This is a genomic window from Rhodanobacter sp. FW106-PBR-R2A-1-15, from assembly GCF_058789735.1.
Genome location: NZ_JBYTEM010000001.1, coordinates 173,015 through 229,178, shown reverse-complemented (window position 1 = coordinate 229,178; position 56,164 = coordinate 173,015). Strand labels below are relative to the sequence as shown.

Annotated in this window: 50 protein-coding genes, 1 pseudogene and 1 riboswitch (1 of these 52 only partly in view); of the genes and pseudogenes, 31 read left to right on the top strand and 20 right to left on the bottom strand. The window is 69.2% G+C overall.

Annotated features, from left to right (window positions below):
- A protein-coding gene (thiC, locus tag AC3WTD_RS00930; protein WP_492612741.1) for a phosphomethylpyrimidine synthase ThiC crosses the window boundary here: on the bottom strand, positions 1 to 965 show its 5' portion. 838 nt of this gene lie to the left of the window's left edge; only the first 965 of its 1,803 coding nucleotides appear in the window; it begins with the start codon at positions 963 to 965; its stop codon lies beyond the left edge, outside the window.
- A 63-nt stretch (positions 966 to 1,028) separates the two neighbouring features.
- Positions 1,029 to 1,135: riboswitch (TPP riboswitch) on the bottom strand.
- A 96-nt stretch (positions 1,136 to 1,231) separates the two neighbouring features.
- Here thiC and AC3WTD_RS00925 point away from each other — a divergent pair.
- The 5 genes from AC3WTD_RS00925 (at position 1,232) to AC3WTD_RS00905 (ending at position 4,293) form a co-directional block, all read left to right on the top strand.
- Positions 1,232 to 1,810: an NnrU family protein gene (locus tag AC3WTD_RS00925; RefSeq protein WP_492612740.1), complete on the top strand. Its 579-nt coding sequence runs from the start codon at positions 1,232 to 1,234 to the stop codon at positions 1,808 to 1,810.
- A gap of 98 nt (positions 1,811 to 1,908) precedes the next feature.
- Positions 1,909 to 2,106, top strand: a complete 198-nt coding sequence (locus AC3WTD_RS00920; RefSeq protein WP_007508724.1) for a hypothetical protein — start codon at positions 1,909 to 1,911, stop codon at positions 2,104 to 2,106.
- Between the two features lie 69 nt (positions 2,107 to 2,175).
- Positions 2,176 to 3,237 carry an ATP-binding protein gene (locus AC3WTD_RS00915; RefSeq protein WP_492612739.1) on the top strand — a complete coding sequence of 354 codons (1,062 nt, stop codon included), beginning with the start codon at positions 2,176 to 2,178 and terminating at the stop codon, positions 3,235 to 3,237.
- A 2-nt stretch (positions 3,238 to 3,239) separates the two neighbouring features.
- Entirely contained in the window at positions 3,240 to 3,836 is a 597-nt protein-coding gene (locus AC3WTD_RS00910; protein ID WP_492612738.1) for a DUF938 domain-containing protein, read from the top strand.
- A 55-nt stretch (positions 3,837 to 3,891) separates the two neighbouring features.
- Positions 3,892 to 4,293, top strand: coding sequence for a YchJ family protein (locus AC3WTD_RS00905; RefSeq protein WP_492612737.1), 402 nt, complete (start codon positions 3,892 to 3,894; stop codon positions 4,291 to 4,293).
- 3 nt (positions 4,294 to 4,296) lie between these two features.
- Here AC3WTD_RS00905 and ligB read toward each other — a convergent pair whose 3' ends face one another.
- From ligB to AC3WTD_RS00890, 3 genes and pseudogenes are all read right to left on the bottom strand, one after another.
- Complete coding sequence (gene ligB, locus AC3WTD_RS00900) at positions 4,297 to 5,982, bottom strand: NAD-dependent DNA ligase LigB (RefSeq protein ID WP_492612736.1); 1,686 nt, start codon at positions 5,980 to 5,982, stop codon at positions 4,297 to 4,299.
- 97 nt (positions 5,983 to 6,079) lie between these two features.
- On the bottom strand, positions 6,080 to 6,859 hold the full coding sequence (locus tag AC3WTD_RS00895) for an NRDE family protein (protein ID WP_027493836.1): 780 nt from the start codon (positions 6,857 to 6,859) through the stop codon (positions 6,080 to 6,082).
- Positions 6,860 to 6,868: 9 nt separating this feature from the next.
- Positions 6,869 to 7,048, bottom strand: a pseudogene (locus AC3WTD_RS00890) (glutamate synthase small subunit); the annotation flags it as partial.
- Positions 7,049 to 7,646: 598 nt separating this feature from the next.
- Between AC3WTD_RS00890 and AC3WTD_RS00885 the strand changes: the two are divergent.
- A complete protein-coding gene (locus tag AC3WTD_RS00885; RefSeq protein WP_027493838.1) occupies positions 7,647 to 8,870 on the top strand; it encodes a murein hydrolase activator EnvC family protein in 1,224 nt (407 codons plus the stop codon).
- 131 nt (positions 8,871 to 9,001) lie between these two features.
- Positions 9,002 to 10,393 (top strand): S41 family peptidase, encoded by a 1,392-nt coding sequence (locus AC3WTD_RS00880; RefSeq protein ID WP_027493839.1) that lies wholly within the window; start codon positions 9,002 to 9,004, stop codon positions 10,391 to 10,393.
- Between the two features lie 81 nt (positions 10,394 to 10,474).
- Here the strand turns inward: AC3WTD_RS00880 and rpoH are convergent, their stop codons facing one another.
- The 6 genes from rpoH to AC3WTD_RS00850 form a co-directional block, all read right to left on the bottom strand.
- The gene (rpoH, locus tag AC3WTD_RS00875; protein WP_008433610.1) at positions 10,475 to 11,341 is read right to left on the bottom strand and encodes an RNA polymerase sigma factor RpoH; all 867 of its coding nucleotides are present in this window, start codon (positions 11,339 to 11,341) and stop codon (positions 10,475 to 10,477) included.
- 160 nt (positions 11,342 to 11,501) lie between these two features.
- Positions 11,502 to 12,224, bottom strand: coding sequence for a uracil-DNA glycosylase (ung, locus tag AC3WTD_RS00870; protein ID WP_027493840.1), 723 nt, complete (start codon positions 12,222 to 12,224; stop codon positions 11,502 to 11,504).
- Complete coding sequence (locus AC3WTD_RS00865; protein ID WP_492612735.1) at positions 12,221 to 13,063, bottom strand: response regulator; 843 nt, start codon at positions 13,061 to 13,063, stop codon at positions 12,221 to 12,223. Before AC3WTD_RS00865 ends, ung begins: the two co-directional genes overlap by 4 nt.
- A 139-nt stretch (positions 13,064 to 13,202) precedes the next feature.
- Complete coding sequence (gene ftsX, locus AC3WTD_RS00860) at positions 13,203 to 14,183, bottom strand: permease-like cell division protein FtsX (protein WP_027493842.1); 981 nt, start codon at positions 14,181 to 14,183, stop codon at positions 13,203 to 13,205.
- Positions 14,180 to 14,857 (bottom strand): cell division ATP-binding protein FtsE, encoded by a 678-nt coding sequence (ftsE, locus tag AC3WTD_RS00855; RefSeq protein ID WP_027493843.1) that lies wholly within the window; start codon positions 14,855 to 14,857, stop codon positions 14,180 to 14,182. The genes ftsX and ftsE overlap by 4 nt, the downstream gene beginning before the upstream one ends.
- A gap of 112 nt (positions 14,858 to 14,969) precedes the next feature.
- A complete protein-coding gene (locus AC3WTD_RS00850; protein ID WP_492612734.1) occupies positions 14,970 to 16,694 on the bottom strand; it encodes a DEAD/DEAH box helicase in 1,725 nt (574 codons plus the stop codon).
- A 383-nt stretch (positions 16,695 to 17,077) separates the two neighbouring features.
- Between AC3WTD_RS00850 and trxA the strand changes: the two genes are divergently transcribed.
- The 3 genes from trxA (at position 17,078) to AC3WTD_RS00835 (ending at position 20,947) form a co-directional block, all read left to right on the top strand.
- Positions 17,078 to 17,404 carry a thioredoxin TrxA gene (gene trxA / locus AC3WTD_RS00845; RefSeq protein ID WP_008438536.1) on the top strand — a complete coding sequence of 109 codons (327 nt, stop codon included), beginning with the start codon at positions 17,078 to 17,080 and terminating at the stop codon, positions 17,402 to 17,404.
- Positions 17,405 to 17,592: 188 nt separating this feature from the next.
- Positions 17,593 to 19,377 carry a transcription termination factor Rho gene (gene rho / locus AC3WTD_RS00840; RefSeq protein WP_492612733.1) on the top strand — a complete coding sequence of 595 codons (1,785 nt, stop codon included), beginning with the start codon at positions 17,593 to 17,595 and terminating at the stop codon, positions 19,375 to 19,377.
- A 202-nt stretch (positions 19,378 to 19,579) separates the two neighbouring features.
- Entirely contained in the window at positions 19,580 to 20,947 is a 1,368-nt protein-coding gene (locus AC3WTD_RS00835) for a glutamate--cysteine ligase (protein WP_492612732.1), read from the top strand.
- 239 nt (positions 20,948 to 21,186) lie between these two features.
- Here the strand turns inward: AC3WTD_RS00835 and pyrC are convergent, their stop codons facing one another.
- Both pyrC and hemB read right to left on the bottom strand, forming a co-directional pair.
- Positions 21,187 to 22,224 carry a dihydroorotase gene (pyrC, locus tag AC3WTD_RS00830; RefSeq protein WP_492612731.1) on the bottom strand — a complete coding sequence of 346 codons (1,038 nt, stop codon included), beginning with the start codon at positions 22,222 to 22,224 and terminating at the stop codon, positions 21,187 to 21,189.
- An 832-nt stretch (positions 22,225 to 23,056) separates the two neighbouring features.
- On the bottom strand, positions 23,057 to 24,049 hold the full coding sequence (gene hemB / locus AC3WTD_RS00825; RefSeq protein WP_492612730.1) for a porphobilinogen synthase: 993 nt from the start codon (positions 24,047 to 24,049) through the stop codon (positions 23,057 to 23,059).
- Between the two features lie 155 nt (positions 24,050 to 24,204).
- Between hemB and AC3WTD_RS00820 the strand changes: the two genes are divergently transcribed.
- The 5 genes from AC3WTD_RS00820 to AC3WTD_RS00800 all read left to right on the top strand — a co-directional run bounded on the left by AC3WTD_RS00820 (position 24,205) and on the right by AC3WTD_RS00800 (position 29,371).
- A complete protein-coding gene (locus AC3WTD_RS00820; RefSeq protein WP_492612729.1) occupies positions 24,205 to 25,839 on the top strand; it encodes a S53 family peptidase in 1,635 nt (544 codons plus the stop codon).
- Positions 25,840 to 25,950: 111 nt separating this feature from the next.
- Positions 25,951 to 26,961, top strand: coding sequence for a glucokinase (glk, locus tag AC3WTD_RS00815; RefSeq protein WP_027494078.1), 1,011 nt, complete (start codon positions 25,951 to 25,953; stop codon positions 26,959 to 26,961).
- A 41-nt stretch (positions 26,962 to 27,002) separates the two neighbouring features.
- Entirely contained in the window at positions 27,003 to 28,250 is a 1,248-nt protein-coding gene (locus AC3WTD_RS00810; protein WP_492612728.1) for a hypothetical protein, read from the top strand.
- 19 nt (positions 28,251 to 28,269) lie between these two features.
- On the top strand, positions 28,270 to 28,953 hold the full coding sequence (locus tag AC3WTD_RS00805; RefSeq protein ID WP_027494076.1) for an HAD family hydrolase: 684 nt from the start codon (positions 28,270 to 28,272) through the stop codon (positions 28,951 to 28,953).
- 97 nt (positions 28,954 to 29,050) lie between these two features.
- On the top strand, positions 29,051 to 29,371 hold the full coding sequence (locus AC3WTD_RS00800; RefSeq protein WP_027494075.1) for a hypothetical protein: 321 nt from the start codon (positions 29,051 to 29,053) through the stop codon (positions 29,369 to 29,371).
- Between the two features lie 7 nt (positions 29,372 to 29,378).
- Here the strand turns inward: AC3WTD_RS00800 and AC3WTD_RS00795 are convergent, their stop codons facing one another.
- From AC3WTD_RS00795 to secB, 3 genes are all read right to left on the bottom strand, one after another.
- Positions 29,379 to 32,396, bottom strand: a complete 3,018-nt coding sequence (locus AC3WTD_RS00795) for a DEAD/DEAH box helicase (protein WP_492612727.1) — start codon at positions 32,394 to 32,396, stop codon at positions 29,379 to 29,381.
- A 111-nt stretch (positions 32,397 to 32,507) separates the two neighbouring features.
- Positions 32,508 to 33,533, bottom strand: a complete 1,026-nt coding sequence (locus tag AC3WTD_RS00790) for an NAD(P)H-dependent glycerol-3-phosphate dehydrogenase (RefSeq protein ID WP_027494073.1) — start codon at positions 33,531 to 33,533, stop codon at positions 32,508 to 32,510.
- Between the two features lie 9 nt (positions 33,534 to 33,542).
- On the bottom strand, positions 33,543 to 34,046 hold the full coding sequence (secB, locus tag AC3WTD_RS00785) for a protein-export chaperone SecB (RefSeq protein ID WP_027494072.1): 504 nt from the start codon (positions 34,044 to 34,046) through the stop codon (positions 33,543 to 33,545).
- Positions 34,047 to 34,341: 295 nt separating this feature from the next.
- On the opposite strand from secB, the gene rpmB reads away from it, so the two are divergent.
- The gene (rpmB, locus tag AC3WTD_RS00780) at positions 34,342 to 34,578 is read left to right on the top strand and encodes a 50S ribosomal protein L28 (RefSeq protein WP_008438513.1); all 237 of its coding nucleotides are present in this window, start codon (positions 34,342 to 34,344) and stop codon (positions 34,576 to 34,578) included.
- Positions 34,579 to 34,589: 11 nt separating this feature from the next.
- The gene (rpmG, locus tag AC3WTD_RS00775; RefSeq protein ID WP_008438511.1) at positions 34,590 to 34,757 is read left to right on the top strand and encodes a 50S ribosomal protein L33; all 168 of its coding nucleotides are present in this window, start codon (positions 34,590 to 34,592) and stop codon (positions 34,755 to 34,757) included.
- Between the two features lie 296 nt (positions 34,758 to 35,053).
- On the opposite strand, the gene AC3WTD_RS00770 is transcribed toward rpmG, so the two are convergent.
- Entirely contained in the window at positions 35,054 to 36,247 is a 1,194-nt protein-coding gene (locus AC3WTD_RS00770; RefSeq protein WP_027494071.1) for a DesA family fatty acid desaturase, read from the bottom strand.
- Positions 36,248 to 36,421: 174 nt separating this feature from the next.
- Between AC3WTD_RS00770 and AC3WTD_RS00765 the strand changes: the two genes are divergently transcribed.
- From AC3WTD_RS00765 to AC3WTD_RS00740, 6 genes are all read left to right on the top strand, one after another.
- On the top strand, positions 36,422 to 37,186 hold the full coding sequence (locus AC3WTD_RS00765; RefSeq protein ID WP_492612726.1) for an ABC transporter ATP-binding protein: 765 nt from the start codon (positions 36,422 to 36,424) through the stop codon (positions 37,184 to 37,186).
- Positions 37,183 to 37,953, top strand: a complete 771-nt coding sequence (locus AC3WTD_RS00760) for an ABC transporter permease (protein ID WP_492612725.1) — start codon at positions 37,183 to 37,185, stop codon at positions 37,951 to 37,953. The genes AC3WTD_RS00765 and AC3WTD_RS00760 overlap by 4 nt, the downstream gene beginning before the upstream one ends.
- Positions 37,953 to 39,308, top strand: a complete 1,356-nt coding sequence (locus AC3WTD_RS00755) for a GldG family protein (protein ID WP_492612724.1) — start codon at positions 37,953 to 37,955, stop codon at positions 39,306 to 39,308. Before AC3WTD_RS00760 ends, AC3WTD_RS00755 begins: the two co-directional genes overlap by 1 nt.
- 3 nt (positions 39,309 to 39,311) lie before the next feature.
- Positions 39,312 to 39,803, top strand: coding sequence for a hypothetical protein (locus AC3WTD_RS00750; RefSeq protein WP_492612723.1), 492 nt, complete (start codon positions 39,312 to 39,314; stop codon positions 39,801 to 39,803).
- Positions 39,804 to 39,819: 16 nt separating this feature from the next.
- On the top strand, positions 39,820 to 40,647 hold the full coding sequence (gene mutM / locus AC3WTD_RS00745; RefSeq protein WP_492612722.1) for a bifunctional DNA-formamidopyrimidine glycosylase/DNA-(apurinic or apyrimidinic site) lyase: 828 nt from the start codon (positions 39,820 to 39,822) through the stop codon (positions 40,645 to 40,647).
- A gap of 250 nt (positions 40,648 to 40,897) precedes the next feature.
- Positions 40,898 to 41,497 carry a nitroreductase family protein gene (locus AC3WTD_RS00740; protein ID WP_027494065.1) on the top strand — a complete coding sequence of 200 codons (600 nt, stop codon included), beginning with the start codon at positions 40,898 to 40,900 and terminating at the stop codon, positions 41,495 to 41,497.
- 110 nt (positions 41,498 to 41,607) lie between these two features.
- Here AC3WTD_RS00740 and AC3WTD_RS00735 read toward each other — a convergent pair whose 3' ends face one another.
- From AC3WTD_RS00735 to AC3WTD_RS00725, 3 genes are all read right to left on the bottom strand, one after another.
- Positions 41,608 to 42,375, bottom strand: coding sequence for a hypothetical protein (locus AC3WTD_RS00735; RefSeq protein ID WP_492612721.1), 768 nt, complete (start codon positions 42,373 to 42,375; stop codon positions 41,608 to 41,610).
- Positions 42,376 to 42,397: 22 nt separating this feature from the next.
- Positions 42,398 to 43,030 carry a thymidine kinase gene (locus AC3WTD_RS00730; protein ID WP_492612720.1) on the bottom strand — a complete coding sequence of 211 codons (633 nt, stop codon included), beginning with the start codon at positions 43,028 to 43,030 and terminating at the stop codon, positions 42,398 to 42,400.
- 123 nt (positions 43,031 to 43,153) lie between these two features.
- Positions 43,154 to 44,464 (bottom strand): NAD(P)/FAD-dependent oxidoreductase, encoded by a 1,311-nt coding sequence (locus tag AC3WTD_RS00725; RefSeq protein WP_492612719.1) that lies wholly within the window; start codon positions 44,462 to 44,464, stop codon positions 43,154 to 43,156.
- A 103-nt stretch (positions 44,465 to 44,567) separates the two neighbouring features.
- Between AC3WTD_RS00725 and AC3WTD_RS00720 the strand changes: the two genes are divergently transcribed.
- Positions 44,568 to 46,550 (top strand): UvrD-helicase domain-containing protein, encoded by a 1,983-nt coding sequence (locus AC3WTD_RS00720; RefSeq protein ID WP_492612718.1) that lies wholly within the window; start codon positions 44,568 to 44,570, stop codon positions 46,548 to 46,550.
- Between the two features lie 132 nt (positions 46,551 to 46,682).
- Here the strand turns inward: AC3WTD_RS00720 and AC3WTD_RS00715 are convergent, their stop codons facing one another.
- The gene (locus AC3WTD_RS00715) at positions 46,683 to 47,714 is read right to left on the bottom strand and encodes an AI-2E family transporter (RefSeq protein WP_027494060.1); all 1,032 of its coding nucleotides are present in this window, start codon (positions 47,712 to 47,714) and stop codon (positions 46,683 to 46,685) included.
- A gap of 128 nt (positions 47,715 to 47,842) precedes the next feature.
- On the opposite strand from AC3WTD_RS00715, the gene AC3WTD_RS00710 reads away from it, so the two are divergent.
- From AC3WTD_RS00710 to AC3WTD_RS00680, 7 genes are all read left to right on the top strand, one after another.
- Positions 47,843 to 48,742: a 5'-nucleotidase, lipoprotein e(P4) family gene (locus AC3WTD_RS00710; protein ID WP_492612717.1), complete on the top strand. Its 900-nt coding sequence runs from the start codon at positions 47,843 to 47,845 to the stop codon at positions 48,740 to 48,742.
- Positions 48,743 to 49,037: 295 nt separating this feature from the next.
- The gene (locus tag AC3WTD_RS00705; protein ID WP_492612716.1) at positions 49,038 to 49,946 is read left to right on the top strand and encodes a hypothetical protein; all 909 of its coding nucleotides are present in this window, start codon (positions 49,038 to 49,040) and stop codon (positions 49,944 to 49,946) included.
- A 31-nt stretch (positions 49,947 to 49,977) separates the two neighbouring features.
- A complete protein-coding gene (gene plsB, locus AC3WTD_RS00700) occupies positions 49,978 to 52,644 on the top strand; it encodes a glycerol-3-phosphate 1-O-acyltransferase PlsB (protein WP_027494057.1) in 2,667 nt (888 codons plus the stop codon).
- Positions 52,645 to 52,675: 31 nt separating this feature from the next.
- Positions 52,676 to 54,031 carry a metal-dependent hydrolase family protein gene (locus AC3WTD_RS00695; RefSeq protein ID WP_492612715.1) on the top strand — a complete coding sequence of 452 codons (1,356 nt, stop codon included), beginning with the start codon at positions 52,676 to 52,678 and terminating at the stop codon, positions 54,029 to 54,031.
- A 116-nt stretch (positions 54,032 to 54,147) separates the two neighbouring features.
- Positions 54,148 to 54,915, top strand: coding sequence for a bifunctional demethylmenaquinone methyltransferase/2-methoxy-6-polyprenyl-1,4-benzoquinol methylase UbiE (gene ubiE, locus AC3WTD_RS00690; protein WP_027494055.1), 768 nt, complete (start codon positions 54,148 to 54,150; stop codon positions 54,913 to 54,915).
- 286 nt (positions 54,916 to 55,201) lie between these two features.
- The gene (locus AC3WTD_RS00685) at positions 55,202 to 55,468 is read left to right on the top strand and encodes a DUF2249 domain-containing protein (RefSeq protein ID WP_008438470.1); all 267 of its coding nucleotides are present in this window, start codon (positions 55,202 to 55,204) and stop codon (positions 55,466 to 55,468) included.
- A 7-nt stretch (positions 55,469 to 55,475) separates the two neighbouring features.
- Positions 55,476 to 56,090, top strand: coding sequence for an FmdE family protein (locus AC3WTD_RS00680; RefSeq protein ID WP_027494054.1), 615 nt, complete (start codon positions 55,476 to 55,478; stop codon positions 56,088 to 56,090).
- Positions 56,091 to 56,164 lie beyond the last annotated feature (74 nt).

The following is a 56,164-nucleotide window of genomic DNA, read 5'->3' as shown; positions in this document are numbered from 1 at the left end:
ACACGGTTGGCGGTCAGCGGCACGTACGCCAGCCGCACGCCAGCGTGGATGGTGACGTAGTCCACACCCTGCTCGGCCTGCTCGATCAGGGTGTCGCGGAACACTTCCCAGTTGAGCTTGAGCGGGTCGCCGCCGACCTTCTCCAGCGCCTGGTAGATCGGCACGGTGCCGATCGGCACCGGCGCATTGCGCATGATCCACGAGCGGATCGCGTGGATGTTGCGCCCGGTGGACAGGTCCATCACCGTGTCGGCGCCCCAGCGGATCGACCAGACCAGCTTCTCCACTTCCTCGGCGACGCCGGAACTCACCGCGGAATTGCCGATGTTCGCGTTGATCTTCACCAGGAAGTTGCGCCCGATCACCATCGGCTCCAGCTCAGGATGGTTGATGTTGGCCGGCAGGATGGCGCGACCGCGGGCGATTTCCTCGCGCACGAACTCGGCGCTGACGAAGTCCGGAATGGCGGCGCCGAAATCCTCGCCGTCGGCGCGCCGCGCAGCGGCATCGTCCAGCGCCCGCGCGCGGCCCAGGTTCTCGCGGAAGGCGGCGTAGACCATTTCTTCGGTGACGATGCCGGCGCGGGCGAATTCGAGCTGGGTGACCGCCTGCCCGGCGCGGCCGCGCTGCCGCAGTGGCCGCGCCGGGCAGGCCGGCGTGCCCACGTCGGCGTGCCCGCCCGACTCCGGCCCGATCGCCTCGAAGCCACGCGCGGCCAGCCAGGCCTCGCGCACCCGCGGCAGGCCACGGGCGAGGTCGATCGCGGCGGCGTCTTCGGTGTACGGACCGGAGGTGTCGTAGAGGTTGAGCGTGGGCTGGCGCGGATCGGTCAGCGCCACCTGGCGGAACGGCACGCGCAGCGCGGGGTGGCCGGACGGGGTCAGGTAGACCTTGCGCGAACCGCGGATCGGACCGGTAGTGACGTCGGCCGGTGCGGCCGGCGGATGGATGATGGTGGTTGGCATGGATCTCCTCCTGGTGGGTGGGGAGATCCGGGGCGACGATCAGTTTGGGCGCACGCCGACGGCGCGCTGGTGAATTCCCGTCCCTTCGCCGGCATGACCCGGATCAGGTTCAAAGGGTCCGGCTGCCGCCATCTCAGCCCTGCCTGCGCAGGACACCCCTCGGAACGCCGGCAAGATTAGCCCAGCCTCCGACGAGTTGTCCACGCCGGTCACGGAAGCTGCGCATTGCTACACTCGACGCACTCACGTGGTGCGGAGCGAACACGATGGCGATGCTGGTCCTGGGTCTGCTGATCTTCCTCGGCGTGCATTCGCTGCGCATCTTCGCCGACGGCTGGCGCAGTCGGCAGCTGGCGCGGCTGGGCGAAATACGCTGGAAAGGCCTGTACTCGCTGGTGTCGCTGGTCGGCTTCGTGCTGATCTGCTGGGGCTTCGTCCTGGCGCGACAGCAGCCGGTGCTGCTGTACGTGCCGCCGCGGTGGCTGCGCCACCTCAATGCGCTGTTCACCCTGGTCGCGTTCGTGCTGGTGGTCGCCGCCTATGTCCCGCGCAACCACTTCAAGGCAAGCTTCGGCCATCCGATGCTGCTGGGCGTGAAGACGTGGGCGTTCGGCCACCTGCTCGCCGCCGGCATGCTGCACGACGTGGTGCTGTTCGGCGCCTTCCTGCTGTGGTCGATCGTGCTGTTCGTCGCCTCGCGCCGGCGCGACCGCCGCGAGGGCACGGTGTATCCGTCCGGCACCATGCCGGGCACGACGCTCACCGTGGTGGTCGGCGTGGTGACCTGGGCGCTGTTCGCATTCTGGCTGCACGCGCTGCTGATCGGCGTGAAGCCGATGGTGTAGCCACGCCGGCGCACCGTAGCGGTGTGCCGAAAGCCATCTGCCCGGCCGGCTGCGGTTCGCGCTAGAGTCCGGCCATCCGTCCCCGCCGAGGTCGTGCCATGGCCGCCTTCCTGCTCTGGCTGTTGCTGCTGGTGTTCTGCTGGCCGCTCGCGCTGCTGGCGCTGGTGCTGTACCCGATCGTGTGGCTGCTGTTGCTGCCGCTGCGCCTGGTCGGCATCACGGTAAGCGCCGTGTTCGCCTTCCTCGGCGCCCTGTTGATGCTGCCTGCGCGCGTGCTGCGCGGCCGCCCGGTCTGACCCGCACGCAAACTTTACAATCCGTAAGAATAACTTTCCAATCGGCGCGAGTTACTTTACAGTGCCGGCATGGCCCGACCCAGCCGTTCGGCGGAAATCGACGCAACCCTGCTGCGCCTGGTGCAAGAACACCCGGACGATCTCGTCCGGATCGTCGCCGGAAAGCTCGGGCTCAGCCGCGCCGCCGTCGCCACGCGCGTACGCGCGCTGATCGGAGACGACTATCTTGCCAAGGTCGGCACGACACGTCCGACCTACCGTCCCGGAAACTCCAGGCGTGCGGGTTTCCGCCATGCGCTGCGTGGCTTGGCCGAGGACCGCGTGTGGTCGAACGACATCGCGCCCCTGCTGTCAGGCCTGCCCGCGAACATCTTCGATATCTGCCACCACGGCCTGACCGAGATGGTGAACAACGCGATCGACCACTCCGAAGGGAAACACCTCACGGTCCACGTCGACCGCAATGCCCACCGGGTCGCGATGATGGTCGCGGACGACGGCATCGGCATTTTCCGCAAGATCACCCGTGCGCTGGATCTTCCCGACGAACGACTGGCCCTGCTGGAACTTGCCAAGGGAAAGCTGACCACCGATCCACGGCGCCATTCCGGCGAAGGCGTGTTTTTCACTTCGCGCATGTTCGACCGCTTCCAGATCGCTTCCGGCGACCTGGTCTTCGACCATGATGGCGGGCAAGGCGACGACCTGTTGTTCGACACCGACATGCACCAGTTCCGCCATGGCACGACCGCGCTGATGGAGATCCGCACCGACACCAGCAGGACGGCCAAGGAGGTTTTCGACCAGTACTCCAGCGGGCCTGACGACTACACCTTCGCCAAGACGGTGGTACCGGTGAGACTGGCCCGGGTCGGTGACGAAAATTTGGTTTCGCGTTCGCAGGCCAAACGCCTGATGCAGCGGGTGGAGCGGTTCCGTACCGTGGTGCTGGACTTCGATGCGGTAACCAGCATCGGCCAGGCTTTTGCGGACGAGGTGTTCCGCGTCTTCGCGCACGATCATCCCGAAGTCGCGCTCGTTCCGGTCCATGCGGTGCCGGCAGTACGGCAGATGATCCGCCGCGCCGAAATCGCCCGCGATGAGGAAAGCGGCCAGTTGCCGCTGCGCTGAGCATGGCCGAAGAACCCTACTCGCCTTCCTGCGAGCGCAATCGCGACCCGATCCTCAGCGTGCTGCGCGAGTATTTCGCCGATCGCCGGCGGGTACTGGAGATCGGCAGCGGCACCGGCCAGCACGCGGTGCATTTCGCCGCGGCGCTGCCGCAATTGAACTGGCAAAGCTCCGACCGCGCGGAACACCTGCCCGGCATTCGCACCTGGCTGGACGAGGCGGTGCTGCCCAACACCCCGCCGCCGCTGGAGCTGGACGTCGGCGGCGCGTGGCCGCCCGGCCCGTTCGACGCGGTGTTCAGTGCCAACACCCTGCACATCATGGCGTGGCCCGAGGTGCAGCAGCTGTTCGCGCATTTGCCCGCGGTCACCGCTGGCGATGCCGTGCTGGCGATCTATGGCCCGTTCAACCGGCAGGGCCGCTACAGCAGCGCCAGCAACGCCGCGTTCGATGCATGGCTGAAGGCGCGCGACGCGCACATGGGTATCCGCGACGCCGAGGCGGTGGATGCGCTGGCCGCGGCGGCGGCCTTTGCGCTGGTTGACGACGTGGCGATGCCGGCCAACAACCGCTGCCGCGTGTGGCGCCGCCACGACTGAGCCTTTGCCTGCACGCACACCTGCACGCCGCCGCCGAACCGGGTACAAAGGCGGCATGAAGGCGATCGACACGCTGACCCCCTGCCCCTGCGGCAACCCGGCCGGTTACAGCCAATGCTGCGGGCCGCTGCACGACGGCGCCAGCGCCGCCAGCGCCGAACAACTGATGCGCTCGCGCTACAGCGCCTACGTGCTCAAGCGCGAGGACTACCTGCTGACCAGCTGGCACGTCGATACCCGCCCGGCCTCGCTGCGGCTGGCCGCGCAGCAGCCGCCCCCGACCTGGCTGGGGCTGGAGGTGCGCCGCCAGCAACGCGTCGACGACGACCATGCCATCGTCGAATTCATCGCCCGCTACCGGCTCGGCGGCGGCCGCGCGCAGCGCCAGCATGAGACCAGCCGCTTCGTGCGCGAGGGCGGCCACTGGTACTACCACGACGGCGAGCTGAAGAGCTGACGCTCAGAAACCCTGCACGCCGGCCGCCCGCAGTCGCGCGGCCAGCGCACGAACCTCGGGACAGGCGAAGAACGCCACCAGTTGGTTCGCGCGGCTGGCGCCGATGCCCTCCAGCGCCTGCCAGTCGTCCGCTCCGCGCGCGCTCAGCGCGGCCCAGTCGGGCAGCCCGGCCGCCACGTTGGACGGCACGCCCAGCGCCTGCAGCCAGCGCGTGAACGGACGCTGGCGCGCCGCGGCGAAGCTGCGCGCCAGCAGCGCCGCGCGGCTGGCGCCCAGGCCGGGCACGCCCGCCAGTTGTTCCGGCGTCAGACTCATCCAGTCCAGCAGGCCGTGCACCAGCCCGGCGTCGATCAGTGCCTGCCAGGTATCGGCACCGAGTCCCTCCAGTTGCAGGCCCTGCCGGCCGCCCAGCCACACCAGCCGCGCGCGGAACTGCGGCCCGCAGCCGGGCGTCGGCGACCAGCAGCTGAGCGCGTCGTGTACCGCCGGATCGGGCGACGTCACCGCAACGCGCTGCTGCGCGCGCCACGCCACCGACTGCAGGCGCGGAATGGTCAGCCCGGCCAGCGCCACCTCGACCTGATCGCCGGGGCGGATGTCGAGCTCGCGCCAGCGCTTCAACGAACCGATGCTGACCCGCTGCACGCGATGGTCGTCCAGCTGCACCGGCTCCAGTTCCAGCACCGGCGTGATGCGGCCGCTGCGGCCCACGGTGAAATCCACCGCGCGCACCTCGGCCAGCGCCGAGGCGACCGGATACTTCCACGCCACCGCCCAGTCCGGCGGCGCGGCCTGCCAGTCCGCGGCCGGCGGCCGATGGCCTTGGCGCAGCACCGTGCCGTCGGTGGCAAACGGCATGGCGTGGCGATACCAGCGCTCGCGCCAGCGCTGCACCTCGTCCAGCGTGGCCACCCGCTGCGTGTACGCCACGCTGTCGGCCAGCCCCATCGCCGCCAGCCCGGCCAGCCGCGCCGGCATGCCGGCCGGGCCGCTGGGCCAGTCCCACACGAACAGGCCGATCCGTGCGGCGCTGTCGGGGTCCAGCGCCTCGCGTGCCAGCGCGCCGGCCACCGCCGAGCGCGCGTTGGCGCCGCCGTCGTCGGCCTGCACATGGTCGGGCAGGCGCCAGACCAGCTCACCTTGCAGCACCGCCCGCGCAGGCGCGTTCGGCAGGTGTTGGGGGATTGCCCCGATGGCCTGTGCCCGCGCCGTCCAGTCCGAACCGTGCACGCCGTCGCCACGGCTGGTCACCTGGCGCAACTGGCCGTCCACATACAGCAGGGTGACCGCCACGCCGTCGGCCTTCGGCTGCACCCACAGGTCGCGGGCGCCGTGCGCGTGCATCCACACGCCGACCGCGTCGGCATCCGGCAGCTTGGTCAGGCCGGTCTGCGCCACCGGCGAACGTACCCGGCCGCCGGCGTCGGCGAGCTGCGCCAGCGCCGCCGATGCCTGCGCGGGGAAACAACGCTGCCAGCCGGCGAGACGCTGCATGGCCTGGTCGTAAACCGCATCGCTCACCGGCGATTGGCCTTCGACGCGGTACGCATGGTTCCAGCCGTCCAGCCGGTCATGCAGCGCGGCAAGCTCCTGCCGCGCCCGCGCCGTCGACCAGTCCGGGCAATCGGCCGCGTGCACGCGGCCGAGGCCCAGCACGATCATCGGCAGCAACAGGCAGCTCGTGCGCATGCGACGCTCCGTTCCGTGGATGGCGTCGGCGAAGCTAGCCGACGCGCCGCCCGACGGTCAGGCAGCGGGGCACGCGGCAGCACGTAGGCGCTTGGCGTCAGTCGGTGGCGGTCGGCGACGCGCCGAAGCGCAGCAAGGTCTGGCCGTGGTAGCGACCGTTCGGCCCGAAGCGGCGCTCCACGATCACCCCGCCGCCGTCGCGGTCGATGGCCACCACGGTGCCGGCGCGGGTGCCGTACTGCTCGCCGCGGATGAACGCCGGCGACAGCAAGCGTTCGCGCTCCAGTCCCACCCCGGTGTCGGGCAACTGCGCGTCCGGCGCCCGCCGTTCATCGGCAAGCGCCTCGAACAGTGGCGCAAAATCCGTGTCGCCGCCGGCGTCGATCCACTGCTGCAGCCGCTGCGTCAGCATGCGGGTCTTCGGCCATGGCGTGTTGAAGTCGGCGTTGGACAGGCCGTGCACACCCGGCGTCACCGCCTGCGCGCGCGGCTCGGGGCGGTTGCCGAGGTAGAACGCGGCGCGCGCGTCGAAGGTGAGCAGGTTGAACGGCCGGTAGTCGGCGGCCGCGCGCAGCAGCTGTTGCGCATGCGTGGCGGCATCGGCATCGCCGCGCAGGTAGTCGGTGGCCAGCAGGCCGCGCGAGGTGCCGAGTTGCGGGTCGCGTGGGTCGCGCACGTTGGTCACCACGCAGCAGCGCCCGTCGTCGGTGACGCCGAGCCAGGTGCCGCCGGCTTCGAGGTCGCGCCCGCCGATGATCGGCGCGTCGTCCCAACGCGCCAGCGCCGCGCTGGGACGCGCGTGGAACTCGTCGCGGTTGCCGGCCAGCAGCAGGCGCCAGCGCGGATGCGCATTCCAGGCGAAGGCGATCAGGCACATGCGCGAAACCTACGCCACACAGGCCATCACTTCCAGCGGAAGCTCGCCGAGCATCCACGCGATCGACACGGCCGCCTCGCGCCCGTCGTGCTCCGCGCGCACCACCAGGTCGGCGCCGCGCATGTTGTCGCCGCCAGCGAAGATCTTCGGATGGCCGGTCTGGAACGGCAGCGCACTCGCGCCGCCGGCCCGCGCCGCCTCGCCGCCGGCCGGATCGAGGAATACCAGCCCGGCCGCGAAGCGCTCGTCCGCCGTCGCCAGCGCGCGCAGCCAGTCCACCGGGCGATGAATCAGCACGCCGCTGACGCCGTCGCGATGGGAGAGCTTCGCCAGCGCCGCGAACGCGGTGTCGACCAGCGCGGCGCTGGCGTGGCCGTCGACCTGCGCGACCAGGCCGAAGCCGCAGCTGTCGTGTTCGAACGCCGGGTCGTACAAGGTCGCCATGCCGCTTACCGCCATCTCACCCGTCCGCGCTGCGCAGGCCTGCCGCGATACCGGAGGCACCGATCGTTTTGCGCAGGAGCGACTCCGACTAAAGCACAATTGTTGCGACGCGTCAAAATATTTGTTTGGACGGCTAGACTGTCATCCAGAAAGCATGGCCGTTCGAGGCAGCCGCGAGCCCGGCCGGACCGCCCCGATGCCGGCACCGATTGGCGGGCGTGCGACCGACGTGCCGAAACGAGCCACGACGCCATCGCGGCGGGTGCCGCCTCGTCGGCATCCGCGGCCGCCCGGCCCGACCACCATCTCGCCCCGTCCGTCCCGCTCGGGGATAATCAGCCGCATGCCCATACCCACCCGTGCCGCCGTCTGCCCCGTCCGCCGCCTGATCCTCGCCGTGCTGCTGGGTTGCCTGGCCATCACTCCGCTGCACGCGCGCCAGGACGGCAAGAGCCGCAGCGAGCAGGCCGCGGCCAAGCACAAACTGGCCGAGCTGCAGCAGAAGATGGAAGCACTGGCCGAGCAACAGGCCGATACCGCCAGCCGGCGCGATCGCGCCAACGCGGAGCTGGCCAGGCAAGCGAACGCCCTGGCCAGCGCGGCGCGCGCGGTACATCAGACCGACGCCGAACTGGCGGCCAAACAGCAGCAGCTGGACCAGTTGCAGCAGCAACGCGCGACCCTCAAGCAGGCCCTGGACAGCCAGCGCGCCGCGATCGCCGACCTGCTGCGCGCCACCTACGCGCTCGGCCGTGGCTCCGACCTGCGCCTGCTGCTGGGCGATGAGGACGTGGCGCGCATCGCCCGCGCGCTGGTGTACTCGAAGTACTTCCAGCAGGACCGCGTGCAGCGGGTGCAGCGCCTGATGGACGACCTGGCCAGGCTGCAGGAACTGGAGCAGGCGATCAGCACCGAGCAGCAGGCGTTGCAGGCAACCCGCGCCCAGCGCGAGCAGCAGGCCGCCGTGCTGGCCGGGCAACGCGCCGCGCAGCAGAAGCTGGCTGCCGAGACCGACGCTCAATACAAGGACCAGGCGCAGCGCCTGGCCGCGCTGAAACAGGATGCGCAGGCGCTCAACCACCTGCTCGACAAGCTGCAGAAGGCGATCGACGAAGCCGCCGCCCGCGCCGCGGCCGAGCGTGCCGCGGCGATCAGGAAGCACCCCGGGCGCAAGCCGCCACCGCCGCTCGAGGTCGGCGGCGCCAGCGCCAACATCCGCGGCAACCTGCCGTGGCCGGCCAGCGGGGCGGTCAACAGCTACGGCAACGGCGTGCTGATCAAGGCCGGCGGCGGCAGCGAGATCCACGCCGTGGCGCGCGGCCGGGTGATCTACGCCGGCTTCCTGCGCGGCTACGGCATGCTGCTGATCCTCAACCATGGCAACGGCTGGATGAGCATGTACGGCAACAACGAGACCCTGCTGCACGGCGTCGGCGACCAGGTCGAGGCCGGCGCGGCGATCGGCACCGCCAGCCCGCCCACCGGGGTCAACACCGGCGTCTATTTCGAGCTGCGCCGGAACAACCAGCCGGTCGATCCGCGCAGCTGGCTGAGCCAGCACCGTTGACGCGATCGTCGCCGCATCGCAGGCTAGCCGCACATTCACACTGAATTACCCCGGCCTCTGGTTGTCTCATGCCTGACCACTTTTCCCGTCGCGCTCCGGCGCGACGCTGTCCGTTGCACGGAGTCACACGCATGCGTCTTTCCCCCTCTGGCGCGCCGCTGGGCCTGGCGGCCCTGCTGCTGGCCGCCCCGTTCCTGCTGGCCGCGCCGAAGCTCTGCGCACAGAACGCACCGGCCAGCCCGGCCGCGCCGGTCGAGCTGCCGGCTGCCACCAGCAGCGCCGCCGTTCCCGCCGCTGCCGGCACCGTCGACCAGGTGGACCTGGACGACATCCGCAACTTCAGCCGCGTCTACGAGGTGGTGCGCCAGGCCTACGTGGAGAAAGTCGATGACAAGACCCTGATGAAGGCGGCCATCACCGGCATGCTCAGCGGGCTCGACCCGCACAGCGAATATCTCGACAAGGAAGGTCTGACCCAGCTCAACGAGGACACCACCGGCCAGTACAGCGGCCTCGGCATCGAGGTGCTGCAGGTCGATGGTGGCCTGCGTATCGTCTCGCCGATCGACGACACCCCGGCGGCACGCGCCGGCATCAAGCCGGGCGACAGCATCGTCAAGATCAACGGCATCGTGGTCGACGCGCAGAATGTGGACGGCATGTTCAAGGAGTTGCGCGGCAAGCCGGGCAGCAAGGTCGACCTGACCATCGTGCACCAGAACAGCGACAAGCTGATCGACCTGCACCTGGTGCGCGAGAACATCGCGATCAGCAGCGTCAAGGTGCGTGAACTGGAACCGGGCTACGCCTATGTGCGGATCAGCCAGTTCCAGGACGACACCGCGGGCGACCTGGAGCGCAAGCTGGGCCAGTTGATCGCGAAGAACGGGCCGCCGAAGGGCGCCGTGCTCGACCTGCGCAACAACCCCGGCGGCCTGCTCACCGCGGCGGTGGGCGTGAGCGACGACTTCCTCGACGTCGGCACCATCGTCACCACCCGCGGCCGCCTGCAGGACGCGAACATGAGCTTCAAGGCGCATCCCGGCGACCAGCTCGGCGGCGCGCCGATGGTCGTGCTGACCAACAACGGCACCGCCTCCGCCGCGGAAATCGTCTCCGGCGCGCTGAAGGACAACCACCGCGCGCTGATCATGGGCCAGCGCACGTTCGGCAAGGGCGTGGTGCAGACGGTGTTGCCGCTGGACGCCGACCATGCGGTGAAGATCACCACCGCGCGCTACTACACGCCGAACGGCACCTCGATCCAGGCCGAAGGCATCAAGCCGGACATCGCGCTGGCCGAGCTCACCGTGAACCCCTCCGACCACGGTCCGGTGCTGATCAGCTCGGAAGCCGACCTGCCGAACCACCTGGCCAACGAGAAGGCCCAGGCCGGCACCAACATCAACGACGACGGCAGCGCCGCCGACGCCAAACTGGCCACCAGCGATTACGCGCTGGCGCAGGCGCTGAACGTGCTCAAGGGCATGGCGCTGCGCCAGCCCGCCACCGTGCGGCGCTGAGCGGCGCACGCCAGAGAGGCGAAAATGAAAACGGCCCCTCGTGGGGCCGTTCTCGTTCGGACCGTGACTCGACGCGCCGGCTCAGGCCGCCGTGGCGAACAGGCCGCGCATCTTCTTCATCGCGTTCGCCTCGATCTGGCGGATGCGCTCGGCGGACACGCCGTATTCGTCGGCCAGATCCTGCAGCGTGGCCTTGCTGGAATCGTCCAGCCAGCGCCGCTGGATGATGTCGCGCGAGCGCGGGTCCAGGTGGGCGAGTGCATCGTTCAGCGTCTCCATCTGGTTGTCGGCGTAATCCTCATCAGCCACGTTCTGGTACGGGTCGGCGCCATCGTCGACCAGGAACGCCGCCGGCGCCGGCTTGGCGTCGTCGTCGGCATCGACCGGAGCCTCGAAACCGATGTCGCGGCCGGACAGGCGCGACTCCATCTCGCGCACGGTCGCCTCGGGCACGCCCAGGTCCTTCGCCACGGTGCTCACCTCGGCCGCATTCATCCAGCCCAGGCGCTTCTTGCTCTTGCGCAGGTTGAAGAACAGCTTGCGCTGCGCCTTGGTGGTGGCGACCTTCACGATGCGCCAGTTCTTCAGGATGAACTCGTGCATCTCGGCGCGGATCCAGTGCACCGCGAAGCTGACCAGGCGCACGCCCTGGTCGGGATCGAAGCGCTTGACCGCCTTCATCAGGCCGATGTTGCCTTCCTGGATCAGGTCGGCCAGCTGCAGGCCGTAACCCGAGTAACCGCGCGCCACATGCACCACGAAACGCAGATGCGACATCACCAGCTTCTTCGCGGCGGCCAGGTTGGCCTCCTCGAGGTAGTCGCGCGACAGCGCCTGCTCCTCTTCCTGGCTCAGCACCGGAATGCGGTGAACCGCGGAGATGTACGCGTCCAGACTGCCGACGACACTGGGCAGGTTGCTGGGGGTGATCGCCAAGGCTTGGGACATGGATGGAACCTCCTGCATGACGTCAAAGTTTAGCACTCGGGTAGTTGGAGTGCTAAAGCGCGGGATTGGTTCCGCGCTTTTAATGAACCGAATAGTACAGATATTTTCCACCCTTGTCCAGCGCCCCATCCGGTGTCACATGAGGTTGCCCGGGCGGCGTTCAAGTGGGCGTGAATTGGCCCTGCAATGCGGCCCGCGGCGGCAACGACCAGTCCACCGGCGCGTGGCCATGCGCTTCCAGGTAGCGGTTGGCGGCGGAGAAATGCCCGCAGCCGAGGAAGCCGCGATGGGCAGACAACGGCGAGGGATGCACGCTCTGCAGCACGCCGTGGCGGCGGGTGTCGATCAGCTGCCCCTTGCGCTGGGCGTAGCTGCCCCACAGCAGGAACACCAGGCCCTCGCGCTCGCGGTTGAGCGCGTCGATCGCCGCGTCGGTGAAGCCTTCCCAGCCCTTGCCCTGGTGGGCGCCGGCGCGGCCTTCCTCCACCGTCAGCACGCTGTTGAGCAGCAACACGCCGCGGTCGGCCCACGGCGTGAGGCAGCCGTGGTCGGGGCGCGCAATGCCGAGGTCGCGCTGGATTTCCTTGAAGATGTTCTCCAGCGACGGCGGCACCCGCACGCCGGGGCGCACCGAAAAGCACAGACCGTGCGCCTGCCCGGGACCGTGGTACGGGTCCTGGCCCAGGATCACCACCCGCACCGCGTCGAACGGGGTGTGCTCGAACGCAGCGAAGATCTCCAGCCCGGGCGGGTAGATCCGCTTGCCGGCCTGCTTCTCCGCGCGCAGGAATGCCGCCAGCGCCTGCATCTCGGGACGCAAGAGATAATCGCCGATACGCGCCTTCCAGGACGGTTCCAGCCGGATCTGCGCCGCGTCGCTCATGCCTCGGCCGCGTGTTCGCGCAGGTGCCTGGCCACGCGCAACTGGAACAGCAGCTTGGTCACCAGCAGCTTTTCCTCGACCGGCTTCTCGACCAGGTCGTTGGCGCCGGCCTTGATCAGCGCGGCCTGGTTGGCCGGGTTCTCGTCGCCGGTCATCACCAGCACCGGCAGGCGGCCCTTGCCGTAGCCGAACTCGCCGCGGACGTGCTTGAGCAGGTCGCCGCCGGTGAGTTCGCCCTTCAGGCTGACGTCGGTGAGCACCACGTCGGCACCCACCACGCCCTGCGCCTTCGAGGTCTCCAGCAACGCCAGGGCGTCTTCCACGCTGACTACGTGGCGCACGGTGAGGCCGATCTTCTCCAGCATGCGGCGCGTCGCCAGCGCCACCACGCGGCTGTCCTCGACGTACAGCACCACGCCCTCGGCGGTGTCGTCCGGCCGCACGTAGCCGCGGATGAACTCGGCCAGCGCCTGGAAGCCCAGCGCCTTGTCGAAATAATCGGTGACGTGTTCGCCCAGCGAGCGGCGATGCAGCCGGTCCTCGACGTCGCCGGAAACCACCACGATCGGCATGTACGCCTGCGGCGCCGACTCGCGCACGAAGCGCGCCAGTTCCAGCCCGTCCATGTCGGGCAGGCGCAAGGCGATGGTGATGAAGTCGAACACGCCCTCGCCCAGCACCTGCTGCGCCTCGGCGCCACTGCCGCAACCAATCACCTCGACCCCGGGCAGCTCGGCCAGCAGCACGCGGGTAATCAACTGCCGCACCACGCGCGAGCCGTCGACCACCAGCACCCGCGGCGCCTCGGTCAGCAGACGGCTGCTGATATTCGTACTCATTCCTTAACTCACCCACCCGACTCGTGGCAGTCCTGCGCCGATGAACCCGCAGGCGCACCCCTGCACCCGCCGTAACTGGGGATAGTGCACCGGATCGGCCATCGACCGTTGCGATCAGCGTCACCCCCGCGCAAGCGCATCACACCGCCTTGCGCAATTGCCAGGCGCTGACCAGCCGCGCACCCAGCCAGCCCAGCGCCGCAGCGACCAGCGGCACCGCCAGCAGCAGCCACGGCGGCAGGCCGCCGACCTGCAGCTTGCCATCATAAGCCTGGCTCAACTGCGCCACCGGCGCGGCCAGCGCCAGCTCGATCAGCACCGCCAGTAGCGCCGCCAGGATGCCGCTGAACAGGCCGTACCAGATCCCCGCATACAGATAAGGCCGGCGCACGAACGCGCCGCTGGCGCCGACCAGCAGCAGCACGCCGATCTCCTCGCTGCGGCTGGCGATGTCCACCCGCACCGTGTTGCCGACCACCAGCAGCGCCGCCAGCGCCAGCAGCGAAGCCAACACCAGCACCACGCGATTGCCCACGCCGAGCAAGGCGTCCAGCCGCTGGCGCCAGCTGCCGCTGTCCTGCACCAGATCGACGCTGCGCAGCGTGCGCACGTCGGCGACCAGCTGCTCCAGCGCCTGCGCGCTCACGCCCGCGCGCGGCTGCAGCTGCAGCACATACGGCAGCGGGTTGTCGTCCAGCGTGTGCAGAGCGCCGGAGAAGCCCTGCATCTGCGCCAGCTCGTCCATGCCCTGCTGCGGTGTCTTCACCGTCACCGCGGCCACTTCGGGGCGGCTGCCCAGTTGCTGTGCCAGCAGCTGCGCCTGCGGTGCAGCCTGACCCGGCTGCAGGAACACGCTGATCGCCTGACTCTGGCCCAGCGCGTTGCCGAGTTGCTGCACGTTGCCCAGCAGCAGATAGAACGCCAGCGGCAACGCCAGCGCCAGGCCCATCACCGCGATCGTGAGCAGGCTGCCGAACGGGCGCGCGGCAAGCCGGCGCAGGCTCGATCCCGCACTCCAGCGATGGTGTTCCCACCAGTTGCCGATGCGGCTGCCGCGGCTGTGGGTGTTGCGGCCCGACGCATCCGCCGGCGCGTGCAGGGTCTGCGTCGACGCGTTCACAGCACCTCCTGCGCAGCCAGGTCGGCGACCAGGCGGCCGTGGTCGAGCACGATCACCCGCCGCTTCATGCGCTTGATCAGCGGCAGGTCGTGGCTGGCGATCAGCACGGTCGTGCCGAGCTGCTGGAACTCGCCGAACAGGCCCATGATCTCCACCGCCAGCTGCGGGTCGAGGTTGCCGGTGGGCTCGTCGGCGATCAGCAGCGCCGGGCGCGCCACGATCGCGCGGGCGATGCCCACGCGCTGCTGTTCGCCCGTGGACAGGGTGGCCGGCAGTTGCCGCTCGTAGGCCAGCAGGCCGACCTTCTCCAGCGCAGCGCGTACCCGACGGGCACGCTCGGCGCGCGCGACGCCGCCGATCACCAGCGGCAACTCGACGTTGGCGAACACGCTGCGATCCAGCAGCAGGCGGTGGTCCTGGAACACCATGCCGAGGTGCCGACGCCACTTCGGGATGCCGCTGTGGCGGATCTTCGCCAGGCTCTTGCCGTCCACGCTGATGCTGCCGTGCGACGGCCGCTCGATCAGTCCCAGCAGCTTGAGCAGGGTGCTCTTGCCGGCGCCGGAGTGCCCGGTGACGAAGGCCATCTCGCCACTGGGCACCTCGAAGGAAAGCTGCGAGAGCGCCTCATGGCCGCCTTCGTAGCGTTTGCTGACTTGATCGAACTGGATCACCGAGCGTCCCCGAGCCTGCGTATCGTCGTATCCACGCAAGGATAAGGGAAGCCGGCCGCAAGGTGCGGACTTCCCCGATCGCCGCGATCCGGCACGCGGCGATCGCGGGCACTCAGCGCCGGGTGAACAGCCGGGTCAGGCGGCGGAACAGGCTCGGCTTCGCCGGGTGTGCGTGCTCGGCGGGCTTGCCCGAGGTCACCGCGACCTGCCGCGACGGCCGGCTGTGGCCGATGCCCGCGGATTCGGCTGTGCCGCGCTCGCGCGGCGGGCGACGCTCGCCCCGCGGCGCGCGGTTGCCCTCGGCGACCGCCGGCTGGCGGCCGGTGGTCTCGACGCCATCGGTCGGCGCGCCTTCGCGGCGACGGTTGCGACCGCCGCGCCGACGCCGCGGCTTGCGCGCGCCCTCGGGGGCCGGGTCGCCGCCCGTCGCTGGCGCCGCCTCGCTGCGATGCACGGCCACCGCGGCCGGCAGTTCGTTCGCGGCGACGGTGCGGCCTTCGGCCACCGCCGGCTTGTGCTCGCGCGGCGGACGCGCGGCGCCGCGGCCTTGGCCACCGCTGCGGCGCGGCTTCTCGCCCGGCCGCGGCGCCACCACGTCACCGAACGCGGCGCTGTCGGCAGCGGCGTTGGCGGCGAATTCGGGGTCGATCGCGTGCGGCTTGGGCATCACCAGCAGCTCCGGCTCCATCGCGGCCACCGGGATGCTCTGGCCGATGTAGGTCTCGATGTCCGGCAGGCTCATCGCGTACAGGTCGCAGGCGAAGCTGATCGCGTCGCCCTCGGCGCCGAGGCGCGCGGTACGGCCGATGCGATGCACGTAATCCTCGGCCTCGTGCGGCAGGTCGTAGTTGAACACGTGGCTGACGTGCGGAATGTGCAGGCCGCGCGCGGCCACGTCGGTGGCCACCAGGATGTCGAGCTGGCCTTCCTGGAAACGCTGCAGCAGCTTCTGCCGCTTCAGCTGCGGCACGTCGCCGGAAATCGCGCCGACGCGGCAGCCGTGGCGCTTGACCCGTTCGGTGACGCGCTCGGCGGCGGCCTTGGTGTTGACGAAGATGATGCTGCGAGTGGGCTGGTGCCGGTCGATCAGGTTCAGCAGCAGCGGCATCTTCTCTTCCTTGGCCGGGAAGTAGACGACCTGGCGCACCTTGTCGGCGGTGACGTGATCGCTCTCCACCACCAGCTTCTCGGCCTCGTGCATGTGCTCGTAGGCCAGCTCCAGCACGCGGTGGCTCAAGGTGGCGGAGAACAGCAGCACCTGGCGCTGCTCACGCGGCGGCAGCTTGCGGAAGATGAAGCGCACGTCCTTGATGAAGCCGAGGTCGAACATGCGGTCGGCCTCGTCGATCACCATCACCTCGACGCCGTTGAGGCTGAACACGCCCTGCTTGTGGTAGTCGAGCAGCCGGCCGGGCGTGGCGATGATGATGTCGCAGCCGTCCTTCAGCTGCTGGCGCTGCTTGTCGTAGTCGACGCCGCCGTAGATCAGCGCGGTCTTCAGGCCGGTGTGGCGGCCGATGTTGCGCGCGTCCTTGTCGATCTGGATGGCCAGCTCGCGGGTGGGCGCGATGATCAGCGCGCGCGGGTCGCTGTCCTTGCGCTCGGCCACCGCCGGGGTGGTCAGCAGGCGGTTCATCAGCGCGACCAGGAAGGCGCAGGTCTTGCCGGTGCCGGTTTGCGCCTGGCCGGCGACGTCGCGTCCGGCCAGCGCCGGCGGCAGGGTCATTTCCTGGATCGGCGTGCAGCGGGTGAAACCGCTGTCATCCAGGCCCTGCTGCAGCAGCGGATGAAGATCGAAGTTGGCGAAGAAGGTATCGGTGAGTATGGTTTGCGACATATGCGGAATGGGTAACCTTGCCTGACGGCGGCGTGATGCGCTGCACTCGTTCCAGCGGCCGAAGATCGGCGCGAAACGGTGCAGGACGGGGTGCGCAATGCGCGGCGAAGCGGCTCAATGTCAGGGTCAACAAGGTCGCGCCGCGGCGTGCGACGCCGTATTTGCCGGCGGTCTGACGGGCGGCTGTGCAAGCCGCCCTTGAATCGTGCCCGGAGTTGCGCTGGAATGAAGACCTTGCCTTCTTCCCGCCCAACCCGCGCTTCGTGGGCGCCTGAGTGTAGCCGATGGTGACCCTGCCCGTCGCCACTCCTTGTTTTTGGCCCCCGGCCACCCCATTGTTTTCCACCTGCCAGTTCTGGCCCCCCCAGCCACGGAGATCCCCGGTGAGCGACCTGATTACCCATGTGAACGACGATGCCTTCGAACAGCAGGTGCTGAAGTCCGAGACCCCGGTGCTGCTGGATTTCTGGGCGGAGTGGTGCGGCCCGTGCAAGGCCATCGCGCCGATGCTGGACGAGCTGGCCCAGCAGTACGAAGGCAAGCTGCGCGTGGTGAAGGTGAACATCGACCAGAACCAGCAGACCCCGCGCGCCTACGGCGTGCGCGGCATCCCGACCCTGATGGTGTTCAAGAACGGCAAGGTCGAAGCCACCCAGATCGGCGCCGTCAGCAAGGGCCAGCTGACCCAGATGATCGACAAGGCCATCTGATCCACCCGTTGCAAACCCGCTGTCCGCCGCCTCGCCGGCTCCGCCCGGCAGGCGCGCGAGGCTTTACGCCAGCACGCGGCGGGTGCTAGATTCCATCGCGTCCGTCGGGACAGTCCTGTCCCCTTGCGCCTGCCGCGCGACGCACACCCTCCCTCCTGCAATTCAACGGCGCCCCGCGAGGATTGCCCGTGTCCGATACCGAAAACAGAACCCCGAACGACGCCCCGGGCGCCGACGCCGGCCTCGTTGCCGAAAACAAGCCCGAGCCGCGCCCCCGCGCGCCGCGCCGCACGGCCGCCGCGATCGCGGCCGCGAACGCCGAGAAGGCGGCCGCGGCCGACAAGCCTGCGGTGCCTGCGATCGTTCCGGCGGCGGCACCCGCCTCGGCCAGCCAGCCGATACCGCCGGCGGCGCCACGCCCGACGCAGGAATCGCGTGACTTCGTATCGCCGGCTGGCCAGAACCCGGACCAGCCGGCCAGCCAGAACCCCGGCCAGCCGCAGAATCAAAACCAACAGGGCCAGGGCCAGGGTCAGAACCCGAACCAGAACAACGGCGGCCGCGAGGGCCGCGAAGGCCGCGGCCGGCGCCGGCGCAACGAACGCGGCGGCAACCCGAACCAGCAGCAAGGGCGCCAGCAGCATCCGCGCCCTAACCCGAACGGCCTGCCGGTGGACGACGACAACGCCGATCCGGGCAGCAACGACCGGGTGATCAACCTCACCGAGTTGAAGCGCATGAAGGCGCCGCAGCTGCTGGAGTTCGCCGAGTCGCTGGGCGTGCACGAAGGCGTCGCCCGCGCGCGCAAGCAGGACGTGATCTTCAACGTGCTCAAGGCGCATGCCCGCTCCGGCGGCGGCATCTGGGCCGAGGGCGTGCTGGAGATCCTGCAGGACGGCTTCGGCTTCCTGCGCTCAGCCGACGAGAGCTACCTGGCCGGTCCCGACGACATCTACGTCAGCCCCAGCCAGATCCGCCGCTTCAACCTGCGCACCGGCGACTACATCACCGGGCGCGTGCGCCACCCGAAGGAAGGCGAGCGCTACTTCGCCATGCTGCGCGTCGACGACATCAACGGCGATCCGCCGGAGGCGTCGAAGAACAAGATGCTGTTCGAGAACCTCACCCCGCTGTTCCCGCGCAAGGCGTACAAGCTGGAGCGTGGCAACGGGTCGAGCGAGGACATCACCGGCCGCATCCTCGACCTGATCGCGCCGATCGGCAAGGGCCAGCGCGGCCTGATCGTCTCGCAGCCGAAGTCCGGCAAGACGATGATGCTGCAGAACGTGGCCCAGGCGATCACCTACAACCACCCCGAAGCGCATCTGATCATGCTGCTGATCGACGAGCGCCCGGAAGAGGTGACCGAGATCGCCCGCACCGTGCGCGCCGAGGTCATCTCCTCGACCTTCGACGAGCCGGCCGTGCGTCACGTGCAGGTCGCCGAGATGGTGATCGAGCGTGCCAAGCGCCTGGTCGAGCACAAGCGCGACGTGGTGATCCTGCTCGACTCGATCACCCGCCTCGCCCGCGCCTACAACACCGTGGTGCCCAGTTCCGGCAAGGTGCTCACCGGCGGCGTCGACGCGAACGCGCTGCAGCGCCCGAAGCGCTTCTTCGGCGCCGCCCGCAACGTGGAGGAAGGCGGCAGCCTGACCATCATCGCCACCGCACTGACCGAAACCGGCAGCAAGATGGACGAGGTGATCTACGAGGAGTTCAAAGGCACCGGCAACATGGAAGTGCACCTGTCCCGGCGCATCTCCGAGAAGCGCGTCTACCCGGCGATCGACATCAACCGCTCCGGCACCCGCCGCGAGGACCTGCTGATCGACCCGGACATGCTGGCCAAGATCTGGATCCTGCGGAAGCTGTTGCACCCGATGGACGAACTGGCCGCGATGGAGTTCATGCTCGACAAGATGAAAAACACCAAGTCCAACGACGAGTTCTTCAATTCGATGAAGCGCTGAGACGCGGGGACTCGGGAATCGCAAGTGACGGAAGACGGCGGCCACGGGCCGCCGTCTTCCTTCCTGTACCCGCCTGACCCAGCTCAAGGCGGCACCTTCGCGATGCTGCTCCAATGCAGCTCCGACCCCGCATTCCACGACACCCCTTTTCGTCGGCTTGCGCCGCCCCCATAGTGTCGGCTCCTCCAGCGAGGCTTCGCCCGTGTCCATACCCAGTGCCGTCAAGAGCACCCCGATCGCCGGCCGCCAGCAGCTTGCTGACTATCTCGCCGCCGGCGAAAAACCGCACGAGGCGTGGCGCATCGGCACTGAGCATGAGAAGTTCGGCTTCCGTACCGATGATCTACGCCCACCCCCGTTCGAGGGCGAGCGCGGCATTCGCGCCCTGCTCGAAGGTATCGCCGTGCGCTACGGCTGGGACATCGCTCGCGAAGGCGAGACCCCGGTAGCGTTGTCGCGCGACAAGGCCTCGATCACGCTGGAGCCGGCCGGCCAGCTGGAGCTGTCCGGTGCCCCGCTGGAGACCATCCACCAGACCTGCTGCGAGGTGAACTCGCACCTGGAGGAGGTACGCTCGGTCGCCGACGGCATGGGCCTGGGCTTCCTCGGCATGGGCTTCCAGCCGAAGTGGCGCCGCGACGAAATGCCGTGGATGCCGAAGGGCCGTTACAAGATCATGCGCGAGTACATGCCCAAGGTCGGCTCGCTCGGCCTGGACATGATGACGCGCACCTGCACGGTGCAGGTGAACCTGGATTTCTCCTCCGAAGCGGACATGATCAAGAAGTTCCGCGTCGGCCTCGCGCTGCAACCGATCGCCACCGCGCTGTTCGCCGATTCGCCGTTCACCGAAGGACGTCCGAACGGCTATCTGTCGTACCGCTCGCAGATCTGGACCGACACCGACCCCGACCGCACCGGCATGCTCGACTTCGTGTTCGCCGACGGCTTCGGCTACGAGCGCTACGTCGACTACATCCTCGACGTGCCGATGTACTTCAGCTACCAGGACGGCCGCTACATCGACCTGGCCGGGCAGGATTTCAAACGCTTCCTGGCCGGTGAGCTGCCCACGCTGCCGAGCGTGCACGCGACCATGAAGGACTTCGCCGACCACCTCACCACCGCCTTCCCCGAGGTGCGCCTGAAGCAGTACCTGGAGATGCGCGGCGCCGACGGCGGCCCGTGGAACCGGCTGTGCGCGCTGCCCGCGTTCTGGGTCGGTCTGCTCTACGACCAGCAGGCACTGGATGCGGCGTGGGACCTGGTCAAGGACTTCAGCCGCGAGGAGCGCCACGCCCTGCGCGACGGCGTGCCGAAGCACGCGCTGAAGCTGCCGTTCCGCGGCGGCACGGTACGCGACCTCGCCGAAGAGGCGCTGAAGATCGCCGGCCACGGCCTCAAGCGCCGCGCCCGGCTCAATCGCCACGGTGCCGACGAAAGCATCTTCCTCGAACCGCTGGTGGAGATCGCGCAGGCCAACCAGACCCCGGCCGAGCGCAAGCTGGAGCTGTTCCACGGTCCGTGGCACGGCAACATCGACCCGCTGTTCCGCGAGTTCGCCTACTGAGCGTCCGGTCCCCACACCGTGGGTTGGGGCGAACCCCAACGTCCACACGGCCGTGATGTTGGGGGTTCGCATACGCTCACCCCAACCTACGGCCTGAATGATGGCATTGTGTCCATCACCATCCCGGACACACCACCGCCCGTAGGAGCCCGCTCGCGGGCGATGCACCTGCTCGGGATTCGGGATTCGAAGAGCATCGCCCGCGAGCGGGCTCCTACCAGGAGCGGGAGGCGCGCGCCTTACGCCAGCGACCAGCCGACGCTGCCGCCAGCGCGCATCGGCACGCAGCTGCTGCCGCCCAGCGGATAGACCTGCGGCACGCTCCATGGGGTGCGTTCGAGTGCGACGCGATCGGTGTTGCGCGGCAGACCGTAGAAATCCGGGCCATGGAAGCTGGCGAACGCTTCCAGCCGATCCAGCCGGCCCGCCTGTTCGAATGCCTCGGCATACAGTTCGAGCGCCGCGTGGGCGGTGTACAAACCTGCGCAGCCGCACGCGGCTTCCTTCGCCTCACGCGGGTGCGGCGCGCTGTCGGTGCCGAGGAAGAAATGCGCATCGCCGCTGGTGGCCGCCTGCAACAGCGCGGCGCGGTGCGTCTCGCGCTTGAGGATCGGCGCGCAATAGTGGTGCGGGCGGATGCCGCCCTCGAACAGTGCGTTGCGGTTGAGCAGCAGGTGGTGCGCGGTGATGGTGGCCGCCACGTTGGCCGGCGCGCCGGCGACGAACTCGGCTGCGTCGCTGGTGGTGATGTGCTCCAGCACCATGCGCAGTGCCGGGAAGCGCTCGCGCAGCGGCAGCAGGTGGCGCTCGATGAACACGCGTTCGCGATCGAAGATGTCGACGGCCGAGTCGGTGACCTCGCCGTGCATCAGCAGCGGCAGCTCGTGCTTCTCCATCGCCTCCAGCACGTGGTGCACCCGCGACAGCTCGCGCACGCCGGAATCGGAATTGGTGGTGGCGCCGGCCGGGTAGTACTTCACCGCGAACACGCTGCCGCTGGCCTTGGCGTGGGCGATTTCCTCCACCGGCGTGTTCTCGGTGAGATACAGCGTCATCAACGGCTGGAAGCGCGCGCCCGCCGGCAGGCTGGCAAGGATGCGCCGACGATAGTCCTCGGCCTGCGCCACCGTGGTCACCGGCGGCTTCAGGTTCGGCATCACGATGGCGCGGGCGAAACGCCGCGCGGTGTGGCCGACCACCGAAGCCAGCGCGTCGCCGTCGCGAAGGTGCAGGTGCCAGTCGTCGGGGCGGGTGATTTCTAGGCGCGGGGGCGTCATGGCGGGCGAACTCGGGTTGCGATCGGAGATCGCAATGGTATCGCGCCACCATGCTTTGGGCCCGGGCTGCCAGTCCTCCACGAGCAAGAGCTTTCACCCTCCTGCGGAGGGCGAGTTACTTTCTCTCGCTTGCCCGAGAGAAAGTAACCAAAGAGAGGGGCACCCCGCTTACGCGCCTTGCGGGCATCCTGCCCGCAAGGTCCGCGACCGGGTGGTGGGGTTTGTCGACAGCACATCGGGCAACCGCTCCTGCGTTGCCTCAACTCCGGCATCCATGCCGTTGCCTGTGCTGACGCCAAACTGGCCGGCATCCCTGCCGGCCACCCTGCGGGCTTTTCCACCACCCGGCCGCCGCTGCAGAGGGGACCCCGGGTAGAGCAGCGCGCCCTCCTGGCGCGCACTCTTCAGAAGAACCAGATCAAGAGCAAGAGCGAGAGCGAAGCCACAGCAAAGCGGTGCTTTGCTGTGGCTGTTGCTTTCCGCTTCATCACCGAGTGCGGGCCAGGATGGCCCGCAGCTCTACCCGGGGCCCCTGTGCGGCGGTGAGCCGGGGTCGACAGGCCCGCAGGGGAGTCGACAGGGATGTCGACTCCTTTTCGCCCGGACAGGAGTCCGGTCGAAAAGCCCGGCCCCGGCTCACGGACTTGCCGGACAGGATGTCCGGCAAGCGCCAAGCGGGGTGGCCTTTCTCTTTGGTTACTTTCTCTTTGGCCACGCAAAGAGAAAGTAACTCGCGCGCCGAAGGCGCACGAAAGCTCTTGCTTCTGCAAAGCACGATGGCCTGCCACAAGAACTGAACCTGCCCCCTGTATTGGCAGCAGCGGAGTTGTGCCTATTCCCCGCGCAACCACCGCGCGGCATCGATTGCATAGTAGGTAAGGATCGCATCCGCCCCCGCCCGCTTGAACGCGGTGAGCGCTTCCAGCACCACCGCCTTCTCATCCAGCCACCCATTCTGCACGGCGGCCTTCAGCATCGCGTATTCGCCGCTCACCTGGTAGACGAAGGTGGGCGCACCGAAGGTGTCTTTCACCCGGCGCAGCACGTCGAGGTAGGGCAGGCCGGGCTTCACCATCACCGCGTCGGCGCCTTCGAGCAGGTCCAGTTCGACCTCGCGCAGCGCCTCGTCGCTGTTGCCCACGTCCATCTGGTAGGTGTGCTTGTTGCCCTTGCCGAGGTTGGCCGCGGAACCGACCGCGTCGCGGAACGGGCCGTAGAACGCGGAGGCGTATTTCGCCGAGTAGGCGAGGATGCGCGTGTGGATGTGGCCGGCTTCTTCCAGTGCGTCGCGGATGGAGCCGATGCGGCCATCCATCATGTCCGACGGCGCCACGAAATCCATGCCGGCCGCGGCCTGGGCCAGCGACATCTTGATCAGCGCCTCGACGGTGGGCTCGTTCATCACGTAGCCGGCGTCGTCGATCAGGCCGTCCTGGCCGTGGGTGGTGTACGGGTCCAGCGCCACGTCGCCGATCAGGCCCAGCTCGGGATACTTCGCCTTCAGCGCGCGGGTGGCGCGGTGCATCAGGTTGTTCGGGTTCCACGCCTCGCTGGCGTCGAGCGACTTCACATCGGCACCGGGCGAGGGGAACAGAGCCAGCGCGGGGATGCCCAGCCGCACGCATTCGCCGGCCAGCGCCAGCAAGCCGTCGATGGAAAGCCGATCCACCCCCGGCATCGACAGCACCGCCTCGCGCCGGCCTTCGCCATCGATCACGAATGCAACCATGATCAGGTCGCTGGGCAGTAGGGTGTGCTCGCGCATCAGCGCGCGGGAGAAGGCGTCGCGGCGCATGCGGCGCATGCGGATGGCGGGAAAGCTCATGGCGGGTCCTGGCAGGGCGTATCCGCGCATTTTAAGCCACAACGCCAAACGCGGCGTCGCCACGACATCCGCGACACGCCGGCGCAACCGGGCCATAACATTTTCCGGGGCACCCTCGACATGGCATTCGCCACCATTCCCCCGGAGGAAGCCCCATGGGCACCACCCGAACCCCCACCCCGGCCATCCGCCAGCACCAGCCGCCCGGCGCCCATTACCTGGGCCGACACGCTCCGGATGCGTCGCTCGACGTGACCCTCGTGCTGCGCCGCCGGAGCCCGCTGGACACGGTGGCCCCACCTTCCTCGCGGGCCACCCGGCATGCCGACTTCGAGGTCCGCTACGGCGCCGACCCGGACGACCTGGATCGCCTGCGTAACTTCGGCCGCCAGCACGGCCTGCAGGAACTGGCCAGCGAGCCGGCGCGGCGGACGCTGCACCTGCGCGGCACGGTGCAAGCCCTGCAGCACGCGTTCGGCGTGCAGCTGGGCCGCTACGAGCTGACGTCCGGCGGAGTGGTCTATGTCGGCTCCGCGCAGGCGCCGACCCTGCCGGATCCGGCGGTGATCGCGGTGCTGGGCCTCGACCGCCGCCCGGTCGCCCGGCCGCACTTCCGCGTGGCACAGGCGCAACCGGTGAACACCTACACGCCGCTGCAGGTGGGCCAGCTGTACGACTTTCCCGCCGGCGCGGACGGCAGCGGCCAGGTCATCGCAATCATCGAACTGGGCGGTGGCTACCGGCAGGCCGATCTGGATACCTACTTCAGTTCGCTCGGCCTGGCGACGCCCGCCATCACCGCCGTGTCGATCGACGGCGGCAGCAACCAGCCCGGCGGCGCCGCGGATGCGGAGGTGATGCTGGACATCGAGATCGCCGGCGCGCTGGCACCGGCGGCGAAGCTGGCCGTCTACTTCGCCCCGAATACCGACCAGGGCTTCTACAACGCGATCTCGCAGGCCGCGCACGACAGCAGCCTGCCGGCCACGGCCATGTCGATCAGCTGGGGCGCTCCGGAAGACAGCTGGGTTACGGCGTCGCGCGACGCGATGGAAACCGCGCTGGAGGACGCCGCCGCACTCGGCGTGACGGTGACCGTGGCGGCCGGCGACGGCGGCTCCAGCGATGGCGAAAGCGATGGTCGGCCGCATGTGGATTTTCCCGCCGCCAGCCTGTCCGTGCTGGCCTGCGGGGGCACCAAGCTGCTCGCCAGCGGCGGCGCGATCAGCAGCGAGGTGACCTGGAACGAAACCGCGGCCAACGAGGGCGCCACCGGTGGCGGCGTCAGTGCCGTGTTTGCGCTGCCCGCATGGCAGGCGGGCGCGGCGGTGCCCGCGACAGCCGCAGGCTTCGCCGGGCGCGGCGTGCCGGATGTCGCGGGCAATGCCGATCCGCTCACCGGTTATGCGGTGCGTGTGGACAGCCAGGACGAGGTGGTCGGCGGCACCAGCGCCGTCGCGCCGCTGTGGGCCGCGCTGGTGGCTCGCCTTGGCCAACAGCTCGGCCACCCGCTGGGCGCGGTGCAGGCCGCCCTGTATGACCTCGGCGGCGGGGCCTTCCACGACATCACCCAGGGCGACAACGGCAGCTACACGGCGGGCCCGGGCTGGGACGCCTGCACCGGACTGGGCAGCCCGGACGGACAGGCCTTGCTCGGCGCCCTGCAGGCAGGTGCGGCCAATCCCACTCCGGCGCCGCCCGGCCACCCGCCCAAGCACGGGGGGCACAAGCCCAAGCACGGCGGCCACAAGCCGCCCGGCAGGGGCAGCAAGCGCAAGGAAAAACCATGAGCTCACCCGCCACGCGCCGGGCGACCCGCGCCTGCCGGATGCGACCGGCGCTGGACGCTAGGGCGCATTCACGGCAGGCTTGCTGCTTTCCGTGTCCCCACTGGAGTCCCGATGCACGTTTCCGCCCCCACCCTGCTCGTCGATCTTGGCGGCACCAATGTCCGTTTCGGGGTGGCCGATCCATCGCGCGACCAGCCGCTGCTGAGCGACAGCATCCGGCGCTACCGGGTGGCCGAGCACGATTCGCTGGTCGCGACCGCGAAGCAGTACCTTGCCGACACCGGCCTCAAGGTGAGCCGCGCCATCGTGGCCGCCGCCGGCCGCATCGTCGACGGCGAGACGGTCAAGGTCACCAACAACCCGTGGGCAATCTCGGCGCACCAGACGGCCAGCGCGCTGGGCCTGGAATACGTGCACCTGGTCAACGACTTTGCCGCGCAGAGCATGGCGGTGACCCTGCTGCATGGCGACGACCTGGTCGACGTGGGCACGGTGCCGCGCCCGGTGGTCGGCGCCGAAGCTGAGCAGACCTTCGCCGTCGTCGGCCCCGGCACCGGCCTGGGCGTGGGCGGCCTGCTGGTGCGCGGCGGCCACTGCAGCGTGCTGCAGACCGAAGGCGGCCACGCCGGTTTCGCCGCACACACGCCGGAGGACATCGCCATCCTCGACTACCTCAACCACAAGTACGGGCGCGTCTCCAACGAGCGGCTGATCTGCGGCCAGGGCCTGGTGAACCTGTACGACGCGATCTGCCACATGGTCGGCGCGACGCCCGACGCGCTGAAGCCGGAGGACATCACCGCCCGCGCGAAGGACGGCAGCTGCCCGCTGTGCACGCGTACGGTGGAGACCTTCGCCGGCATCTTCGGCAGCGTCGCCGGCGACCTGGTGCTCACGCTGGGCGCGTGGAACGGCGTCTACCTCACCGGCGGGCTGATCCCGGTGCTGCTGCCGTGGCTGGAACGCGGCCGCTTCCGCGAACGCTTCGAGGCCAAGGGCCGCTTCCGCGACATCATGGAAAAGGTGCCGACCCAGGCGATCATGAATCCCGAGCCGGGCCTGCTCGGCGCGGCGGCGCTGGCGGTGCTGGAGTCGGGGAGAACGCTGCTTCCGACGTGTTAGCTACACGGGCCGGCGCGTATCCTTCCGACGGAATGCGAGGCATGCGTATGCCATGCGCCGCCATCGTCCGCCTGCTGTGCCTGCACGCGTCGGCGCTGCCGTTCGCGGCGCTGGCGGTGGAGCCGCCGCCGGCCGGCGTCACCCGCCATGTGGCACTGGCCATCCCGGCCACACCGATCACCTCGCGCGCGGCGCTGGACGCCTACCAGCGGGATGCCCCGCCGGCGCAGTCGCCGCTGGACTGGCTCACGCCGGGTGCACGGCACCGCTTTCTCGACAGCCTGGTGTACCGCGAACACGGCCTGGGCCGCCTGAGCCTCGCCGACCTGCGCTACGAACTCACCCGCGAACAGGCCTATACCCTGCTGCGCCTGTTCGGCGTGCAGAGCTACGCCATCGATCTGGATGTGCTGACCATGCCGCGCGCCGCCACGCACGAACCCGCGGCCAGCGTGCTGGAACCGGCCTACGACCGCCTGCTGGCCGCGACCGCGCAAGCCGACGGTCTCGACGCGCAGGCGCAGGCCATCGCGCGCAGCTATGGCGCGGACTTCACGCCCGCGCAGGCCGACGCCCGACGGCGTGCCCTCGGCGACCGCAACGTGGAATTCCTGTTCCGCGCGGCGAACCTCGCTTTCCGAACCACCGGCCAGCCGGACTACCTCGCCGACCTGCGCCGCGATTTCGCCGAACTGGAGCGCCGCCAGCGCGTCGATCGCCCGCAGCTCGCCGACTTCCACGATGCCTTGCTCATCGCGCACCACGACGACGAGGCCCGCGCGCTGCTGGCAGCGCATCCCGAGGCCGGACGCAAGCCGCCGCCGTCGATGCGCGCGTTCAGCCGTATCCGCAGCGGCCAGCCCAGTCTGTGGGTCGTCACGCCAGACACGCGCACGCGCGAGCTGGTGCGCTTCCGCTTCAACCTGCGCGCCCCGGCGCAGGTGACCGTGCTGGCCTCGACCGGCTGCCACTTTGCCGCGAACGCCGCGCGCGACATCGAGGCCGAGCCGCTGCTGCGCGAGCTGTTCCGCGAGTACGGGCAATGGGTGGTGCCGCCCGCGCAGGTCACCGCCTTCGACGCCGTGCGCGAGTGGAACCAGGCGCATCCCGCGCTGCGGCTCGGCATCGCCTACGACAACGCCAGCCTGCCGATGGTCGAGCGCGTCGAGACTCCGGTGTTCTACTTTCCCGACCACGGCACCGTCGTCGACACCGTGGTCGGCTGGCCGCCCGGCGGCAACCTCGATGCGAGCCGGCGCGGCCTGCGCAGGATCGACCTGTTGCACTGATACCCCACGGAGAAACTCCATGCCCCGCCACGACACCGCCTTCCTGTTCGACCTCGACGGCACCCTGATCGACAGCGTCTACCAGCACGTACTGGCGTGGAAGGAAGCGCTGGATCGCGAGGGTGTGGAACTGTCGGTGTGGCGGATCCACCGCAAGATCGGCATGAGCGGCGGCCTGTTCGCGCACATCCTGCTGCGCGAGACCGGGCTGGCGATCACCGAGGAGCGCCTCGACCGCCTGCGCCAGTGGCATGCCGAGGCGTTCAACCGGCAGCACGCACAGGGTTCGGTGCGGCCGCTGCCCGGCTCGCGCGAGCTGCTGGATTACCTCACCGCGCAGGGCATCCCGTGGGCGATCGCCACCAGCGGGCGGATGGAAACCGCCGCGTCCAACCTGGCGGCGCTCGGCGTCGACCCGTCAAAGGTACCGGTGGTGACGCGCGACCAGGTGCGCCACGCTAAGCCCGACCCCGACCTGTTCCTCGCCGCCGCGGCGCGGCTGGGCGTGGACATCCGGCAGTCGCTGGTGATCGGCGACAGCGTGTGGGACATGCTCGCCGCGCAGCGTGCGCACGCGCTCGGCGTGGGTCTGCTCTCCGGCGGCTACGGCCACGCCGAGCTGCAGCAGTCCGGCGCATTCCGCGTGTACGACGACCCGGCTGGCCTGCTGTGGCACCTCGACGAGGTGGCCGCGCGCGACTGAGCCACTTCGCTGAACCGCGCCGCCGCGCATCATGAAAACTTAATCACCGCCGTGCATGCGCGCGGTAGGCTCGGATCAACTGTCCACGGAGCCTTCCATGCGCCGCCTCGTCGCCAGCCTGCCGCTTGCCCTGCTGCTTGCCGCCTGTTCGCCCTCGCCGGCACCGCCGCCATCCGACACCGCCGGCCCATCCGCACCGGCCAACGCGGCACTGGGCTCGCCCGAATGGTATGCGTGGGTCGACCGCTCGCTGCAGATCGCCGACGACGGCCACGGCCCCAGCCACGGCTCGGATGCATGGAACCGGGCGGTGCAGGCCAAACTGGGCCAGGAAGCGCCGCAATCGCAACCCGGCTCGCCGCAGTGGCAGCAGGCGGTGGACGCGCTGCTGCGCACGCGTCTGCGGCCATCGTCCTGAGGCAGGCTCAGTCCGGCGCCAGCAGCGTGTCCAGGTCGCCCTCGTCGAAGCTGAGCCTCTCGCGGCTGCCGCCGCCTTCGAGCACGGCCGCAGCCAGTTCGGCCTTGCGCTCCTTCAGCTGCTCGATGCGTTCCTCCACCGTGCCCGAGGTGATCAGGCGGAACACGAACACCGGCTTGTCCTGGCCGATGCGGTGCGCGCGGTCGCTGGCCTGCGCCTCGGCGGCGGGATTCCACCACGGGTCGTAGTGGATCACGGTGTCGGCGGCGGTGAGGTTCAGGCCCACCCCGCCGGCCTTCAGCGAGAGCAGGAACAGCGGCACTTCGCCATTCTGGAAACGCTGTACCGGCTCGGCGCGGTCGCGGGTGTCGCCGGTCAGGGTGACGTAGCGGATGCGCCGGCGGTCGAGCTCGGCGGCGATCAGTTTCAGCATGCCGGTGAACTGCGAGAACAGCAGCACCTTGCGCCCTTCGTCGAGCAGCGCCGGCAGCATGTCCATCAGCAGCTCGAACTTGGCCGACTCGTGCACGCCGCGCGCGGCTTCCAGTTTCACCAGCCGCGGATCGCAGCAGACCTGGCGCAATTTCAGCAGCGCGTCCAGCACCACGATGCCAGAGTGCGCGATGCCGCGCTGCGCGATCACCTCGCGCAGTTCTTCCGCCAGCGACAGCCGCAGGCCTTCGTAGAGGTCGCGCTGGCGGCCTTCCAACACCACGCGGCGGGTGATCTCGGTCTTCGGCGGCAGCTCCCTGGCCACCTGTGCCTTGGTCCGACGCAGGATGAACGGCGCGATGCGCAGGTTCAGCCGCTGCTGGCATTCCTCGTCGTGCTGCTTCTCGATCGGGAGGCGATAGAAGCGGCGGAACGCGCCTTCGTCGCCGAGCAGCCCGGGCACCGCCAGGTCGATCTGCGACCACAGCTCGCCGAGGTGGTTCTCCAGCGGCGTTCCGGTAAGGCAGACGTAGCGTGACGTGCGCAGGCTGAGCAGCGCACGCCGCGCCTGCGTGCGCGGGTTCTTCACCTGCTGCGCCTCGTCCAGCACGATCAGCGCGAACGGCTGCCTGCGCAGCGCGACCACGTCGCGCGGCAGCAGCGCATAGCTGGTCAGCACGATGTCCTGCGCGCCCAGCTGGGCGAACTCCTCGGCCCGCTGCGGCCCGTGCAGGGTCAGCACGCGCAGCATCGGCGCGAAGCGTGCGATCTCCGCCTGCCAGTTCGGGATCAGGCTGGTCGGCACCACCACCAGCGCGGGCTGGCCCAGTGCGCCGCCCTGCTTCAGCGCCAGCAGGTGGGTGATCAGCTGCAGCGTTTTGCCCAGGCCCATGTCGTCGGCCAGCACGCCGCCGACGCCGGCCTCGGCCAGCGCGTTGAGCCAACGCAGACCTTCGCGCTGGTACGGGCGCAGCTCGACGGTGAGCCCGTCGGGCACCGCGTCGCTGGCGCGCTCGGCGGCGTCGCGCAGGCGCGCGGCGAAACCGAGCAGCGGCTCGGCCGCCTCCAGCGTGCCGTCACCGGGCATCGCCGCGGCGAGTTCCTCCAACCGGCCGGCCTGCACGCGCGGCAGGTGCAACCTGCGGCGCGGTTTCTCCAGGTACTCGGCCAGCGGCGCCAGCAGGCCGCGCAGTTCCTTCAGGCGCACCGGCACGCGCCGGCGCGCATCGACCGGCGCGTACCACACCGCGTCTTCCGGCTCGTTGGGCGCCGGGCGCAGGTTCAGCTGGTGCTCGGCCAGCGCCTGCGCCACCGCAGGCAGCAGGTTGTGGCGCTCGCCGTCCAGCTCGATGCCGATTTCCAGGTCGAAGGCGTGGTCGTCGGCGTCTTCCACCGCGTGGCCGTACCAGTGCACCGGACCTTCCAGCACCTCGAACGGAAAGCTCGGCGCGTACTCGACCTGGAAATTTTCCACTTCGAGTTTCGGCCGCAGCGCCAGCCAGCGTGCCGGCGTGTTGACCTCCAGCGCCCCGGCGTAGCCGGTGCCGGGGAACAGCCAGGCGTCGTCGGGCAGCGTTTCGGCCACGTCCCACGGCAAGCCTTCGGTATCCACGCCGGGGGTGAGTCCGGCGCGTTCGAGCTGCTCCATAGCCGACAATTCCTCGGCGCGGCGGCGGGTAATCTCGACCAGCTGGCCGTTGCGCACGCGCCGCACCAGCGGCTCACCGCCGCGCGCGGGCAGGCGCTCGCCGGCATAGTCGAAGGCCAGCCGCGCGTAGCCCAGCGGTGGCGTGCCGGCGGCCAGCCGCACGTGCCGGGTCAGCGCGTGCAGGGTCAATACGGGCTTGGGCGCCAGCGCCGAGCGGCGCACTTCATCGAACACCTGCGGCAACGGCACCCGCGTGGCCAGCCGGCTGCCGGCCAGGCGATTGCGCAGGCTGCGGCCGTACTCGTGCTTCAGCGGCGGCAGCTCCAGCCAGCGGGTTTCCTCGACCGCCGCGTCGAAGCGGCCCACGGTGGCGCATTCGGCATCGAGGTACCACAGCCCGTCGATGCGCAGCAGGCGCTGGTTGTGCGGCAGCACCGGCAGCAGGCGCTGGCTGCCGTCCGCTTCCAGCTGCCAGTGCCAGTTGAGCGGATGCGACTTGCCGCGCGACAGCCGCAGCCCGGCCAGGCCACCGAGGAAGCACGGCGCGGTATCCAGGATCTCGGCCAGCAGGGTGTCGCCGACAGGGCTGCCGAGGCGCGCATAGCTGCGGCCCTTGCGCACGCTCTGCGGCAGGCCGAGCATGGTCGCGGCCAGGCGTTGCTCGTGCAGCTCGAGCGGCGACTGCGCCAGGTGCCGGCTGTCCAGCGGCACCGGCCGCGCGTGGCGGCCGTGCTCGACCACCGCCAGCAGCACCGGCGCCACGTCCAGCCGGGCGAACGCGGCGCCGTCCTCCGGCATCACTTCCAGGAAAAACCCCAGCACGCCGTGCTCGTCGACCACGGCCGGCTTCGGCGCGGCCAGCAGCCGCCGCCATGCCTGCGGCAGGGCTTCGTCATCGCCGGATGGCGCGATGGCGGCGTGGGGTTTCCCGTCCGGTTGCTGCATGCGCGTACGGTCCGTGGCGACAACCAAAACGTTGAGCTTAGCAGCGCGACGGCAGGATGCGACGGTCGAAAACGCACCCGGGCCGAAGCGCCCAGGCACGCGGCGTGCGGCTTACGCGGTACCGAACAGCCCGTGCGGGTATTCCGGCTTCTGCTCGCGCGCCATCAGCGCCTTGAGCCCGTCGGTCGGGGTGACCTCGCCGTGCAGCACGGCGCGCACGCCGGCGCTGATCGGCAGGTCGAGGCCATGCTTGTCGGCCAGCCGCGCCACCTCATCGGCGGTGAGGATGCTTTCCACCACTTGGCCGATCCGCCGTACCGCCTCGTCGATCGCCACGCCCTGGCCCAGCGCCAGGCCAAGCCGGCGATTGCGCGAGAGATCGCCGGTGCAGGTCAGTACCAGGTCGCCCAAGCCGGACAGGCCGATCAGCGTCTCCGGCCGCGCACCCAGCGCCACGCCCAGGCGCAGCATCTCGTTCATGCCGCGGGTGATCAGGCCGGCGCGGGCGTTCAGCCCCAGCTGCATGCCGTCGGCGATGCCGGTGGCCACCGCCAGCACGTTCTTCATCGCACCACCCAGCTCGGCGCCGAGCACGTCGCCGCCGGAGTACGCACGCAGGTTCGGCGCGTGCAGCAGGGTGGCCAGCCGCTGCGCGAACGCCGCGTCGTCCGAATGCACGGTGACCGCGCTGGGCAGGCCGGCGGCGACTTCCTTGGCGAACGACGGGCCGGTGATCACCGCTGCGGCGCGACCCGGCAGCCGTTCGGCCACCAGCTCGTGCAGAAAGCGACCGGTGCCGGGCTCGAAGCCCTTGGTCGCCCAGGCGATCGCGGTGCCGGCATCGAGCAGCGGCGCGATCTCGTCCAGCATCGAGGCGAATGCATGGCTGGGCACCACGATCAGCACGATGCCGGCGCCGCGCACGGCGGCGGCCAGGTCGGCTTCGTAGGTGAGCTCTGCCGGCAGCTCGGTGTCCGGCAGGTAGCGCTGGTTGCGGCGGCGGGCGGCCATCGTCGCCAATGCCTCGCGGTCACGCCCCCACAGTGTGGTCGGCACGCCGTTGCGGGCGGCCAGCGCCGCCAGCGCGGTTCCCCAGGAGCCGGCCCCAAGGACGGTCAGCTTCGGGTTTTCGGCCATCGACACGGCTCAGCTGTTGAGCGTGACCGGCGCGTCGTCGCCGCCCATCATGCGGCGCTGCTGCTCGGCGAACAGCGCATCGAAGTTGATCGGCTGCAGCAGGAACGGCGGGAAGCCGCCTTCCAGCACCAGCGAGGAGATCACCTGGCGGGCGTACGGGAACAGCAGGTTCGGGCAGTAGCTGCCGATGATCCCGGCGTGGTCCATCTCGCTGAAGCCGGCGATGCCGAACAGGCCGGCCTGCTCCACCTCGGCGAGGTAGGCGGTGCGCTGGCCGACGGTGCAGGTCAGGGTGAGGCTGAGCACCACTTCGTACAGATTGTTGCCGAGGTCGGTCGCCTTCTGGCCCAGGTTCAGCTGCACCTGCGGCTGGTCCTTCTCGTCGAGCTCCTGGAAGATCTGCGGCGCATTCGGCGCCTCGAAGGACACGTCCTTCACGTAGATCTTCTGCATCACCAGTTGCGGCTGACTGGCCTGGCCGTTGGCCTGGTCGTTGGTGATCTCTTGTGCCATCGGGGATTCCTCGGGTCTGGGTCGTGTGTACAAAAGAGGCTGATTGTTCCATACATCCCCGCAGTGCGCACGCCAACCGACGCCGGCGGAACCCCGCAAGATTGCGCCGGGACTGGTTTTTCTGCGAGAATGCGCGGCTCGCCTCTGTCGGCCCGGTGTTTCCGGGCGGTCCGCCACGCGGTACGGACCTCACGATCATGCGTTGCGACAACTCCAGCATCGCGTGGCGCCTGGCGCCGCTGGGCCGATCGCACCCTGGCCAACGGGTGTCCAAAAACAATTACGGAGGCAAGTCATGGCCCGTGTATGTCAAGTCACCGGCAAGGGTGCGCAGAGCGGCAACAACGTCTCGCACGCCAACAACCGGACCCGTCGTCGCTGGTTGCCGAACCTGCATGAGCGTCGTTTCTGGGTGCCCAGCGAGAACCGCTGGATCAAGCTGCGCGTTTCCAACAATGCCCTGCGCACGATCGACAAGAATGGCATCGAGGCCGTGATTGCCGAGATGCGCGCCCGCGGCGAAAAGGTCTAAGGAGATCCGTCATGGCCAAGACTGCAAACGACAAGATCCGCATGATCTCCTCGGCCGGTACCGGCCACTTCTACACCACGCAGAAGAACAAGAAGAACACGCCGGAAAAGTTCGAGTTCAAGAAGTACGACCCGGTCGTGCGCAAGCACGTGATCTACAAGGAAGGCAAGATCAAGTGACGTTCTGACCCGCTCGCGCTCCGCGCGAGCGGCTCTGTCAGAACGTCATCCCTGCGTAGGCAGGGATCGCTTCGGCTCTTGCACCCGCATCTGCCGCAGCAACACGACACCTCAAGGAGAACCCGCCCGCGTAGCGGGTTTTCTTTCGTCGCCCGATTCGCCATTGCGGTACGGGCACCGGACACGCCAGCGGCACCAATTACCACAAGCGAGGCATCCCCAAGGCCCCGCCGCCCCAAAAAAAACAAAACCCGCCATTCGGCGGGTTTTGTTTTGCCGGAATCTGTCGCGGCCGCTCAGGCCGCCGCGACGCTGTAGCCCTTGAGCCGCTGCGCGAATTCCTGCAGCGAGCGGATGCCGCTTTCCTCAGCCTCGCGGATCCACTGCTGCAGGCCCTTCAGCGCCTGCTCGGCGCCGCGCTGTTCCATCAACGCCGCCAGACGGGTGCGGAACTCGCACACGGTCTTCAGGGTCGGGCGCTTGGCCAGCACGGCCTGCAGGCGGTCGCGACTTTCGCTGTCCAGCCAGCGGCCGCCGTCGGCCAGCGCACGGCGCATGCGGCGCGGCACCGCCTTGATGTTCTCGCCGGCATGGGCCGCTTCGTCGCGCAGGGTGGGCACGATCACGTTGCGGTAGTAGTCGGTCATCGCCTGGAAGCGGTGGGTGAGCACGGCCTTCAGCGTGTCGGCGTCGGGCAGGCGCACGTTCGGACGCACGTCCAGCGTGGGCGCCACGCGCAGCACCTTGGCCAGACCCACCTTCTGCAGCGCGCAGATCACCACCCAGCCGATGTCGAACTCCCACTTGCGCAGGGCGAACTTGGCCGAACTGGGGAAGGCGTGGTGGTTGTTGTGCAGCTCCTCGCCGCCGATCCAGAAGGCCCACGGGATCAGGTTGGTGGCAGTGTCGGCGCTCTCGAAGTTGCGGTAGCCCCACCAGTGGCCGATGCCGTTGACGAAGCCGGCGGCCCAGAACGGGATCCAGATCATCTGCACCGCCCACAGCGCGGCGCCGATCACGCCGAACAGCGCCAGGCTGATCACCAGCATCAGCGCCGGGCCCCAGTACGGATGGCCGGTGTAGAGCTTGCGCTCGATCCAGTCGTCCGGGGTGCCGCGGCCGTACTTCTCCAGGTCTTCCTTCACGTAGCTGGCGTCGCGGTACAGCGACACGCCATCCCAGAACACCTTCTTGATGCCGTAGATTTGCGGGCTGTGCGGATCCTCCGCGGTCTCCACCTTGGCGTGGTGCTTGCGGTGCACCGCCACCCACTCGCGGGTGACCATGCCGGTGGTGAGCCAACCCCAGAAGCGGAAGAAGTGCTGCACCAGCGGGTGCAGGTCCACCCCGCGGTGGGTCTGGCAGCGGTGGTAGTAGATCGTCACCGTGAAGATGGTGAGCTGGGTGACCACCAGCATGTAGACGAGGATCTGGCCCCAACTGGCATGGGCGAGACCGTCGTTCAGGAAATCCAGTACAGCGTCGAGCATGGAAAGCACCGGGTGAGGGATGGAATGCAGTGTAGATTGAGGGCTTCCATACCCGCCAGCACGGCGAACCACGAATGATAGCAGTCGGTCAAGAGCCGGACGCTAAAGTGACGTTATCCACGCCCGCGGCCTGCGCCTGTTGTCTAACGATGGGGGCGCCGTGACAATCACGCAATGACCTCGTCGCCTGCCGATTCATCCCCTCCCGTCCTGCGCCTGCACCGGCTCAGCCGCCGCCGCGCCGGCCGCGCCGCCGTGCAGGATCTCAGCCTGGAGCTGCAAGCCGGCCAGGTAATGGGCCTGCTGGGCGTGAACGGCGCCGGCAAGTCCACCACCTTGTCGATGATCGCCGGCGCACTGAAGCCCGACAACGGCAGAATCGAGCTGAGTGGCGAGGATTTTCTGGAACAGCCGGAACTGGCCCGCACGCAGATCGGCTGGCTGCCGGAACGCGCGCCGGTGTGGGCCGAGCTGAGCGTCGAAGAGCATCTCGACGCGCATGGCCGCTTGCGCGGATTGAACGGCGCCGCGCTGCGCCAGGCGCGCAGCGCGATCATCGCGCGGCTGGAGCTGCAGCCGCTGGCCCGGCGCCTGGCCGGCGTGCTGTCGCAGGGCCAGCGCCAGCGCCTCGGCCTGGCCTGCGCGCTGCTGCACCGCCCCGCCCTGCTGGTGCTGGACGAGCCGGCCAACGCGCTCGACCCGGTGCAGGTCGCCGCGCTGCGCACGCTGATCCGCGAGCAGGCCGCGGCCGGCACCGCGGTGATCCTGTCCACCCACCTGCTGGCCGAGGTCACCGCGGTGTGCGACCGCGTGGCGATCCTGCACGAGGGCACGCTGCGCCACGATGGCCCGGTGCGCGCCGACGACCACGCCGCGCTGGAAAAAACCTTCTTCGGCATCGCGATGAACGGCGGCACCGCACCGGCGCGCGCCGCATGAGCCATGCTTTCGCGAACACCGTCGCCGTGACGCGACTGGAATGGCGCCGCCTGCTGGTGCGTCCGCTGGCCTGGGTGCTGGCGGCGCTCACCGTAGCGTGGCTGGCGTGGAACTTCACCCTGCTGCTGGGCGGCTTCCTGGCCGGGCAGATCCAGCGCGCCGCGCTGCCGGACGGCCCCGGCTTCACCGACCTGGTCGGCGTGCCGCTGCTGGCCCAGCTGGCCCAGCTGGCGTTCCTGGTGGTGCCGCTGCTCACCATGTCGACGCTCGCCGGCGAGCGTCGCAACGGCACCCTGCCGCTGCTGTTCGCCGCGGGCGTGCCGGCCTGGCGCATCGTGCTGGGCAAGTACCTGGCGGTGCTGGCCTGGCTGCTGCTGTGGCTGGCACTGGCACTCGCGATGCCGCTGGCGCTGATGCACGCCACCCACTTCGACTGGGGCAAGCTGGCCGCCGCCACGCTGGGCCTGGCGCTGATGCTGGCGGCGCTGGCTGCGGTCGGCGTGGCCTGTTCGAGTTTCGCCTCGCATCCGGCGCTGGCCGCCGCCGCCGCGCTGGTGATCGCGCTGGCGCTGTGGAGCGTGAACCTGGGCGCGCAGATGGCCGGCGTCAACGGCGGCGCGATCAACTGGCTGGCGATGAGCACGCACCTGCAGCCGTTGCTGCGCGGGCTGGTCTCGAGCACCGACCTCGTCTGGTTCGCGCTGCTGATCGTGCTGGCGCTGGCGCTGGCCACGCGCCGGCTCGACGCCGACCGGGAGCGCGGCTGATGCGCCATCTATTCAGACGTCTGGACGGCTGGCTGTTCGCGCTGCTGCTGGTGCTGGCGGCCGCGGCGCTCGGCTACCTCAGCACGCGCTACGCGCACCAGGCCGACTGGACCGCAAACGGCCGCAGCAGCCTGTCGGCGGAAAGCCGCGCGGTGCTGGCCCGATTCGACGGCCTGGTGGAGATCACCAGCTACGCCAACCCGCAGGGCAACCTGCGCCAGACCGTGGCCGGCTTCCTGCAGCGCTACCAGGCGGTGAAGAGCGACCTCACGCTGCGCTTCGTCGACCCGCAGCTGGACCCGGCGAAGATGCGCGAGCTGGGCATCACCGTCGACGGCGCGTTGATCCTGCACTACAGGGATCGCGAGCAGCGGCTGGACGAGCTGTCCGAGCGCAGCCTCACCAACGCGCTGGAACGGCTGCTGCGTGGCAGCGACCGCATCGTGGCCTTCGTCACCGGCGACGGCGAACGGCGCGCCGACGGCCAGGCCAACGCCGACCTCGGCACCTTCATCACGCAGCTGGAAGCGCGCGGCTTGCGCGCGGTGCCGCTGAACTTCGCGCAGGTCAGTGCGGTGCCCGAGCACACCGACCTGGTGGTGCTGGCCAGCCCGAGCCTGGCGCTGCCGCCGGGCGCGGTGCAGGCGCTGGTCGCCTACGTGCAGAACGGCGGCAACCTGCTGTGGCTGAGCGAGCCGTCGAACGACGATCTCGGCCTCGCTCCGCTGGCCTCCGCGCTCGGCGTCCGTGTGCTGCCGGGCGTGCTGGTCGACGGTTCCGGCGCCGCGCTGGGCCTGCACGACCCGCGCCTGATCGCGCTGGGCAGCTACCCGCCGCAGGCGATCACCCGCGGCTTCACCTTGACCACGCTGTTCCCGCAGGCCTCCGCGCTGGCCCAGCTGGCGCAAGGCGACTGGGCGGCCAAGCCGTTCCTGCGCTCCGGCGCGCAGAGCTGGACCGAGTTCCAGCCGATCGACAACAGCAGGCCTTCGGACATCCGCTACGACGCCGACGCCGGCGAACTGAAGGGCCCGCTGGACTTCGGCTTCGCGCTGAGCCGCTTGTCGCCCAGCCCGGACAAGAGCGAGCAGCGCGCGGTGGTGATCGGCGACGGCGACTTCCTCTCCAACACCTTCCTCGGCAACGGCGGCAACCGCGCGCTGGGCGAGCGCGTGTTCGACTGGCTGCTGGGCGACGACAAGCTGGTCCAGCTGCCGCCGCGCGGCGCGCCGGACCGGCTGCTGCAGATCTCGCAAGCCGAACTGAACACGCTCAGCATCGGCTTCCTGGTCGTGCTGCCGCTGTTGCTGCTGCTGGCAGGCGGCCTGATCGCTTGGCGCCGGCGGCGGCGCTGAGCGATGAAGCGCGCCACCCGCCAGCGCCTGCTCCTGTTGCTCGCCGTACTGGCCTTGTCGTCACTGGCCGGCTGGCAATGGCAGCGTGACGCACACCATGAAACCGGCGACCTCACCACGCTCGATCCGGCCGGCATCAGCCGTATCGTGCTGACCCTGCCCGGCGCGCCGACCCTGCACTACGAAAAGCGCGATGGCCACTGGTGGCGCGTCGACGGCACGACGGCACGGGCCGTCGATGCCCGGCTCAACGACCTCGCCGACACCGCCGCCGCGCCAGTGCTGAGCTGGCGTCCGGCCAGCGACTTCAAGCCGGCGAAGATCGGGCTGGCGCCGCCGCGCGCCGTGTTGCAACTGGACGGCCAAATGCTGGAATTCGGCGAGTTGTCAGTCACCGGCCCGCAGCACTACGTGCGGGTAGGTCAGCGGGTTGCGCTGGTATCGTCGCGCTACATGCCGCGCTCGCCGGCGACGGCGACCACCGAGCTGCACTGAATCGCGGGATCACGCCTTGCCCGAACTGCCCGAAGTCGAAACCACCCGCCGCGGCATCGCACCGTACGTGGTCGGCCGCCGCGTCACCGGGGTGCTGCTGCGCCGGCCCGACCTGCGCTGGCCGATCCCGCCGGAAATCACGACGCTGCTGCCCGGCCAGCGCATCGACGCGGTGGAGCGCCGCGCGAAATACCTGTTGCTGCACACCGAGGCCGGCAGTGCGCTGCTGCACCTGGGCATGAGCGGCGTGCTGCGCGTGCTGCCAGAGGACGCGCCCGTCGGCAGGCACGACCACGTCGACATCGCGCTGGAGCGCACGAATGCGCAGGCGCCGCGCCTGCTGCGCTTCACCGACCCGCGCCGCTTCGGCTGCCTGCTGTGGCAGCCGCCCGGCACCACCCACGAGCTGCTCGCCGGACTTGGGCCCGAACCGCTCACCGACGCCTTCGACGGCGACCTGCTGTGGCGGCGCTCGCGCGGCCGCACGGCGGCGGTGAAACTGTTCCTGATGGACAACGCCGTGGTCGTCGGCGTGGGCAACATCTACGCCAGCGAAGCGCTGTTCCGCGCCGGCATCGACCCGCGCAAGCCGGCCGGCAGCGTCTCGCGGGTGCGCTACGCACGGCTGGCCGCCGAGGTGAAACGCCTGCTGGCCTGGGCCATCGAACGCGGCGGCACCACCCTGCGCGACTTCCTCGCCCCCGACGGCGCGCCCGGCTACTTCTTCCGGGAGTTGATGGTCTACGGCCGCACGGGCGAACCGTGCCGTACCTGCGCCACGCCGATCAGGCAGGTCACGCTGGGGCAACGCTCGACGTTCTGGTGCCCCCGCTGCCAGCGGTGACGCGCGCGGCGCCCCGTTCATTCATCGTTCCCCTGCGGAAACGGACTAGCCACAAATCGCCAGCTACCCAGGCCGCGCGACGAACCTAACATAGCGGTCGTGGATCGCGATGTTGCGCGGACGGGCAGCAAACCGGAAACCCGGTCCGGCCCGGCAACGCAAAGCGGCTGAAAGCCGACTTTTTCCCGAAAGCCCGCTTGTTGCGCGCCGCGATTCCCATGCATCGAACCCACATGCCCGAGGAATCACCATGAACAGCCCCCTGATCGAAAAGCTCAAGCAGCGCCGCACCCAGTACGCGCTGGGCAGGAACGTATCGCTGGACAAGGAAGCCCTCACCAGCCTGATCAAGGAAGCGATCCGGCACACGCCTTCGCCGTTCAACTCGCAAAGTTCGCGCGCGGTGATCCTGTTCGGCAAGCAGAGCGAGCAGTTCTGGGAACTGACCAAGCAGGAGCTGAGCAAGATCGTGCCGCCCGAGGCGTTCGCCAACACCGTCGCCAAGCTGGACGGCTTCGCCGCCGGCATCGGCACCGTGCTGTTCTACGAGGACCAGTCGGTGGTGAAGGGCATGCAGGATCAGTTCGCGTTGTACGCGGACAACTTCCCGATCTGGTCCGAGCAGAGCAGCGGCATGGCCCAGTTCGCCGTGTGGCTGGCGTTGACCGAGGCCGGCGCGGGCGCCAGCCTGCAACATTACAACCCGGTGACGGACGAGGCGGCCCGCAAGGAATGGAACGTACCGGCGTCGTGGAAGCTGCGCGCGCAGATGCCGTTCGGTTCGAACGAAGGCGGCTTCGGCGAGAAGGCCTTCATGGACGACGCGCAGCGCTTCATCATCAAGAGCTGAGCCGGCACCCCACGCGCACGCTCGAAGGGGGCGACACCCGTGTCGCCCCCTTCGTCGTCATGGCGGCCGGCTCTTTCCGGCAAGCACGGCGGCGCTGCCGTCGCGGGCCTTCATTCCGCCCAGCGGAACTCAACGTGGGTGTTGTTGAACTCGGGGTCGTCGAGGCTGCCGCCCGGCTGCGCCACCAGGCCGCCGGGGATGCCGTCGACGTCGAGTTGCTGGCCGGCGCTGAAGTGCGCGCCCAGCGACAGCAGTTCCACCAGCTTCTCGCACAGCACGCCGGCGCGGTCGAGATCGCGTTCGGGCACGTGGCGCAGGCTGAGGTCGGGGCGGCCGAACTTGCGCATGCCGCGGGTGTGCACCCAGGAGCGGTCGCCGCCCTCGTCGCTGCGCAGAATCAGCACGTGGTTGCGCGGCGGCGCGCCGTCCTTGATCAGGTAGTGGCGACGCCAGTGCTCGGCGTCGAACAGGGTGAGGATCTGCGGGTCGAGGATCGCGCTGCCGCCCACGTCGAGCATGCCGGCCAGCACGCCCAGCGTGTCGCGCAGGTAGTCGAGGCTGGCGCCGTCCTTGAGCACGCCGCGCACCACCAGCACCTCGGGCGCGATGCGCGCTTGCTCGTACACCTCGGGCGTGTCCTCCCTGATCAGCTGGCCCAGCGCGCCGTGCAGCGGATAGCCCTCCCACTGGCGCAGCACCGCGTTCTGGAAGCGCTGGATCTCCACGCCCGCGGGCAAGCCGGGACTGCCGTAGCGCGGCGACGGGATCTGCAGCTCCGGCGCGAACTTGCCGAACACGTAGAACTGCAGCACCACCTCGTTTTCGCCGGGCTGCCAGTACGGCCGCGGCCAGCTGACGGGGGGAGTGGCTTCGCTCATGCGGATTCCTTGATGGCTCGGTTCATTCGCGCTCACCCAGCGGCAGCACGGTCTGCTGCAGCTCGATGCGGCCGGTGCCCTCGCTGATCTTCTTGAACTCGGCGCGACTCACCGAGACATAGCGTTCGTTGCCGCCGATCTCAACCTGCGGCCCGTCGGTGACGGCACGCCCATGCTCGTCCACACGCACCACCATGGTCGCCTTGCGCCCGGTGTGGCAGATCGTCTTGATCTCCTGCAGCTCGTCGGCCCAGGCCAGCAGGTAGCGGCTGCCCTCGAACAGCTCGCCGCGGAAGTCGGTGCGCAGGCCGTAGGCCAGCACCGGGATGCCGAGCCGATCGACCACGTCGCTGAGCTGCCACACCTGCGCCTTGCCGAGGAACTGCGCCTCGTCGACGAACACGCAGTGCAGCGGGCCGTGCGCGGCGATGTCGGCCTCCACCAGCGTCAGCAGGTCCTCGTCGCCAGGGAAGCGCCGCGCGGTCGCCTTCAGGCCGATGCGCGAGGCCACCACGCCATCACCGAAGCGGTCATCCAGCGCCGGGGTGAGGATCAGCGTGCGCATGCCGCGCTCGTGGTAGTTGTACGCGCTCTGCAGCAGCGTGGTGGTCTTGCCGGCGTTCATCGCCGAGTAATAGAAGTAGAGCTTGGCCATTGGGAGCCGGGATTCGGGATTCGGGATTCGGGATTGGCAAGAGCGGTGCTGCGGCCAAACCGTGCTCCCAGTTTCTCACAGGCGCCCGGTCGCGAGAGCTGCGGCTCTTCCCGTTCCCTGTTCCTATTCCCCGCCCAAAGGCGCGCGCGCCTGGGCCAGGCGGTCGCGGCGTTCGGCGCGGCTGCGGCGCCAGTCGTGCAGGCACAGGATCGCGTAGACCAGCTTGAACAGCTGCAGCCGCCACAGCACCTTCGGCGTGTCGAACAGGTCGCCGGCCAGCATCGAGATCACCGCCTGCTCCAGCTGCCAGGTGTTGCGCGGCGAGCGCAGCATCTGCCGCATCACCGGCCCGTTGAAGCGGTGGATGAAGAACGCGAAGCGTGCCATGCCCTTGCGCTGGCGCCGCTCCAGCCGGCGCAGCAGGGCCCGCTCGCACCGCGGTTCGCGCAAGGCCGCATCGACCAGCTCGGCGACCCGCTCCGCGCCATCCATCGCCAGGTACACGCCGGAGGAAAACACCGGATCGAGGAAGGCGAATGCATCGCCCACCAGCACCCAGCCCGGGCCGCCCATGCGGGTCGCGTCGTAGGAATAGTTGCCGGTGACATGCACCTCGTTGCCGATCAGCCCGGCGCGCTCGACACGCTGCCACAGCGCCGGGTTGAGTCTCAGCGTATCGAGCAGGAACTCCACCGTGCGGCCCTTGCGCTGCTTCAGGTAATCCGGCCGGCACACCGCGCCCACGCTCATCACCCCGTCGGGCAGCGGGATCATCCACATCCAGCCATGCGCGAAGCGGTAGATGCTGACGTTGCCGGCATCTTCGCCGTCGCGGCGGTCGGCGCCGCGGAAGTGGCCGAAGATTGCCGCACTCTGGTGCCGGGCGCTCTTGCGCCGCAGCTTCATCTTCGTCGCCAGCAGCGCATCGCGGCCGCTGGCATCCACCACGTAGCGCGCCCGGATCGCGTAGTCGCGGCCGTCGTCGGTGCGCACCTCCAGCCGGCTCTCACGCGGGCCGCGCTGCTCCACCCGCCGCACCTCGTGCCCTTCGCGCGCGTCGGCGCCGCAGCCGCGCGCATGCTGGTACAGCATCCGGTCCAAATCCTGCCGCCACACCTGGTACGCATGCGGCGGGCTGTGTCCGATCGCGCGGGCGAACGCGTAGACGTTGTAGCCGCACGCGTCGTCCGTCTCGAAATCCGCGCCGCGCTTGAACACGCCCAGCTCGCGCACCTTGTCCAGCACGCCCAGCCGCTCGAACACCGGCAGGTTCATCGGCAGCAGCGATTCGCCGATGTGGAAGCGCGGGTGGCGCGCCTTCTCCAGCGCAATCACCTTGTAGCCGCGGCGCGCCAGCAGGGTGGCGGCGGTACTGCCGCCGGGGCCGCCGCCGATCACCGCCACGTCGCACTGCTCGACTTCCAGTTCCGCCATGCCATTCCCCGGACTGTGCGCGCACCCGATTATGGCCGAAGCTGGCAGGTGCGCCAGCGGCGCTCTGCTACCATCGACCGCCGCCTCACGCCTCGCCCGATCCATGCTCAATCCGCAACAACTGGCCGCCGTCGAACACTGCGATACCCCGCTGCTGGTGCTGGCGGGCGCGGGTTCCGGCAAGACCAGCGTGATCACGCAGAAGATTGCCTACCTGATCCAGCGTCGCAAGCTGGCCGCCTCGAAAATCGCCGCGATCACCTTCACCAACAAGGCCGCGCGCGAGATGCGCGAGCGCGTGGCGAAGCTGATCAGCAGCGAGGATGCCGCCGCGCTCACGGTGAGCACGTTCCATGCGCTGGGGCTGAAGTTCCTGCAGATCGAGCACGCGCGCGCAGGCCTGCGCCGCGGCTTCTCGGTGCTGGACGCGGACGACAGCGAGGGCATCGTGAAGGAGTTGGCGCCGAAGGGCGCCAAGCCCGACGTGCTGTTCGGCCTGCGCAACCTGCTCAGCCGTGCGAAGAACGGCGGGCTGTCGCCGGAAGAGGCGCTGGCCGCCGCGCGCAGCCCGCGCGAGCTGGAGGCGGCGACGATCTACGAGCTGTACCAGGCGCGCCTGGCCACGTTCAACGCGGTGGATTTCGACGATCTGATCCGGCTGCCGCTGCGCATCCTTGAAAGCGACGACGAATGCCGCGACGCCTGGCGCGAGCGCCTGCGCTACCTGCTGGTGGACGAGTACCAGGACACCAACGACGCGCAGTACCGCCTGCTCAAGGTGCTGGCCGGCGAACGCGGCCACATCACCTGCGTGGGCGACGACGACCAGTCGATCTACGCCTGGCGCGGCGCCAACCCGGAGAACATCGACCAGCTCGGCCGCGACTGGCCGAACCTGCGCGTGATCAAGCTGGAACAGAACTATCGCTGCGGCCGGCGCATCCTGCGCGCAGCGAACGCGCTGATCGCGCACAACCCGCACAGCCACGAGAAGAAGCTGTGGAGCGAGCACCCGGAAGGCGCGCCGATCCGCGTGCTGGAGTGCAAGGAAGCCGAGCACGAGGCCGAGAAGATCGCCTCGATCGCCACCACCCTGGCCGAGAAGCACAAGGCGCGCTGGGACGACATGGCGATCCTCTACCGCGGCAACTTCCAGGCGCGGGTTCTTGAAAAAGCTTTACGTCTGGCGCGCATTCCGTACCACCTCACCGGCGCCTTGAGCTTCCTCGACCGCGCCGAGGTGAAGGACCTGCTGTGCTACCTGCGCCTGCTGACCAACCCCAGCGACGACGCCGCGTTCCTGCGCGTGGTCAACGTGCCGAAGCGCGAGATCGGCGCGACCACGCTGGAGAAGCTGGGCCAGCTCGCGCAGTCGCGCCACTCGTCGCTGCTCGACGCCACCCGCAGCGACGGTGTGCTGCGCCAGCTCACCCCGCGCCCGGCCGCGGCGCTGGCTTCGTTCGCGAACCTGCTGGACGAACTACGCAGCGCCTCGCTGCACCAGAGCGCGGCCGACCTGGTCGAACTGATCCTGAAACGCACGGGTTACGCGGCGCAGATCGCCGCCGGCACCACCGACGCGACGGTGCGCGAACGCAAGCTGGGCAACCTGAAGGAACTGGCCGACTGGTTCCGCGCGATGCAGAAGGGCGGCAACAGCGCCGGCGACCTCGCCTCGCAGCTGGCCCTGCTCAGCCACGCCGACCGCGACGAACCCGGCAACGCGGTGCGCATGATGACCCTGCACGCGGCGAAGGGGCTGGAGTTCCGCTTCGTCTTCATCGTCGGCTGCGAGGACGGCACGCTGCCGCACGAGGGCGCGCTGGACGAAGGCCGTGTCGACGAGGAGCGCCGGCTGATGTACGTCGGCATCACCCGCGCCAAGGAACTGCTGACGCTGTCGTGGTCGGCCAAGACCAAACGCTACGGCGAGGTCCACAACAACCAGCCCAGCCGCTTCCTGCACGAGTTGCCGCAGGCCGACCTGCACTGGCAGGGCAAGGACCCGGAAGCGGACAAGGAAGTGACCCGCGAGACCGCCGAGTCGCACATGGCGCGGATCAAGGCGATGCTGGCCGGCGGCTGATTGGCGCGGGATTCGGGAGACATCGCCCGCCAACGGACACCTGCCGCCGACGCGCGCTTTTGTAGGAGCGCACCCTGTGCGCGATGCTCTGATGTCGAACGGAGCCAAGAGCATCGCGCACAGGATGCGCTCCTACAGCAGGCCCTCCGCTTCCAGCTCGCTCTTCAGGTACGCATAGTAGATCGGCGCGGCGATCACCCCGGGCAGGCCGAACGCAGCCTCCATCAGCAGCATGGCCACCAGCAGCTCCCACGCGCGGGCACGGATCTGGGTGCCGACGATGCGCGCGTTGAGGAAGTACTCCAGCTTGTGGATCAGCACCAGGAAGACCAGTGCGGCGATGCCCACGCCCAGCGACACCGACAGCCCGACCACGGTGATCGCGGTGTTGGAGATCAGGTTGCCGAGCACCGGCAGCAGGCCAACCACGAAGGTCACCACCACCAGCGTCTTGGCCAGCGGCACGTGGATGCCCATCAGCGGCAGCAGGGCGAGCAGGAAGACCGCGGTGAACAAGGTGTTGATCAACGAGATCTTGATCTGCGCGAACACGATGTTGTGGAACGCCTCGGCCAGCCGCTGGCAGCGCAGGCTCAGCGTCGCCGCCAGCGGGCCCATCTGGTGCGCCGGACGGGTGCGGCTCAACGCCACGATCGCGCCCAGCACCAGGCCGATCAGGATGTGCAGCAGCACGCGCACCACGCCCTTGCCCGCCAGCTGCAACGTGGCCGCGTGCTTGTGCGCCAGCTCGATCGCGCCCACGCGCAGGTCGTCGACGCTGTCCGGCAGGTTGTTCACCAGGATCGGCGGCAGCTGCTGGCGCGCCTTTTCCACCAGCGGCATCAGCTGCTGCTGCCACAGCAACTGCGGGTTGCCGATCTCGCGCTGGAACACGCTGATCGCGCCAAGGATCAGCAGGATCAACAGGCCCACCACCACCGCGCCGAGCAGCGCGACCACCACCACCCGCGCGCGGTCGCCGGGAATGCGCCGGCCCAGCAGCGGCACCATCGTCTGCACCAGCTCGAACACCAGCAGGCCGGCCAGCAGCGCCGGCAACAGGTGGATCTCCACGATCAGCAACAGCGCCGTGGCCGCCAGCAGGTAACTCGCGTAGCGGACGACCGTCGAAGGCGGGCGCAGGGCGGGCAAGCTGGAGTCCATGCGAAATGAAACCGTGGGAAGCGGGAGCGCCAGTCTGTCAGCAGGCCGCCGTGGCTGCCAGCCCTGCCATGGGGCTGTCGTAAACTGCGTTCATTGTTTCGCTTCGATTATTTCCAGGGAACGCCTTCATGCCGTTGCGTCTTTCCACGTCGCTGCTCGCGTTGGCCCTGCTGGCCGGCTGCGCCAGCGCTCCCCGCCATCCTGCGGCCGTGGCGACGCCCGCTGCGCCGGCCCCGGCGGCAACCACGGTCAGCGTCGCCGCCAACGACAACCTCAACGCGGTGGCGTGGAGCCAGACCGCGATCGAACACGACCTGATCTACCTGCAGACCTACCGCGACGCCCAGACGCGCCTGCTCGCCGCCATGAAGGACCGCCAGTGGGACGCGCTGGCCAAGGACGACCGCGTGGCGCCGGCCGGCGGCCTCAGGCCGGCGGTGGTGCTGGACATCGACGAGACCGTGTTGGACAACTCGCCGTACCAGGCGCGCCTGGTTCGCAGCGGCGGCGAATACAACGAGGCGGACTGGGCCGAATGGTGCAAGCAGGAAAGCGCCAGGGCGCTTCCCGGCGTGGTCGAGTTCACCCGGTTCGCCGCCAAACACGGCATCGCCGTGCTCTACGTGTCCAACCGCGCCAAGGACCTGGACCAGGTCACCCTGGCCAACCTGCGCAAGGCCGGCCTGCCGGTCTCCGGCCCGGAGGCGTTCCTCGGCCTGGGCACCTTCGTCGAAGGCTGCGAGCAGGTCGGCACCGAGAAGGGCTGCCGGCGCCAGCTGATCAGCCGCAAGTACCGCGTGCTGATGCAGTTCGGCGACCAGATCGGCGACTTCGTAACGGTGCTGGCGAACAATGCCGCCGGTCGCCAGCGGGCGATGGCGCCGTATATGGGCTGGATCGGCTCGCGCTGGTTCGTGTTGCCGAATGCGACCTACGGTTCGTGGGAGCCAGCGCTGTTCAACAACAACTGGTCCGCGCCGCTGGAGCAGCGGCGTCGGCAGAAGATCGACGCGCTACGCTACGAGTAGAGAAAACATCTTTCAGAAACAGCGGATTATGAGGTAATGCAAAAGCATTGCCTCAACTTTAACGAGCGGGTAATATTTGACCCGCCAACACCTGCTGACCAAGATCTTTGCAGGCAAGGCCATTTCCCTTCCGGCTCCGCCGGATTTCCCCGCGAGGCCAACGCCCGCGGGGTTTTCTTTTCCGGCCCCGCGAAAACTCGCGCCGCGCCCTTGTTTCGCGACCGCCGTGGCCCTTACCCTGCGCGCTCACCCGCCCCGTGGCGCCTGCTCCGCCACCATCCACCGCGAGACGCCGATGCGACTTCGCCATGCGATGCTGATGCTGCTTGCCGCGCTGCTGCTGGGCGCCTGCCACGGCAGGGACGAGGCGGCACAAGCCGGCGGCAGCACGCCGCAGGCGGCGCTGCAGGCCTCGATCGACCTGCTCAAGGCCGGCGACTTCGACCGGTTGTGGAAGCACGCGCTGCCGCCGGCCGACTATGCCAACCTGCGCGCCGACTGGCGCCTGCAGCAGCGCGATGCGCAGCCGACCAGCGCCGAGGACCGCGCCCGCCTCGACCAGTCCATGCGCAAGCTCACCGGCCCGGACGCCGAGAACCAGCTGTACGCCGAGCTGCAACCGAAGCTGGCCGCGATGGAGCTGCAGTACCACGACCAGCTGCCGGTACTGATCAGCATGGGCGAGGCCACGCTGAAAAGCGCCATCGCGCAGAGCCGCACGCTCAGCGACGCGCAGAAAACCCAGCTCGACGGCGCGCTCGACGCGCTGCTGCCGTGGGCGCAGCAGACGCCGTGGTTCGACCAGGCCCGGGCGAAGCAGGCGGTCGGCGTGGCTGTGGCGACGGCGCGCCAGCTGGACCTGAAGGACCCCGACCAGCTGCACGCGATGGATTTTGACGCCAGCATGGCCAAGTACGCCGTCGCCTGGAGCGGCCTCAAGCGGTTGCTGGTGATCTACGGCCTGTCGGTGGACGACACGCTCGACTCCGTGCGGCTCACCCCGCTCACCAACACGGCCGGCCGCGCGGTGGTCAGGGTCGACTACACCCTGCTCGGCAAGCCGCTGTCGGCCGAAACGGCGCTGGTGCAGGAGAACAGCCGCTGGTACAGCGAGGACCTGTTGCACAATGCGCGCCGCTCGCACCGCCAGCTGCAGCAACAGGCGGCACCAGCCACCGCCGCCAGCGCCGTTGCGAAAGACTGAACGACGCAGCCGTTAGAATGGACGGATGCAAATGACTACCGCCGCGGACTCCCCCGCCCGCCCTCGCGCCCCCTGGTGGTTCAACCTGGCCGGCCAGCTGCTGCAGCCATGGGTGCGCATCCGCCGCGACCCGGCCGAGCCTGCCGCCCTGCTGCAGGCCGGCGTGCCGGTCTGCTATGTGATCGAGCGCGATGGTTTTTCCGACGCGCTGATCCTGCAGCGCGCCTGCCGCGAGGCCGGCCTGCCCAACCCGATGCAGCCACTGGCCGGGACCCGCCGGCGGCGCTCGGTGTTCGCGCTGGCGCGGCGCGACGGCAGCCTGCTCGGCCGCAACCGCAAGCGCAATCCGAACGAGGCGCTGCGGCAGCTGGTCCACTCGCTGGAGGGTCTGCCCGAAAGCGACATCCAGATCATGCCGGTATCCATCTATGTGGGCCGCGCGCCCAGCCGCGACAGTGGCTGGTTCCGCGTGCTGTTCTCGGAAAACTGGGTGATGGTGGGCCGCTTCCGCCGCATGCTGGCGCTGCTGCTGAACGGACGCGACACGGTGGTGCATTTCTCCACGCCGGTGTCGCTGCGCCAGACCCTGGAAGAATCGGGCGGGATCACCCCCGAGCGCTTCGCCCGCAAGGTCTCGCGGGTGCTGCGCACCCACTTCCACCGCATCCGCGCCGCGGTGATCGGGCCGGACCTGTCGCACAAGCGCACGGTGGTCGACGCGGTGCTGAACGCCGAGCCGGTGCGTGCGGCGATCGCCGCCACCGCGGCGAAGGAGAAGATCAGCCACGCCAAGGCCTGGCGCAAGGCGCATCAGCTGGTGCTGGAGATTGCCGCCGACTACTCGCACCCGGTGGTGCGCTCGGCCTCGTTCCTGCTGTCCAACTTCTGGAACAAGCTGTACGACGGCATCGCCATGCACCACTTCGACAAGGCGCGCGCCGCCGCGCCCGGCCACGAGGTGATCTACGTGCCCTGCCACCGCAGCCACGCCGACTACCTGCTGATGAGCTACCAGCTGCACGTGTCCGGCGTGGTAGTGCCGCACATCGCGGCAGGCGTGAACCTCGACCTGCCGTTGATCGGACCGATCCTGCGCCGCGGCGGCGCGTTCTTCCTGCGCCGCAGCTTCCGCGGCAACGCGCTGTACTCGGTGGTGTTCAACGAATACGTGGCGCAACTGATCGACCGCGGCGTGCCGATGGAATACTTCATCGAAGGCGGCCGCTCGCGCACCGGGCGGCTGCTGGCGCCGCGCGCCGGCATGCTGGCGATGACCATCCGCGCGTTCCTGCGCGCGCCGCGCCGGCCGGTGCTGTTCCAGCCGGTCTACATCGGCTACGAGAAGCTGATGGAGGGCAAGAGCTACATCGGCGAGCTCAGCGGCCAGCCGAAGGAGAAGGAGTCGCTGCTCGGCCTGCTCAAGGGACTCAAGGTGCTGCGCCAGCGCTACGGCCACGTGGCGCTGAATTTCGGCGAACCGATCGAGCTGACCCCACTGCTGGACGCGGCCAGCGACCATTGGCGCAGCGCCGGCACCGATCCCGAGGCGAAGCCGGAATGGCTGGGCGCGGTGACCGACCGCCTCGCCAAGCAGATCCAGGTCAACATCAACCGCGCCGCCGACGTCAACCCGATCAACCTGCTGGCGCTGGCCCTGCTGGCCACGCCGAAGCACGCGATGGCCGAGAGCGACCTGCTGACCCAGCTCGACCTGGGCAAGGCGATGCTGGAGGAACTGCCGTACTCGGACCGCATCACGCTGACCCCGATGAACCCGGCGGCGATCATCGCCTACGGCGAGCAGATGGGCTGGATCCAGCGCGTGCAGCACCCGCTCGGCGACGTGCTCACCGCCACCGGCGAGCGCGCGGTGCTGCTCAGCTACTTCCGCAACAACGTGCTGCACCTCACCGCCACCGCCGCGTGGGTGGCGTGCTGCTTCCTCAACAACCGGCGCATGTCGCGCTCCTCGATCCTGCGGCTGGGCCGGATCATCTACCCGTTCATCCAGGGCGAGCTGTTCCTGCCGTGGGACGAGGACGGCTTCGTCGCACAGTTGCAGGCCACCATCGACTTCTTCGTGCGCCGCGGCCTGCTCGAAGCGGTCGCCGACGGCCGCGTGCTGGAACGCAGCCCCGGCCAGGACGACGGCGCGTTCCAGCTCAGGGTGATCGCGCGCAGCCTGATCCAGGCCTTCGAACGCTACTACATCACCATCGCCGCGCTGGTCAAGAACGGTCCGCACACGCTGACCGGCGCCGAGCTGGAGAACGCCTGCTCGCTCACCGCGCAGCGACTGTCCCTGCTCAACGAGCTGACCGCGCCGGAGTTCTTCGACAAGGCGTTGTTCCGCGGCTTCATCCAGAAGCTGCGCGAGCGGCGCATCGTGTGGACCGACGACGCCGGCAAGCTCGACTACGACGCCTCGCTGGAAGGCATGGTGCGCGACGCGCGGGTGATCCTTTCGCGCGAGGTGCGCCACTCGATCCTGAAGATCACCCCCGGCGGCGACAAGGAGCCGGCGGCGGGCGATCCGGCCGTCGCCCCCGACGCACTGCCCGCCGACGCCGCGGCGACGGACCTGCATCGACGCCACGTCGACACCGAACAGCACGAGCACGAGCGGCGCAGCGGCAGCGATCGCCGCCTGCCCGACGCCACCGAGCCGCCGCCCACGCACCGCGATGCCGCCGAGTAGGATGGCCGCACTGCCACCAGGGGATCCACCGATGTCCATGCCTCGCCTGCTGCTCGCCGTCGCCGTCTCGTGCCTTCCGCTCGCGGCCGGCGCCGATGCGCCGGCCCGCGACGATGCCGGCAGCCAGCGGATCAACCTGATCGAATGCGCGCGCCTGCTCGATCCCGCCGCCGGCAGGATGCTGGGCCAGACCACCCTGGTCGTCGAGGATGGCCGGATCAAGGAGATCCACCCCGGCGCCATCGACATCGAACCGTACCGCAAGGCGGCCAGCAGCTTGAGCGTCGTCCGGCTGCCGGACGCCACTTGCATGCCGGGACTGATCGACTCGCATACGCACCTGACCATGCAGTTCAGCAGGGACTCCTACAGCGACAAGTTCCGCCTCAATCCGGCCGACCATGCGATCCGCGGCACCGTCTACGCGAAGCGCACCCTGCTGGCCGGCTTCACCACGGTGCGCAACCTCGGCGACGACGACAATGCGTCATTCGCATTGCGCAATGCGATCAACGCCGGCCTGGTACCCGGCCCGCACGTCTTCAGCGCCGGCAAGCCCGTCGGCACCACCGGCGGCCATGCCGATCCGAGCAACGGCTCCCGCTGGGACCTGCAGGGCGATCCCGGCCCAAAGGACGGCATCTTCGACTCGCCCGCCGACGCGTGGAAAGCCGTGCGCCAGCACTACAAGGACGGCGCCGACCTGATCAAGATCATGCCCTCCGGCGGCGTGCTGGACGAAAGCTCCAGCTCCGGCAACCCGCAGATGACGCTGGAGGAGATCAAGGCCGTGGTTGCCGCCGCGCACGACGACGGCTTCACCGTGGCTGCCCACGCGCATGGCGCCGAGGCAATCCGCCGCGCCGTGCTCGGCGGGGTCGACTCGGTCGAGCACGGCACCTTCATGGACGCGCCGGACATGAAGTTGATGAAGGAACACGGCACCTGGTACGTGCCCACCATCATCGCCGGCCAGTACGTGATGGAGAAGGCGAAGCAGGGCTGGTATCCGCCGCAGGTCGCGCGCAAGGCGGAGGAAGTCGGCCCGCTGATCCTGGCCACCGCCGGCAAGGCGTACAAGGCCGGCGTGAAGATCGCCTTCGGCACCGACGCCGGCGTCTATCCGCACGGCGACAACGCCAGGGAATTCGTCTACATGGTGCAGGCCGGCATGCCGCCGATGTTCGTGCTGCAAGCCGCCACCACCCACGCCGCCGAACTGCTGCACAAGTCCGACCAGCTCGGCCGCATCGCGGTGGGCCGCGGCGCCGACGTGATCGCCGTGCCGGGCAATCCGCTGGACGACATCAGCGTCATGCAGCACGTCAGCTTCGTGATGAAGGACGGCGTGGTCTACAAGCAGGACGGCAGGCCGACGGTCCAATGAGATAACTGCGCTGGTTGCGTTTGCGCCCCCTGAAAGAGGGTTGGGGGCGCCCTTGCTGCATGCCCGGCTCTCCCGAATCCCGAATTCCGAATCCCGTCTCCAGTAACATCGCCCCGATGAACAATCAGCCCAATACCCCGCCCGAATCCACCACCCACTTCGGCTTCCGCGACGTGCCGGTCGGCGACAAGCAGAAGCTGGTCGGCCAGGTGTTCACCTCGGTCGCGAAGAGCTACGACCTGATGAACGACCTGATGTCGTTCGGCATTCACCGGCTGTGGAAACGCCATTTCGTCGCGGTCAGCGGCGTGCGCCGCGGCGACCGCGTACTGGACCTGGCCGGCGGCACCGGCGACATCGCCGCGCTGCTCAAGCCTGTGGTGGGCGACGAGGGCGAGGTGGTCGTCGGCGATATCAACGCGGCGATGCTCGGCGTGGGCCGCGACCGCCTTACCGACCGCGGCCTGGTCGCCGGCCTGCGCTGGGCCCAGCTCAACGCCGAACGGCTGCCGTTCCCCGACAACTCCTTCGATGCGGTGACCATGGCCTTCGGCCTGCGCAACGTCACCGACAAGGACCGGGCGCTGGCCGATATCTGCCGCGTGCTGAAGCCCGGTGGCCGCGCGCTGGTGCTGGAGTTCTCGCGCGTGCAGAGCGAGCTGTTCGGCAAACTGTACGACTTCCACTCGTTCAAGGTGCTGCCGAAGCTGGGCCAGCTGTTCGCCGGCGATGCCGACAGCTACCGGTACCTGGCCGAGTCGATCCGCAAGCATCCCGATCAGGAAACCCTGAAAGGCATGATGGAGCGCGCCGGCTTCGGCCGCGTCGAGGTGCGCAACCTCACCAACGGCATCGTGGCGATCCATCGCGCGTACAAGTTCTGAGAGGTTGTGATTTTTTCAACCTCTCAGGTCGGCCAGGGCGAGGGCATGGCGAGGGCATGGATGCCCGAGTTGAGGCGACGCAGGAGCGGTTGCCCGATGGCCGAACATGAAACAGTCACACAAGTGACTGTTTCATGTGAGCGAGCCCGGGCGCGTACCGGACTCGCGACTGAAGCAAACCACGGGAAGTGGTTTTCTCCACGAGCCCTGGGCGTCTGATCCAGATCAGTGGCCGCCGGCAGGGCGCGGCGTATGTTGGGTGCTCCCTTACTGCGAGCACCCACCCATGTCCATCGACGCCGTTGCCGAACAGAACGTCCACCTCTTCGACGCCCGTGGCGTGGCGCGGCGCTTCCGCCACTCGGCGATCTTCGGCGCGATCGGCGCCCTGCGCTCGGGCGAGACGATGCGCTTCGTCAACGACCACGACCCGATCCCGCTGATCGCCCAGCTGCGCGAGCGCCTGGGCGACAACCTCACCGTGACCTATCGCCAGCGCGACGCCGACGCCGTGGTGATCGACTTCGGCATCACCGGCCTGCCGACCGAGTGAGCGGCACATGAACTACCCCGCGTTCTACGAGCAGGCGCCGCGCATCCGCATGCGCGACCCGCTGGCGGCCTTCCTCGGCGCCGCCGATGACGGCCTGCTGGAATATGCCTACGTCGATGCCGTGCGACTGGCCGGCCATTCCTGCCCCACCGTGGCCGGTGCCTGGCTGATGGCGCGCACCGCGCTGCGCGCGCTGTATCCGGACGAAACGGCCGAGCGCGGCGGCGTTGCGGTGCATATGCCAGCCGCCGAGGGCGACGGCGTCACCGGCGTCATCGCGCAGGTGCTGACTCTGGTCACCGGCGCCGCCGCGGGCAACGGCTTCCACGGCATTGGCGGCCGTTTCGTGCGGCAGTCGCTGCTGGGCTACGCGACCACCCCGGGCGCCGCCGCGGTGCAGTTCAGGCGCCGCGACAACGGCGCCACCGTGGCGGTGGAGCTGGACCTGTCCACCGTGCCGGCGGCCCCGAACCTGCGCGAGCTGATGGTTGGCGCACTGCAGCCCGGTGCCGGCGCGGAGCAGCGCGCTGCCTTCGCGCAAGCCTGGCAGGGCCGCGTGCAGCGCCTGCTGCTGGAACACGCGGACGACCCGCAGGTGCTGCGCCTGACCCGGCTGAACTGATCGGCCGCGCTCAGTGCTTGTGAAGAAAACCACATCCTGTGGTTTTCTTCGATCGCGAGTCCGGTACACGCCCA

Bases quoted from the DNA above. Each gene is read 5' to 3' on its own strand.
- ubiE (WP_027494055.1), top strand. From the start codon at position 54,148: ATGAACAATCAGCCCAATACCCCGCCCGAATCCACCACCCACTTCGGC.
- AC3WTD_RS00880 (WP_027493839.1), top strand. From the start codon at position 9,002: ATGCGTCTTTCCCCCTCTGGCGCGCCGCTGGGCCTGGCGGCCCTGCTG.
- AC3WTD_RS00810 (WP_492612728.1), top strand. From the start codon at position 27,003: ATGCGTATGCCATGCGCCGCCATCGTCCGCCTGCTGTGCCTGCACGCG.
- rpoH (WP_008433610.1), bottom strand. From the start codon at position 11,341: ATGTCCCAAGCCTTGGCGATCACCCCCAGCAACCTGCCCAGTGTCGTC.
- AC3WTD_RS00740 (WP_027494065.1), top strand. From the start codon at position 40,898: ATGAACAGCCCCCTGATCGAAAAGCTCAAGCAGCGCCGCACCCAGTAC.
- AC3WTD_RS00760 (WP_492612725.1), top strand. From the start codon at position 37,183: ATGAGCCATGCTTTCGCGAACACCGTCGCCGTGACGCGACTGGAATGG.
- AC3WTD_RS00695 (WP_492612715.1), top strand. From the start codon at position 52,676: ATGTCCATGCCTCGCCTGCTGCTCGCCGTCGCCGTCTCGTGCCTTCCG.
- rpmB (WP_008438513.1), top strand. From the start codon at position 34,342: ATGGCCCGTGTATGTCAAGTCACCGGCAAGGGTGCGCAGAGCGGCAAC.
- AC3WTD_RS00710 (WP_492612717.1), top strand. From the start codon at position 47,843: ATGCCGTTGCGTCTTTCCACGTCGCTGCTCGCGTTGGCCCTGCTGGCC.
- AC3WTD_RS00805 (WP_027494076.1), top strand. From the start codon at position 28,270: ATGCCCCGCCACGACACCGCCTTCCTGTTCGACCTCGACGGCACCCTG.
- rpmG (WP_008438511.1), top strand. From the start codon at position 34,590: ATGGCCAAGACTGCAAACGACAAGATCCGCATGATCTCCTCGGCCGGT.
- AC3WTD_RS00915 (WP_492612739.1), top strand. From the start codon at position 2,176: ATGGCCCGACCCAGCCGTTCGGCGGAAATCGACGCAACCCTGCTGCGC.
- AC3WTD_RS00865 (WP_492612735.1), bottom strand. From the start codon at position 13,063: ATGAGTACGAATATCAGCAGCCGTCTGCTGACCGAGGCGCCGCGGGTG.
- AC3WTD_RS00755 (WP_492612724.1), top strand. From the start codon at position 37,953: ATGCGCCATCTATTCAGACGTCTGGACGGCTGGCTGTTCGCGCTGCTG.
- pyrC (WP_492612731.1), bottom strand. From the start codon at position 22,224: ATGACGCCCCCGCGCCTAGAAATCACCCGCCCCGACGACTGGCACCTG.
- AC3WTD_RS00925 (WP_492612740.1), top strand. From the start codon at position 1,232: ATGGCGATGCTGGTCCTGGGTCTGCTGATCTTCCTCGGCGTGCATTCG.
- AC3WTD_RS00795 (WP_492612727.1), bottom strand. From the start codon at position 32,396: ATGCAGCAACCGGACGGGAAACCCCACGCCGCCATCGCGCCATCCGGC.
- AC3WTD_RS00735 (WP_492612721.1), bottom strand. From the start codon at position 42,375: ATGAGCGAAGCCACTCCCCCCGTCAGCTGGCCGCGGCCGTACTGGCAG.
- AC3WTD_RS00705 (WP_492612716.1), top strand. From the start codon at position 49,038: ATGCGACTTCGCCATGCGATGCTGATGCTGCTTGCCGCGCTGCTGCTG.
- ligB (WP_492612736.1), bottom strand. From the start codon at position 5,982: ATGCGCACGAGCTGCCTGTTGCTGCCGATGATCGTGCTGGGCCTCGGC.
- plsB (WP_027494057.1), top strand. From the start codon at position 49,978: ATGACTACCGCCGCGGACTCCCCCGCCCGCCCTCGCGCCCCCTGGTGG.
- AC3WTD_RS00725 (WP_492612719.1), bottom strand. From the start codon at position 44,464: ATGGCGGAACTGGAAGTCGAGCAGTGCGACGTGGCGGTGATCGGCGGC.
- AC3WTD_RS00750 (WP_492612723.1), top strand. From the start codon at position 39,312: ATGAAGCGCGCCACCCGCCAGCGCCTGCTCCTGTTGCTCGCCGTACTG.
- AC3WTD_RS00885 (WP_027493838.1), top strand. From the start codon at position 7,647: ATGCCCATACCCACCCGTGCCGCCGTCTGCCCCGTCCGCCGCCTGATC.
- secB (WP_027494072.1), bottom strand. From the start codon at position 34,046: ATGGCACAAGAGATCACCAACGACCAGGCCAACGGCCAGGCCAGTCAG.
- AC3WTD_RS00715 (WP_027494060.1), bottom strand. From the start codon at position 47,714: ATGGACTCCAGCTTGCCCGCCCTGCGCCCGCCTTCGACGGTCGTCCGC.
- AC3WTD_RS00790 (WP_027494073.1), bottom strand. From the start codon at position 33,533: ATGGCCGAAAACCCGAAGCTGACCGTCCTTGGGGCCGGCTCCTGGGGA.
- AC3WTD_RS00905 (WP_492612737.1), top strand. From the start codon at position 3,892: ATGAAGGCGATCGACACGCTGACCCCCTGCCCCTGCGGCAACCCGGCC.
- AC3WTD_RS00680 (WP_027494054.1), top strand. From the start codon at position 55,476: ATGAACTACCCCGCGTTCTACGAGCAGGCGCCGCGCATCCGCATGCGC.
- AC3WTD_RS00770 (WP_027494071.1), bottom strand. From the start codon at position 36,247: ATGCTCGACGCTGTACTGGATTTCCTGAACGACGGTCTCGCCCATGCC.
- AC3WTD_RS00685 (WP_008438470.1), top strand. From the start codon at position 55,202: ATGTCCATCGACGCCGTTGCCGAACAGAACGTCCACCTCTTCGACGCC.
- hemB (WP_492612730.1), bottom strand. From the start codon at position 24,049: ATGAGCTTTCCCGCCATCCGCATGCGCCGCATGCGCCGCGACGCCTTC.
- ung (WP_027493840.1), bottom strand. From the start codon at position 12,224: ATGAGCGACGCGGCGCAGATCCGGCTGGAACCGTCCTGGAAGGCGCGT.
- AC3WTD_RS00850 (WP_492612734.1), bottom strand. From the start codon at position 16,694: ATGTCGCAAACCATACTCACCGATACCTTCTTCGCCAACTTCGATCTT.
- AC3WTD_RS00920 (WP_007508724.1), top strand. From the start codon at position 1,909: ATGGCCGCCTTCCTGCTCTGGCTGTTGCTGCTGGTGTTCTGCTGGCCG.
- AC3WTD_RS00800 (WP_027494075.1), top strand. From the start codon at position 29,051: ATGCGCCGCCTCGTCGCCAGCCTGCCGCTTGCCCTGCTGCTTGCCGCC.
- AC3WTD_RS00765 (WP_492612726.1), top strand. From the start codon at position 36,422: ATGACCTCGTCGCCTGCCGATTCATCCCCTCCCGTCCTGCGCCTGCAC.
- AC3WTD_RS00910 (WP_492612738.1), top strand. From the start codon at position 3,240: ATGGCCGAAGAACCCTACTCGCCTTCCTGCGAGCGCAATCGCGACCCG.
- glk (WP_027494078.1), top strand. From the start codon at position 25,951: ATGCACGTTTCCGCCCCCACCCTGCTCGTCGATCTTGGCGGCACCAAT.
- AC3WTD_RS00895 (WP_027493836.1), bottom strand. From the start codon at position 6,859: ATGTGCCTGATCGCCTTCGCCTGGAATGCGCATCCGCGCTGGCGCCTG.
- AC3WTD_RS00730 (WP_492612720.1), bottom strand. From the start codon at position 43,030: ATGGCCAAGCTCTACTTCTATTACTCGGCGATGAACGCCGGCAAGACC.
- AC3WTD_RS00720 (WP_492612718.1), top strand. From the start codon at position 44,568: ATGCTCAATCCGCAACAACTGGCCGCCGTCGAACACTGCGATACCCCG.
- AC3WTD_RS00820 (WP_492612729.1), top strand. From the start codon at position 24,205: ATGGGCACCACCCGAACCCCCACCCCGGCCATCCGCCAGCACCAGCCG.